The organism is Mesorhizobium atlanticum (assembly GCF_003289965.1).
In the GTDB taxonomy this organism is placed as follows: domain Bacteria; phylum Pseudomonadota; class Alphaproteobacteria; order Rhizobiales; family Rhizobiaceae; genus Mesorhizobium; species Mesorhizobium atlanticum.
Genome location: NZ_QMBQ01000007.1, coordinates 166313 through 219712 on the forward strand (window position 1 = coordinate 166313; position 53400 = coordinate 219712).

Consider the following 53400-nt stretch of genomic DNA (forward strand, 5'->3'; position numbering starts at 1 on the left):
CAGGAAGGAGATGCCGAATTTCGACAGCGCTTCCCACGATCCGGCGATCAGCGAGATCGCGACGCCGCCGAGCAGAACCAGCACGAGGATGGCGGAAGCGCGCGTGGCTGCCCGGAAGACCATGTCGGTGACGGCGAAGCGGCGCACTGTCGCTTCCCTGGTCCGCATGGCGGACGATGTCGCGGCTTCGGAAACGGCACTCATCTAGCCCCTCGCATTTCGAAAGAGACGGGAGGGCGCCGGAAGCGCCCTCCCTTGTTCGTCAGAATTACATGCCGGAATAGAGCGGCTTGCCGTTCGCGTCGACGATGTCCTTGCTCCACATCTCTTCGACGCTCTTCACGACGGCGTCGGGCATCGGAACGTAGTCCAGGCTGGCAGCCAGCTCGTCGCCCTTGGCATAGGACCAGGCGAAGAATTTGAGCGCTTCGGCCGTGGCCGCCGCGTCGTCCGGCTTCTTGTAAACGAGGATCCAGGTGGCCGACGTCATCGGCCAGGTTGCGGCACCGGCCTGGTTGGCCAGGATGACGCCATAGCCCGGCTGCGAGCTCCAGTCGGCATTGGCCGCTGCGGCCGAGAACGCCGCGGCGGTCGGCTCGACCTTCTTGCCGTCCTTGTTGATCAGGTCGGTATAGGTGAGCTTGTTCTGCTTGGCATAGGCATATTCGACATAGCCGATCGCGCCGCCGGTCTGCGAGACGTTGTTGGCTACGCCCTCATTGCCCTTGGCGCCGATGCCGACAGGCCATTCCACAGCCTTGTCGACGCCGACCTTCGACTTCCAGTCGGCGCTGACGTCGCCGAGATAGTAGGTGAAGTTGAAGGTGGTGCCCGAACCGTCTGAACGGTGAACCACGGCGATCGCCTGCGAAGGCAGCTTGACGTCGGGGTTGAGCTTCTTGATCGCCGGGTCATCCCAGCTCGTGATCTTGCCGAGGAAGATATCGGCCAGCGTCGGGCCGTCGAGAACCAGTTCGCCGGGCTTGACGCCTTCGAGGTTGACGACCGGAACGATGCCGCCCATCACCGTCGGGAACTGCGCGAGGCCGGTGCTGTCGAGTTCGTCGCCCTTCAGCGGCGCATCGGAAGCGCCGAAGGTCACGGTCTTGGCCTTGATCTGCTTGATGCCGCCGCCGGAACCGATCGACTGGTAGTTGAGACCGATGCCGGTCTCCTTCTTGTAGGCGTCGGCCCACTTCGCATAGATCGGATAGGGGAAGGTGGCGCCGGCGCCGGAGATGTCGGCAGCCATCGCGGCGGCCATGCTAAGGGTTGATGCCGCAGCCATTGCAATCGCAACGGCCGCCGAGCGGATGAAATGTCTCATGTGGCCTGCTCCTGTTCGGAAGATGGTCTTTCGGCACCCGTTCTATCGGCGCCCGGTCAGCGCAATAGCCCTCGATTATTACAGTCGCATGACAGTTTCGTGTCAGCCCGGTAACGTCTGGACGGGGATGTCTGGAGGGGCCGGCGGAGGCCCCGAAGGACCGGCCGAAGTTTGCCGCGGGAATCAGTAACTTGTCTGACTTTTGAATCAAAAATTATCCCGGCGGCCGGGTCGCGGCCGCCGGGAAATAAAATCCGGACGAGAGCGCGTTGCCTGAACGCCAGAGCGGATCATGGCGCGGCCGTCGCCGAAAACAGGTCCGTTGGGGTAGAGTCGACGCTGTTTCTTGTTGGCGGTCGCTGCTCCCGCCCGTAACCGAGGGGCGGAATCAATGACATATTGTCCAAGCTTGGCTTTTGCTTTGGTATGGTGCGATCGCACCATACGCATGCGTCAACGCCTAGCGCCTGCCCGCCGGCTAAGTTGGCGCTAACCCGCGTTGCGCCGGCTCTCGATGTCCGAATCCAGCCAGCGCTCGAGCTTTTCGAGCAACGCCCGCGGGCTGATCGGCTTCGGCAGGTAATCGTCCATGCCGGCATCGAGGCAGCGTTCGCGATCGCCCTTCAGCGCATGCGCCGTGACGCCCACGATCGGCACATGCGTGCCCGTGTCCTCCTCGAGTTTGCGAATGGCGCCTGTCGCCTCCAGCCCGTTCATTTCCGGCATCGACACGTCCATCAGGATCATGCGCGGATTGAGCTTGCCGAAGGCATCGAGCGCCTTGCGGCCGTTGCCGACGATCTCGAAGCGGTAGCCGGTCTCGCCAAGGATCTGGGTGAACACCATCTGGTTCACCTCATTGTCCTCGGCGACGAGGATGTCGAGCCCGCGCTCGGGCTCGGCCGGACGTGGGCGCGCACGCACGGGCGGTGGCTGCAGCATGGCGCGGTCCGACGCTGCCGTCTGCGCCGGCGCGGCTTGCGGTGGGCTGCCAACGGCGGGTTGCACCGCGGCGCTGCTGTGACGATGGCGCTGGATCGTCGCGACCAGCGTTTCCAGGAGAATGGAGGAGCGCGCCGGTTTGATCAGCTGCGCATCGATGCCGAGGTCGCGATAGGCGGTGTTGGCAAGCGACTGGTCGACCGAGGTCAGCATGATGATGGGCGTGTGCGCCAGACCCGCCGTGTCACGCACGATGCGCGCCATCTCGGCGCCGGTCATGCCGGGCATCTGGTAGTCGAGCACGATGCAATCGACCGGCACGCCATAGGCGGCGGCGGCAATCAGCACCTTCAGCCCTTCGGCGCCGCTCTCGGCCGCGCAGGCATCGAACATCCACGACGCCATCTGCTCGCTCAGGATCGAGCGGTTGACGGCGTTGTCGTCGACGATGAGCACGCGCGCGCCGGTGACGTCGACCGGCGTGATGCGCTGCCCGCCCTGCTCGGCCCTGGGCAGCGTGACGGTGAACCAGAAGGTCGAACCCTTGCCCTCGGCGCTGTCGACGCCGATCTCGCCGCCCATCATCTCAACCAGCCGCGAGGTGATGGCGAGGCCGAGGCCGGTGCCTTCATGCCTCCTGGTCGACGAGGTATCGACCTGGCTGAACTTCTCGAACACCAGCTTCAGCTTGTCCTCGGGAATGCCGATGCCGGTATCCGTCACGGAAATGGTGAGCTTGGTTCCCGCGGGAACCCGCTCGCCGGTCACGTCGACCAGGACATGGCCCTCGTCGGTGAACTTCACCGCGTTGCCGAGCAGGTTGGTGACGATCTGCCGGATGCGGCCGACATCGCCGACGAACTGGCCGTCGAGGCCCGGCTGGACGCGCACGATGAGCTCGAGGTCCTTCTCCTTGGCGCGTGTCGAGACCAGCGTCGCCACATCCTCGATCGCCTCGGCCAGATTGAACGGCGCCGGGTCGAGCACCAGCTGGCCGGCGTCGATCTTGGAGAAGTCGAGGATGTCATTGATGATGGTCAGCAGCGCGTTGCCGGATTTGACGATGATGTCGGTGAAGGTCTTCTGCTTCGGATCGAGGTCCGACTTTGCCAGCAGTTCCGCCATTCCAAGGACCCCGTTCATCGGCGTGCGGATCTCGTGGCTCATATTGGCGAGGAATTCCGACTTGGCCCGGTCGGCGAGCACGGCACGTTGCCGCGCTTCGCTGAGCTCGGCCTCGCGCTGCTTGAGCTCGGTGATGTCGGTGGTGGAGCCGATGAGGTAGAGCGAGCCGTCGGAGGCGATCATCGCGCCCTTGCGCGCGAACTGGTGCCGGACGCTGCCGTCCGGCAGCGTCACCGTCTCCTCGATCTCCTGCGTCTCTCCGGTGCGCAGCACGGCGAGGTCGCCGGCCACAAAGGCTTCGCCATCCGCTCCGAATATCTCGACGTCGGTCTTGCCGATCGCCTCTTCCTTGCTGAAGCCGGTGAGATCGCACCAGCCCTTGTTGACGTAGAATTGCCTGAGGTCCGAGCGCTTGGCGTAGATCGACACCGGCACATTGTCGATGAGGCTGCGGAACACCTCGTTCTCGCTCATGCTTTGCCGAAGCGCCTGCTCGCGCGCCTTGACGTCGGTGATGTCGGTGCTGGAACCGACCAGATGCACCGAGCCGTCGGTCGCCACCAGCCGGTTCTTGCGGGTCATCAGCTGCCGCACCGTGCCGTCGCGATGGGTGACGGCCTCCTCGACCTCGCGTCCCGCGCCGGTCGCCACGACTTCGGTGTCGTCGCTGCTGAACCCGTCGGCTTCTTCCGACGCGAAAAGCTCACGATCCGTCTTGCCGAGCACCTCGTCCTTGTCGAATCCGGTCAGCGCGCACCAGGCCTTGTTGACGAATTCCATGCTGAGATCGTCGGCCTTGATGAAGGCCGCCACGGGCAGCTCGTCCATCACGTGCCGGTAGAGGTCGATCTGGCGCATGGAGTCGCGCAGCGCCTTCTCGCGGACCTTGATGTCGGTGATATCGACGCGCACGCCGATGAACGTCCCGTCATCGGTGCGCATGTCATAGACCTGGTACCAGCGCCCGTCGGCGTTGAGCCGCTCGTAGGCGGAATTTGGCAAGCGGTACCGCTTGAGCATGGCGTCAAGCCAGCGCTCGGTGTCGACGCCGTACAGACGGTCGATCTCACTGTCGCCGCTTGAACGGAAATAGCCGACCGAATGGCCGAGAACCAACGCCTCGCGGAATGTGCGGCCCGGCTGCCAGGCCGGCTTCAGCGCCGGCAGCGTGTCCTGCAGCTTGCGGTTGGCGAAGACGAAGCGGTCGTCGCGGTCGTAGATGATGACGCCGGCCGGCAGCGATTCCAGAACGGCGGCGAGGTTCCTTCGCGCATCCTCGGCCTCGGTCTCGCGCTGCTTCATGTCGGTGATGTCGACATAGGAGATCAGCCGCTTGCCGCCCGGAAGCGGCGCCAGCGAGGCGATCAGCGTGCGGCCGTCGCTGCGCGGCAACTGCCTGGAGCCTGCGGCGCCGGCGCGGATTTCGGCTTCCCGCTCGGCCACATGGCTTTGCCAGTTCCGCTCCTCGCCGCCGAACGGATCGGCGGCACGGGTGGCTTCCATGAGGTCGCGAAAAGAGATGCCGGCCGGAGCCCGCAGCGGATCGACCTTCCAGAAGTCGTAGAAGGCCCGGTTGATCACCTCGACCCGCAATTCGGCATCGACAACGATGACGCCGATCGGCATCGAATCGACCATCAGGCTGAGATTGCTGAACGTCTCGGCCGTCCTGGCATTGGCTCTTTCGATCTCGGCGTCTCGGCGCTTGACCTCGGTGACGTCATAGTAGGTCAACAGGCGCTTGCCGCCGGACAACGCCGTCACCGAGAACACCATCGTGCGGCCGTCGGCATGGACGAACTCGCGCGGCGCGACGGAACCGGCACGAATTTCCGCGATTCGGCTGGCCAGGTAGCGCTGCCACTCCTGTTCGTCGATCTCGCCATAGATGCCGTTGCGGCGATTGAGATCCATCAGGCGGCTGAATGGCGCACCGACGGTCACCGCCCCGTCGGGGATCTTGGACAACTCCCGGTAGGCTTTATTGATGATCAGCGTGTCGAGCCGGGCGTCCAGAAGCACGACGCCCATACGCATGGCGTCCATCGTGCGCTCGAGATCGGCAAGATGCTGTTCGCCGCCTTCGCCGGCGGGCGTGTCGTCGTCATGCCCAACCGTTGCGTCGAGGGGGTTGCGCATGCCGCCTGTCCCACTCGTCTTGCCCACGTCCGCCATGCTGTTGCCACCCCCAGCCGAACACCCCTTCGCGGTTCGTCGACGGAATGTGCCCGACAAGCATTAACGATCCGCTAACCATAATGAATCGCAACCGCCTGCCTTTCGATGCCGTTGAGAGAACCAGAATCGTGGCGCCGGTTGCGGTAATCCGCCTGTTGGCGATTGGGGCAACGACACACTATAAAGCGCCTGAGGTGTTGCTAATGTTCAGTCGAATCGCCGCTGTCGTCCTGTGCCCGGCGCTGCTTGCAGCGGGCGCTTGCACGCGAAGCGACGACGGCACGGTGATCGTTCCAAGCCGGATGGATGTCAGGCGTGTCTGGGACAAGGCGCCGCCGGGAACGACCGCCTCGCGGCAGATCGTGTCGGATGTGTTTCCCCCGCCGCCGAGCGCGCCGGCAAGCCTGCCTGCGAGCCCGACCGTCCGGCGCCATTCCAGACCCGCTTCGACGAAGCGGTCCTTCGGCCAGGATCTGCCCGACCCGGCATCCGGCGAGCAGCGCCCCCTCACCTGCAGGAATGTCGGCGAGGACGGCAAGCGCTATCGCGTCGTCTGCGAATAACGTTCCTTCAATCTGTGGACCCGGTGCCGGCGAGACAGCGCCGAACAACAGCCGGCGTGAGAAACCGAGCCGCCGTTGCGATCACGGATTGCTGATGAAACCTTTGGCCGGTGGTGGACGTTTCCCGGCCTGATGTGATTCGCGCTGCACCCAGGAGACTGAAGATGTCCATTCACTTCACCGTCTCTGGCCTGACCAGGAACCTGATCCATTCGCTTGGGTTGGATCATGAACAGGCGCCGAGGCCGCTTACCCCGGAACAGAACCTTCTGCTGGATTGTTACCTGGCCGGACAGATCCCGGACTCGGCTTGGAGCGACTATGTCTTCGAGATGCCGGAGTTGGAAAAACACGCCCAACTCAGGCGCGCCAGGTCAGGCATACGCGGCCTAACCTGAAACGGTGAGGCCGCCGCTCATTTCTTCGGTGAGTTGAACTGCAGCGTGAAGACGTTGCCGGGAATGCCTTGCGCCGGCGAAAGGCTGAGCGGCAGGCAGTCATTCAGCGCCTTTATCGCCGCATCGACATAGGCTTTGCGCGCCTTGTCGTCGCCGGCGACATGAATGGCGGTTGTTTTAGGCGGCCCGATCAGCGTGCCGTCGCGCTTGAAGCTGAAGCTGAGCGTGACCGACGAATTGTCGGAATTGGCCGGCGGCGTCCAGCAGGCGAGCAGGGCGGCGCCTACCTCGTTCATGCCGTTGAGCGGTGCGGTGGCGGCCGACGGAAAGGGCACAACCGACAGCGCGCCTGCCATCATCAGAAATCTCGCCGTGTTCATCGCAGACCTCGTCGCCGTCGTTCTGCCCCTGACGGTATCGTACGATCCATGACGAGGATGACAATAGGATTTCAGTCCACCCGTCGGCGGTGCAATCATACTGTCGTGATTTCGGCGAGGGCCGCGAAAAGCAAAAGGCCGGCACGGAGCCGACCTTTCCCTTGCCTCGTCATGGCGCCAGTACATCCGTGGTCGCAGCGAGGTCTAAAGCCAGTAGACAGGTCTTAGGTAAACGAAACCTTAACGCCGGAGGACCGCTACGCCTTGGCCTGCGATTTCACATGCGCGATGTAGCCGCGCACGTCGCCGGCCGGCTCGGCATAGGCCTTGCCGAGCTTCTTCTCCAGCGCCGCCATGTACTCTTTCGCCCATTTGGGCAGCGCATAGTCGACGACCGCCAGGAATTCGAGCGTTGCCCCCAGCCTTATATCGGCGATCGACGGGTTGTTGCCGCCAATGAACGGTTTGCCGTTGCGGAAGAAAGAGTGAAACACCTCGAGCGGCTCGGCGATCGCGGCCATCGCCGCCTTCTGCGCTTCCGATTTCTTGTCGGGGTGGGCGTCGCTGTGGCCGACCTCGCCTGCATATTGCGGAAAGCCGAGTGCCGGATAGGTTGCGCGCGCGACATAAGGATAAAGCGTGCCGATCAGATAGAACATGGCGCTGTCGATCATCGCCCGCTTGGCCGGTGCCTTGGGATAGAACTTTTCCAGCCCGTGCTTGTTGGCGAGATACTGCATGATGGCGCAGCTTTCCCACAGCACGCCGCGCGGCAGGGCCTTGTCCTCGATCATCGGCGTCAGATGCGCCGGATTGCGCGCCAGGAACTCGGGCGAGCGCGTATGGCCCCAGGCGTCGGTCTCCGCGGGATCGAGCCCGGCCGCGCGCGCAAACACCCTGACCGTCATGTTGTTGACGCTCGGCCTCAGCATGCTGAGTTTTATGCTGGGCTTCTTGGCTGGTTTGGCCTTGGCTTTAGGTGCGGCTTTTGCCGTCACTTTAGGTGCGGCTTTTGCCGTCACCTTCGCGGCCGTCTTCGCCGCTGCTTTCGGCGCGGCCTTGGCCGCGGGTTTCTTTGCGCTCTTCGTTGCGGTCTTCGCCATCTTGGTCCTCCCTCTGACCTGGTTAGTATGGATTTTTCGGCGCCCTGCTTTCGGACAATGTCTCACGCGACCGCTCGACCAGCGTCTGGATGGCATCGGCCAGATGGAGTTCGGCGATATTGTAGTCGCCACGCGCCACGCGGATCTTGTGCGCCTCCATCAGCACGTCGGCATGGGTGAAGCCGGCCGGCGGCTCGAAGCGATAGGAAGCAAGCTCGATCAGCAGCCCCAGCGGGTCCTCGAAATAGATCGAGTCCATGAAACCGCGGTCCTTGACGCCGCTGTGCTTGATGCCGCGCTCGTCGAGCCGCGCGACCGCCTGCAGGAAGGTGACCCGCGACACCGCGAAGGCGATGTGATGGACGCAGCCGATATCGGTCGGCGTCCGCCGCTTGACCGGGGTCCGGCTCTCGTCGGTGAAGATCGTGATCAGGCGCCCGTCGCCTGGATCGAAATAGAGATGGCTCTCGCTCGCCTTGTCGAGGTTAGGCTGCTCGAAGATGAAGGGCATGCCGAGCACCCCTTCCCAGAAGTCGATCGAGGTCTGGCGTCCGGCGCCGACCAGCGTGATGTGATGGACGCCTTGCGACTGCAGCTTCCGCATTGGTTCCTCCCGCTTGCGCTCGCTTGCCGGCTGACGTGTTCTCGGATGCCCAGCCGCCTTTGGCTCGACGCTTGGCAGGCGACCGTCGCCCGGTTCTCCTACGCTCCGAATCCCGCATCCTGCGGGATTGCGGCCGGCGCATTCATGACGGAATGCTAATTCAATCCGGAACGTTGCGCCAGAAGCACCGAGCCTTCATTGGAATCCCTGGGGCGTCGGTCGCGATAATTCGGATCGGTCGCCGCTGTCCGCTCTGGGTCCAGTCGAACGGCTCCATGCGGGAGAATCCGGCGAAGGTCATGACCGACTGTGACAAAGGCCATCCGCCGCCGCGCCGGCGTCTCGATCCCTCAGGTCGGGATCCAGGCCACGGTCCTGCTCATGTCGGCCGGAACGGCTCCGATTCCGGCGGAAAGATCCGGCGAAATGACACTCAAGGGTACATCCAGAATATGCGCGATCGCCCTGAGGGTCCTGGTGGAGGCCGTCTTTCCCGAACGCTCGATCTGCGACAGCATGCTCGGGGTTATTCCGGTCTGGGCAGCGAGTTGCCTGCCGCTCAGGCCGCGCAGGACCCTGAGCGCGCGAACCGGATTCTCGCCGGCGGCGATCTTGTCCAGCACGCGCTTCGGCAAAGGGCTGCCGGGGGCGGGCACGTCGAGCTCGGTCACACCTGCCATCGCGGTCCGCTTGAGCATGCGGAACTGCGATTCCGGCAGCACGACCATGCGCTCCCTGGAGCCTGGGTGCTTGATGAACTGGACATTGAGCTTCATGTCAGCCGGCCTTCGGGTTTGGCTTGCGGCACGGATCGAGACGGAGCCTGGATTACCTGAACATCATAAAGAGCGTGAGGATCAGGACCGAGATCGCCAGGATCACGGCTGCGGACAGACCCGCCAATATCTGAAAGCTGATCGGCAACTGCCCAAACCGTTTCCACGTCCACGGTTCCTTTTCCCAGTGCTGAAATCGCGGCAACCGCAGCTCCCTTGGTCCGAGCCCGTCGCGCCGGCGAACCGGGCAACGATCAACCACGTCGACAGGTTGCCGATATCGACGAACCGCGATCTAGCGCCTTCAGGCCGGGGAGGAACATCTGCCGGAAGTCAGGGGCGATATGACGAAAGTCATATTCGTTTGCGGCCGGTTCGGGCTTACGTCAAAGTGACATGCCCCGCCCCCGCGGCTGTTTTTGCGAGAACAGATGATCGATATCGGCACAGAACTACTGCCGGCCGCGCAAGCGGAAGTCATCGGGCTTGCCGTGTTGCAGGCCGACAGGACAGTCCAGCAAAAGGTGGGACATCTGGTCGAATGGCTCCCCGCCATTGGCGCGGACTGCTGCCTGTGCACGCTGCTGGTCGGAATGGAGGCCGAAATGGTGGCCTTGTCCGAAGGGCGCCGCGATCTCATTGCCTTGTCGGGCGTGCGGGCCGAACTGCCTGGGCTGGATCGCCCCGTCACCGCGGTGATCTTGTGGAACGGCGATCAGTCGCACTACGTCGTGATCGCGATGCCCGACTTCACGGCGCGCCAGGCCGAGATCATGTTCGAAAGCGAGCGGCGCGCCAGGCGCCTGATGGAGCAGCAGCTCGAAGCCGCCAATTCCGAGGTGCGCTTCGCCTCGCTCGCCCGCACGCGCCTTCGCCTGGCGCGCGACCTCCATGACACGCTCGTCCATTCGATCATCGCGCTGCTGACGCAGATCCGGCTGACGCGGCATTTCCTGGCAGCCGACCCCGCCCGCGTTTCGGAGGGACTGGCGATTGCCGAGGAAGCAGCAATAAGCGGCCTCGCCAGGGCGCGCGACGCCATCGCCCGGCTCAGGATGCCCGATGACCTCGAACCGGATTCGGATGTCGAGAAGATGCTGTCGGACTTCTCGCGACGGACCGGCGCCGAGGTCTCCATGCGCATCGATGATGGAGCCCGCGCCGGATTGCAGGATCACGCGACGACCATTCGGCGCATCGTTGGCGAGGCGTTGCGCAACATCGAGGCGCACGCGCAGGCCCGGCAGGTCCGGTTTGACGCGCTCGTGGAGCAAACCGAAACTGGCCGCAGACTGATTGTCGATATCCGCGACGACGGGCGCGGCTTTGACCGGAATGTTCCCAAACAGGGACATTTCGGGCTGATTGGAATGGCTGAATTCGCCGAGCTCGCGGGAGGCCAATGCACGGTGGAAAGTGCACCGGGAACTGGCACGCAGGTCCGCACATCCCTTCCCTTGATCGTGCCGAAGACGCGGTCCCATGCCGCGGGGGGTGTGGAGAGATGACTGATCCCCGCCCGCAAGCCGAAAGAATACGCGTGCTGATCGCCGAGGATCAGACCTTGATCCGGGAAGGCCTCGCCACGCTTCTTGCCCAGCAGAACGACGATTTTGAAATCGTCGCCGCCGCCGCCGACGGGGAGCAGGCGATAGAGTTCGCGCGCCGCTATCGTCCGGACGTCGTCCTGATGGATCTGCAAATGCCGCGCGCCGATGGCGTCACGGCAACCCAGAGGATCCTGCGCGAGTTTCCGGGAACCGGCATCGTGGTGCTGACCACTTTCGAGACCAACGACCTGATCTTCGAGGCGGTCAGCGCCGGAGCCAAGGCATATCTTCTCAAGGACTCCAGGATTGACGAGATCGCGGCGACAATCCGAACCGTGGCGAACGGCCAGTCGGCGCTTTCACCCGGTGTCGCCGCGAAGATTCTTGAAGAATTCAAGCGGTTGCGTCCGCGCCACGCCCCGGCGAGCGTGTCGATCCGCAACGTCCTCACCGCGCGTGAGAACGAGATCCTGAAACTGATCATCGAAGGCAAGAGCAATGGCGAGATCGGCGCGCAGCTGCATCTGGCCGAGGGCACGATAAAAAATTACGTCAGCACGATCCTGGAGAAGTGCGGCGCCAAGAATCGAACCGAGCTCGCCATAAAAACGATAGGCTGAGGGACCTTGCGCAATGAATACGCATTTGCGCCCTTACGCGTCCCGCGTAAACGGCACGGCGGTCGAACGCTCGAAAAAGTCCGCGGCTTTGGGGTCTTTGGCGAAAAGCCACGGGCAGTCTGATTGCCTGAGTTCCTGGTCTTTGGCGGCAGTTCGAGGGAAGTTTGCGAGCGGTGCCTCGCTGCATCCTCGACGGCTACTTCTTCCGATTGCGGGCTTCGATTTCACGAAGCGCCAGTATGGTCAGAACCATTTCGGCGCTGCCGATCGACGGTCGCGGCCCAAGCAGGGAAACGAGGGCGTCGAGCTGCTCGGTGTCCATTTCGGCCAGATGGCCTTTGACGGCCCGCATCGTGTCGTCGAGCCTGGTGAGCAATTCCGCAACGATTTTCATTGTCCGAAGCCTTGCCGCCTGGGCGACCTCATCGAAGGCGGAATGCTGTGCTGGAGGATTTCCGCCGATCAGCAGGCTATGCAGAATCCGCGAGGCGACCGGACCAGGATCCGGCCGCCTCGGACGATCCCGGTTATCTCTTGGCGAGCAGGTCGCGGATTTCGGTCAGCAGCTGCACGTCGGCCGGCGGCGGAGCTGCGGGGGCAGCGGGCTTTTCACGTTCCAGCCGCTTGCGCAGACTGTTCACCGCCTTGACCATCAGGAAGATGATGAAGGCCATGATCAGGAAATTGATGACCTGGGTGACAAAGCTGCCATAGGCGAAAACCGCGCCCTGCTTACGGGCATCCACCAGGTTGGTGGCCGTCACATTGTGCGACAGGCCGATGAAGTAATTGGAGAAGTCAACGCCACCGAGCGCGCCGATGAACGGCATGATGATATCGTCGACCAGCGAGGTGACGATCTTGCCGAAGGCGGCGCCGATAATGACGCCGACGGCCAGGTCCATCACATTGCCCTTGGAAATGAACTCCTGGAATTCTTTCAGCATCCCCATCTCCCCTGGAGCAATTCCGCCCGGAATTGCGTCGTGATACAACTTGGCGCGGCCGGCGATCTTCTAGCGCCGCGCCGCTCCGCTCCATCGCACTCCTGTTGCCGCCGTCAGGCAAATACGTTTTCGCGCCTGAAATGCTTGACGAGCAGGTAGTAGAAGACCGCGCGATGCTTGTTGCGATTGGTCCGGCCATACTGGTCGATGACCCTGGCGAGCCCCGCGTCCAGGCCGGCATCGTCCGCCAGCCCCAGTCTTTTGACGAGAAAGTTCTTCTTGACCCGTTCCAGCTCCTCCTTGTCCGAGGCCGAAACGGTGGACGCGTCCTTGTCGTAGATCGCCGGGCCGCAGCCCTTCGTGACCTTCGTCAAAAGATCCATATCCGCCGTAACGCCGCACTTCACCTTCAGGTCCGCCGCATATTTGCTGATAAGTTCGTCTTGCTTGCTCACACCGTTTGCCCTCTCATTCCCGGCCGAACAGCGACGCCGCCGCCGAACCGTGCGGCCTGGCGCCGCGAAGCCATGTCTCTATCCCGCGTCCGTAATCAGCTGGCGCGGGTCGCAAGCACCCCGTCGGGGCTGGCCTGGTCGACGGCAGCCGGAAGATGCTGCGCCAGGGCGCTGGCCACCTGATCCAGCGGAATCCCGAACTGGCTCGCCAGTTGCTGAAGACGCTGGTCGCCAAGCGCCGCCTTGATCTCGTCGGGCCCGATGGGAAGGTTTGCGGAATTGGTGCTAAGCCACGATTCGACGCGGTCGCCGAGACCTGACTTCTGCAACATGGCGAGCACGCCCTGATAACCGCCGACACTGGCCAGCGCATCGGCCAGGAGGTTCGAGCCTCCGCCCTGCGGTCCGCCCTGCAGCGCGCTTTGCAGACTGTCCAAAAAACCCATCTGGAACCCTCTTGTCGAAATCCCATCGCCGTTCAGACGTGCAGATAGGCCTTTCCATGGAATCGCGACAGCTGACGAAGGTCAGAACCGAAGATGACGAAAGTCATATTCGGTGGCGGCCCGATCGCACTTAATTGATAGGACGTCGTTCCCGGCAGGCCGGGCTTCGCCGTCCAGATTTTCCGGAGCGGCCGGCCTCGGATTTGGTTCGGCTCCAAGGAACGACTGGCGTGAGAGTAGTCATTGCGATAGGTGACGATGGATATGGCGGCGCAAATGCCGCGCTCGACCGGAGCGGGTCCTGCGGCGGCAACAAGTCGATTGCCTGTCACTTGAATTAGGATTTGATATAACGGTCGTCATCGTATCAGCGAGCGTGGAAACCGGGGAATGAACATGAAAGGCGCCGAGCAAGCTGGAAAAGCCGCGGATGGAGCCGCCTCCGCCAACGGATCGGAAGCGACAATCCACCCCGATGCGACGATCGATCAGGTTCGCAACCTCCTGTTCGGAGGCGCGCAGCGGTCCCTCGAGAGCAACCTTGCCGGCCTGCGCGAGGAAATGCAGGCCAGCATCAAGCAGCTGCAGGCGGATTTTGCCAAGGAGCTGGCAGCCCTGCAGGCGCAGGTTCAGGAACTCGAGCGGGAAACCGAACAGAAACGGCTCGCCTCGCAAAGGGATATCGGCGCTGCGATCTCGGACCTTGGAGCAACCATCAGCGGGCTAGGATCCGGCCGCGCGGGAAGGTAGCATGACGTCCGCCGCCGGCCAGAACCGTGAGATCGAGCAGCTTAGAAAACTGCTCTTTCAAACGGAGGCGGCGCGTCTCGAAGCACTGGGAGCGGATGTCGCTCTCCTCCAGCAATATATCGGCAGTCCCGACCGCCTGGAAACGGCAACGGCCGACATACTGGTCGCCGCGCTAGAACGCGCGGAAGTCGTTCGGCCGCGCGAGCTGGCCAACGTCATCGCGCCATCGGTGGTCTCCGCGATCCGCAGCGAAATCAGGAATTCGCGCGACCTCATGGTCGACGCGCTCTACCCGATCACCGGCAGGCTGGTCAGCGCGGCCGTGGCCAATGCCTTCAAGGAACTCGTCGCGCGGCTGGAGCAGCGCCTCAACGCCCTCACATCCACCGAGCTGTGGATCGGGCGCATCAAGTCGCTGGCGACGGGCCGCCCGATCAGCGAGTTCGTTCTGGCAAACGCCCGCCCGCCGCGTGTCAACCGGCTGCTGATGATAGAACGAGGCAACGGACGCCTGGTCGCGGACTGGAGACGCGAAGAGACCTCCGACGAGCGGGCTGACCTGCTGAGCGCGATGGTCGCGGCAATCCTGGAATTTTCAGTCCAGGCCCTGGCTGGAGAAGGCAACCTGCAGCAGCTCGACTTCGGCGGACGCGAGATCGTGCTGCGCGCCTCGCCCCGGTTCATCCTGGCCGCGGAATGCATCGGCCCCCTTCGCCCCGTCGACGACGCCAGGATCAATTCGCTTTTCTTCGACGCAATCGAGAACATGGATCGCGGCCTCGACTGCGACCCCGCCATGCTGGCGTCTCTAGCCTCCTCCATCGAAGCCGATCCCGCCGCGAACCCCAAACCGCGCCGGGGCGGAAAGGTGGTCCTGTTCGTGCTCGCGGCGCTCGTCGCCGCTGGGCTGGCATGGCTGGCGAGCATCTACCTGACCCACACGCTGCTCGAGCAGCGAACGAATGAGGCGCTCCTGGAATTGGTCGGCAAGGAGCCGCTGCTGGAGACGTTTCCGCTGCGGCTGGACTTCGACCATCGCAATCGCAGCGTTTCGGTCTCCGGCATCGAGCCAAGCCAGGTCGAGACGGCGCCGCTGGTCGACGCCCTGGCCAGGGCCGCCGCGCCATATCGGGTCGTCAGCCGGATCGGCGTCGTGCCTGGCACGGAGCAATCGGCGGCGCTGCTTGCCGATATCGACGCTTTGCGGCGGTCCGTGACCGGCCTCCAGGCGGGTATCGACGAAAACCGCCAGGCGATCGCGGAGCTGCAACAATCTCTTGCCGGCCTGCGGAAGTCCGCCGGCGAAACCGGCCAAGCGCTCGCCGGCCAGCAGCAGTCTCTCGCAAGCCTGCAAGCACGCATCGACCAGACGCGCGGTCCGAGCCAGGAAGAACTGCAATCCCTTGCCGGACTGCAAGCAGGAATCGACGAAGTGCGAGCGGCGATCGCCGACGAAGCCAAATCCAGAAACCAGCAATATGATGCAGTGCGGTCGATAGCCGACAGCCCCGGCGAGCGGCTCAATCGCTTCATGGCTTCGACGGCCATCTTCTTTGGCGCACGCGACGCGTTCGCCGACGACAAGAAGGCCGAGCAGCAGATTGGCGATCTGGCCAGGCTGCTCGCCGGCAACGACCTGAGAATCCGTATCGTCGGCCACGCCGACGATACCGGAACGGAGTCCATCAACCGCATGGTCGGCCGCCAGAGGGCCGACCGGGTGGCACGGGGATTGACCTCGCTCGGGATCGAGCCTTCTCGATTGTTCGTGGTTTCGCGCTGGTCGTCGGTGCCGATCGCGGATATGCCGAGCAAGGACAACCGCCGGGTCACCTTCGAAAACGTGTTTAACGCCGAGCAGCCTCAGTGATGATCAGCTCAAAGGTCATGCTGCTTGGCGACATGGGTGTGGGCAAGACGTCCATCATGTACCGCCTCGTGCACGATCGTTTCGACGGCGAATACAAATCCACGCTCGGCGTCGAGGTGCTCAGCTACGACGTTCCGGCCGACTCGGTTCGCGGCGGCGAAGCGGCGCGCCTTGTGCTTTGGGACACCGACGGCGATTTCGGGACGCGTATTTTCGACACCGTTTACGTCACCGGCGCGTCGGCCGCGATCATCGTATCGGACGTGACGCGCCCACAGACGGTGACGCGCATGGTCGAGCTGGTCCGCAGTTTCGAGGCGCGGTTTCCGGGCAGACCATACAGGGCCCTCGTGAACAAGATCGATCTCGCCGAAGCCCCCGGCAGCGCCGAAGAGATCGGCCAGCTGCCGCGATCGAGCGTCAAGTTCGTCAGCGCCAAGAATGGCGAGGGAATTGTGGACGCCTTTGCCGAGCTCGCGGAAACGATCCGGCGTCGGCAGCTGTAGCTGGGCGAAGTTTCGCTTGTTTGATTGTCTTGGTACGCCCAAGGGGAATCGAACCCCTGTTCCCGCCGTGAGAGGGCGGTGTCCTGACCGCTAGACGATGGGCGCGCTCAAGAACCGGCTACATAGGCTGGCGGCTGGGAAAAAGCAACTGGGGTTTCGGGCTGTCCGCAGACTTTGCGAAATACCCCGGTCAACCCTGCCGTTTCGGCTCGATCAGGTCCCAGAGATTGCCGTAGAGATCGGAAAAGACCGCCACCGTGCCATAGGCCTCGTGGCGCGGCGCCTCGCGGAATTCGACGTCCTTGGCGAGCATCGCCTGATGGTCACGAGCAAAATCGTCGGTCTCGAGGAAGAGAAAAACCCGGCCGCCGGTCTGGTTTCCGATGCGGCTGGCCTGCTCCTCGCCGGAAGCTTCCGCCAGGAGCAGCCGCGCGCCTTGGCCGTTCGCCGGCGCGACAGTGACCCAGCGCTTGCCGCCGCCAAGGTCGACATCCTCGGTAAGCACGAAGCCGAGCCGCTCGACATACCAGCGAACCGCCTCGTCGTAGTTGGCGACGACGAGCGCCACGGTCGCGACGCTGCGGCGTTGGGCAAAGCCGTTCATTTGTTGCGGATCGCAAATTGGCCGATCATGCGGCGCTCGGCGATGTCGTAGACGAAGATCGACCGGCTGCCATCGGCAAGCTCGGCGTCGATCGACAGGCGGTTGCCGGAGAGCGACTGGCTGACCACCTTGGCGCCGACAGGCAGCACGATGTCGCCGGAGAGCGGCGCGCCGACCGGAACCTGGACCTCGCCGGCGGGCGCTGATCCGGCAACAGGCGTGTTGCGCGCTTTGTAGACAAGCGCCCCGATCACCACCATAAGGGCGAGAAACAGAAGGCCGAGATTGACGATCATGAAGCGAACGAGCTTGCGGCGCACATTCTCGGCCGCAGGGTCGAGCGGCTTTTCCTCATCTTCTTCGGCGATCGGCCGGGCCATGGCTAAACAATCCGCAACGGGTTTCGATGAGCGCTCATAACGAAGAGACCCCGATATTGATAGAGGACGAATTGGCGGACGAGGAATCCGGCGAAGCCGTCGCGCTGGAAGCCGGTCCCGACGCCGCCGGCCAGCGCCTCGATCAGTGGCTTGCCGCCCAGCTCGGCCCGAATCTCTCGCGCAGCCGCGTGCAGGCGCTGATCAAACAAGGCGCGGTCTCCATCGCCGGCAAGCCGGTGCTGGAAGCCAAGCGCAAGCTGACGGCCGGCGAGCGCGTCGAAATCCTGGTCCTCGCGCCGGAGCCGGCCGAGCCGAAAGGCGAGGACATTCCCCTCGACATCCTCTACGAGGACGGCGAGCTGATCGTCATCAACAAGCCGGCGGGACTGGTCGTCCATCCCGGCGCCGGCAACTGGACCGGCACGCTGGTCAATGCGCTGATCCACCATTGCGGCGACAGCCTGTCCGGCATCGGCGGCGTCAAACGGCCTGGTATCGTGCACCGGCTGGACAAGGAAACCAGCGGCGTCATGGTCGTGGCCAAGACCGACCGCGCCCACAAAGCCCTGTCGGAAGCCTTTGCCGACCATGGCCGCACCGGCGATCTCGAGCGCGCCTATCTGGCTCTGGTGTGGGGCATTCCGCAGCGGCCGACCGGCACCGTCGATGCCGCCTTGGGCCGCGCCGCCGACCGGATCCGCCGCGCCGTGGTGCCGGAAAGCCGGGACGACGCCCGGCATGCCGTCACCCATTTCTCCGTCGTCGAGCGCTTCGGCGAGGATCAGCAGGCTTTCGCCACCGCAAGCCTGGTCGAATGCCGGCTCGAGACCGGCCGCACTCACCAGATCCGCGTCCACATGGCCCATATCGGCCATCCGGTTGTCGGCGACCCGGATTACGGCCAGGCCTTCCGCACCAAGGCCAACCGGCTGCCGGAACCCTTGAAAACCAAGGTCAGAGCCTTTCCCCGGCAGGCCCTGCACGCCTGGCTCCTTGAATTCCGCCACCCGACCACCCACCTAACGATGAGGTTCGAGGCGCCGATGCCGGGAGACATGGAGGAACTCGTCGGCGACTTCCGAAAACTTTGAACCGGCCCGCCACGAACAAGCTGCAAACCAGCCATCAAAAAACCTGACCGGCGTTGTTCACTTCAGCGTGACAGACTGTTTAGCGTTGAACAAATGCCTGTCTTTTCTGGTTTTGTTCCTATATATACAGGTTGTTGCGGATGAGCCTTTGGCATCCGTGACGTGTGCCCGCCGCGTTTCGGGGGCATCCACTCCAAAGAGAGAGGGGGCGCTATCATGGCCCAATCATTACCCAGTATCGTTTCCGGTGAAGGCGGTCTCGCCCGTTACCTGGAAGAAATCCGCCGCTTTCCGATGCTTCAACCGCAGGAAGAGTACATGCTCGCCAAGCGCTATGCCGAGCATCAGGACACCACGGCTGCTCACAAGCTCGTCACCAGCCATTTGCGGCTCGTCGCCAAGATCGCCATGGGCTATCGCGGCTACGGCCTGCCGATCGGCGAGGTGATCTCGGAAGGCAATGTCGGCCTCATGCAGGCCGTGAAGAAATTCGAACCGGAGCGTGGTTTCCGGCTCGCCACCTATGCCATGTGGTGGATCAAGGCCTCGATCCAGGAATACATCCTGCGCTCGTGGAGCCTGGTCAAGATGGGCACCACCGCCAACCAGAAGCGCCTGTTCTTCAACCTGCGCAAGGTGAAGGGCAAGATCCAGGCGCTCGACGAAGGCGACCTGAAGCCCGACCAGATCACCGAGATCGCCACTCGCCTCAACGTCTCCGAGGCCGAAGTGGTGTCGATGAACCGTCGCCTGTCGGGCGACGCTTCGCTCAACGCTCCGATCCGGGCGAGTGAGGGCGAGTCCGGCGAATGGCAGGACTGGCTGGTCGACGACCATGAAAGCCAGGAAGAGATGCTGATCGAGCAGGACGAGCTGGAAAGCCGGCGCGCCATGCTGTCGGGCGCTCTGTCGGTCCTCAACGACCGCGAGCGGCGCATCTTCGAGGCCCGCCGCCTCGCCGAAGAGCCGCTGACGCTGGAAGAGCTCTCGGCCGAGTTCGACATCAGCCGCGAGCGCGTGCGCCAGATCGAGGTGCGCGCCTTCGAGAAGGTGCAGGACGCGGTCAAGGCCGCCGCCAAGCGCCAGATGCAGGCGCTGCGCACCATCGAAGCGCAGCCGGCGGCGTAAAGCTCAAGGCATCAATGGATAAAGGCGGCGCTTCGGCGCCGCCTTTTTTGTTTGGCGAAGGTGGTGAATTAGCCCTTTCTCCCCGTCACTTAACGGGGAGAAATGCCCGGTCCACCCTCCGTAGCTGCAGCCCAGGTGCAGCGAAGGATAGGCAGGACAATGAGGGGCAGCGCCGACGCTGCGAGGTTGATTGCTCAGCACAAATCTCCGAGCAGCTTGGCGCTCGTCCATCGACCGCCGCGCCGCCCCTCATCCGCCCTTCGGGCACCTTCTCCCCGTGAACGGGGAGAAGGAAAAAAGCTCATGCCGTCGGCTGCTTGGTCTTCCTGAGGTAAGGAAGAACGGTTTCATACGCGCCGAAACGCTTGATCGCATCCTCGTTGGAGACCGCGGCGGTGATGATGACGTCCTCGCCCTGCTTCCAGTTGGCCGGCGTCGCCACCTGGTGCTTGGCGGTTAGTTGGATGGAATCGATGACGCGCAGGATCTCGTCGAAGTTGCGGCCCGTGGTCATCGGATAGGTCAGCACCAGCTTGATCTTCTTGTCCGGACCGATGACATAAACCGAGCGCACCGTGGCGTTGTCCGCCGGCGTGCGGCCTTCCGAGCTCTCGCCGGCGCCCGCCGGCAGCATTTCGTAGAGCTTGGCGACCTTGAGGTCCTTATCGCCGATCAGCGGATAGTGCACCGTATGGCCGGTAGCGGTCTTGATGTCGGCCTGCCACTTCTCGTGGCTCGACACCGGATCGACCGATATGCCGATGATCTTGACATTACGCTTTTTGAACTCGCCTTCGAGACCGGCCATCGTGCCGAGCTCGGTGGTGCAGACCGGCGTGAAATTCTTCGGGTGGCTGAACAGCACCGCCCAGCCGTCGCCGATCCAGTCATGGAAGCTGATGGTGCCCTGCGTGGTCTCGGCCGTGAAATCCGGCGCGACATCGTTGATACGAAGACTCATGACCTATCCCTACCCTTTTTTGAAAACCGTAGCCGGCTTGCGGCTGGCCGTCGCCGGCTCCAAAAGCCTAGCACCATCACGCTGGCGATTAAACGCTCGCGATGATGGTGATGGCACGCGCGAGGCGAATTTTTTGCGTGACCGCCCGCAATTCGCGGCAGGATTTTTCGTCGGAACGGGTACCGGAGCCGCTCAGGCCTTCTTCACCGCAAGCGTCACCGCGAGATCTTCCATGCGCTGCGCAAGCGCGCCGAGCGCGGCTGTCAGCACGCTGTCGCTCTTGTCGGCCTTGGTCAGCGCCTCGTCGCGCGTCTTGCGCAATGTCAGCACTTCGCTTTCCATGCCCTTGACACGCTTGGTGAGCTCCGAGAGTTCGTCCATCACCATGATGCCGGCCATGACTGTGAGCCGCTGGTCGCCTATCTCGCCGAAGGAATCCTTCAGGTGCGAGACATAACGGTCGAAGCGCTCGGCTAGGTCGATCAGGTGCTCTTCCTGGCCCTCGTCGCAGGCCATGCGATACTGCTTGCCGTCGATGGAAACCGTGACCTGTGCCATTGCCCTACCTGTCCAGCACCGCCCGGATGGTTTCCATGGCGGTCACCAGCCGTCGCGACACTTCCTTGTTGGCATCTTCAAGCCGCTCGGCACGCGCCTCGGAATTGTCGAGCTCCTGCGCCAGGCGCGAACGGTCGGCGTTCATGCGCTGCACCTCGGCCTCGGCTTCCGAATAATCGCGCTCATGCTCGAGCTTCGCCGCCACGGCGTTTTCCAGCCCTTCCATGGCCTTGCCCAGCCTGGCGATGACTTCCTTGAGGGTCGTTTCCCCGGTCATGGCCTTCGTCCTATGCCCTGCCCATCACCGAATCGCACGCATTCAGAACGCGTTACCTCGGAAAGATTAGGCGCCGGGTGAAGGGCGCGTCAACAAAGCTCTCGCGACTGTCCCCCGCTATCGCTAATGTAAGACGCTCGATGCCATCACAAGCCCGGCAAAATCCATCCCGATTTGTTGACTAAAAGGCCGCGCCTGCTATGTGTCGCGGCATCCTTTTCCAAGGGTTCTCCCCAGGCTCCAACCCACTTCCGGAGGAAGCATGACCTCGCGTGAACAACATGACCGGATGGCCAATGCGATCCGCTTTCTTTCCATGGACGCCGTCGAGAAGGCGAACTCCGGTCACCCCGGCCTGCCGATGGGCTGCGCCGATATCGCCACCGTGCTGTTCAGCCGTTTCCTGAAATTCGACGCCAAGGCGCCGCACTGGGCCGACCGCGACCGCTTCATCCTGTCGGCCGGCCATGGCTCGATGCTGCTCTATTCGCTCCTCTACCTCACCGGCTATGAGGACATGACGATCGACCAGATCAAGAATTTCCGCCAGCTCGGCTCCAAGACCGCCGGCCATCCCGAATACGGCCATGCCGCCGGCATCGAGACCACCACAGGTCCGCTCGGCCAGGGCCTTGCCAATTCGGTCGGCTTCGCGCTCGGCGAGCGCATCATGAACGCCGCCTTCGGTAATGATCTCGTCAACCACTACACCTATGTGCTGGCCGGCGACGGCTGCCTGATGGAAGGCGTCTCCCAGGAAGCCATCGCGCTGGCCGGGCATCTGAAGCTCAACAAGCTGATCGTCTTCTGGGACAACAACAACATCTCGATCGACGGCCCGGTCTCGCTGGCCGACAACACCGACCAGGTCGCCCGCTTCCAGGCCTCCGGCTGGAACGCCAGCCATATCGACGGCACCGATCCGGAAGCGATCGCCTATGCCATCGAGGCGGCGCGCCATTCCGACAAGCCGACGATGATCGCCTGCAAGACCACCATCGGCTTCGGCGCCCCGACCAAGGCCGGTACCAACAAGGCGCATGGCTCGCCGCTTGGCGCCGAGGAAATCGCCGGCGCGCGCAAATTCTTCAACTGGGAGTCGCCGCCCTTCGAGATTCCCGCCGACATCCTCGACGCCTGGCGCGCCGTCGGCGCCGGCGGCGCCAAGGCGCGCGCCGACTGGGAAGGCCGCCTGGCCAAGGCCGAGCCAACGCTGAAAGCCGAGTTCGAGCGTCGCCTCGCCGGCAAGCTGCCGTCCAATTTCGACGCCGTCATCGCCGACTACAAGAAGAAGCTGTCGGCCGACAAGCCGAAGGTCGCCACCCGCAAGTCTTCCGAGATGGCGCTCGAAGTCATCAACGGCGCGGTTCCCGAAACCATCGGCGGCTCGGCCGACCTCACCGGCTCCAACAACACCAAGACCAGCCAGACCAAGAACATCACGCCCGACGATTACGGCCAGCGCTACGTCCATTACGGCATCCGCGAGCATGGCATGGCGGCGGCGATCAATGGGCTCACGCTGCATGGCGGCCTGATCGCCTATGGCGGCACCTTCCTGTGCTTCTCCGACTATGCCCGCCCGTCGATGCGCCTGGCCTCGCTGATGGGCATCCGCTCGATCTTCGTCATGACGCACGACTCGATCGGCCTCGGCGAAGACGGCCCGACCCACCAGCCGGTCGAGCATCTGGCAGCGCTGCGCGCCATCCCGAACCACAATGTCTTCCGTCCAGCCGATGCGGTGGAAACCGCCGAATGCTGGCAGATCGCGCTCGAATCCGAAAAGACGCCCTCGACCCTGGCGCTGACCCGCCAGAACCTGCCGACCGTGCGCACGGAGCATTCGCAGAAGAACCTCTCCAGCCAGGGCGCCTACGAGCTTGCCGCCGCCAGCGGCGAGGCCGTCGTGACGATCTTCGCCACCGGCTCCGAGGTCGAGATCGCGCTCGGCGCGCGCGACCTGCTCGAAAAGCATGGCCATCCGACCCGCGTCGTCTCGGTGCCCTGCTTCGAGCTGTTTGACCAGCAAAGCGACGACTACCGCAAGAAGACCATCGGCAACGCCAAGGTGAAGGTTGCGATCGAGGCCGGCATCCGCCAGGGCTGGGACCACCTGATCGGCACCGACGGCATTTTCGTCGGCATGCACGGTTTTGGCGCCTCCGGCTCGATCGAGCAGCTCTATCCGCATTTCGGCATCACCGCCGAGGCCGCGGCGAAGGCGGTCGAGACTCGTCTGCACGGCTGACCGGCTGCGTCAATTCGCGGGGCCGCAAATGCGCGGCTCCGCGGTGCTGGATCAACCTAATCGATTTAAGTTCGACCTTCTGCGGCTGGATTCTTTGTTCCGCGGCCGCTATGAAGCACCGGACCCCAATCGCCCCCAGTCCCTAGGGAGAAAACAATGACCGTCAGAGTTGCCATCAACGGATTTGGCCGCATCGGCCGCAACATCCTGCGCGCCATCCATGAATCCGGCCGCAAGGACATCGACGTCGTCGCCGTCAACGATCTCGGCCCGGTCGAGACCAATGCGCATCTGCTGCGCTATGACAGCGTGCATGGCCGCTTCCCGCACGAGGTGACCGTCGACGGCGACCAGATCTCGGTCGGCAAGGAGAAGTTCAAGGTCACGGCGATCAAGGATCCGAGCCAGCTGCCGTGGAAAGAACTCGGCGTCGACATCGCGCTCGAATGCACCGGCATCTTCACCGCCCGCGACAAGGCCGCCGCGCACCTCGCTGCCGGCGCCAAGCGAGTCCTCGTCTCGGCTCCGTCCGACGGCGCCGACCTCACCGTCGTCTACGGCATCAACCACGACAAGCTGACCAAGGACCACATCGTCATCTCGAACGCGTCCTGCACCACCAACTGCCTGGCGCCGCTGGCAGCCGTGCTGCATGAGACCGTCGGCATCGAGAAGGGCATGATGACGACGATCCACTCCTACACCGGCGACCAGCCGACGCTGGACACCATGCATAAGGACCTTTACCGCGCCCGCGCGGCAGCGCTGTCGCAGATCCCGACCTCGACGGGTGCCGCCAAGGCGATCGGCCTGGTCCTGCCTGATCTCAAGGGCAAGCTCGACGGCATCTCGATCCGCGTGCCGACCCCGAACGTCTCGGTCGTCGACCTCAAGTTCATCGCCAAGCGTTCGACCACCGCGCAGGAGATCAACGAAGCGCTGATCGCCGCCTCGAAGGGCAAGCTGAAGGGCATCCTTTCGGTCACCCACCACCCGAACGTGTCGATCGACTTCAACCACGATCCGCATTCCTCGATCGCGGCGCTCGACCAGACCAAGGTGATGGACGGCAACTTCGTTTCGGTGCTGTCCTGGTACGACAATGAGTGGGGCTTCTCGAACCGCATGGGCGACACCGCCGTTGCCTTCGGCAAGACCATCGCCTGATCGAACGCTCGCTAAGCGCTTTGAAACGCCCGGCTTCGGCCGGGCGTTTTTTATTGGCCGGCCGCGCCAAAAACCACGCTGTTGCCTTGCACTGGTCATGTCTTCGCCCCACTCTCCCTTAAATCGACAAATGAGAGGGACTTGAGGGGCACTGGCGGATGGAGCATGCGATCTATCTTGTGACGCTGGTCGGCACCGCGCTTGTCGTTGCCGCCGCGTTTTCGAGCCTGATCGCCTTCCGCTTCGGCGCTCCTTTGCTGCTGCTCTTTCTCTGCATTGGGCTTGCCACCGGCGTCGACGGCCTCGGCATCGAGTTCGACAATGCGCGGCTGGCTTATTTTGCCGGCTCACTGGCTTTGGCGATCATCCTGTTCGATTCCGGTTTCGGCACCCCGCTCAACGCTCTGCGGCAAGCAGCCGGGCCGGCGCTGTCACTGGCCACGATCGGCGTTATCCTGACCACGGGCATCTTTGCCGTCGCCGCCGCTTATTTTCTCAAACTCGACTGGCTGGAATCCTCGCTGCTTGGCGCCGCCGTCGCCTCGACCGATGCGGCCGCGGTGTTCTTCCTGCTGCGCGCCGGCGAGATCCATCTGCGCGAGCGCGTGCGTTCGACGCTCGAAGTGGAATCCGGCACCAACGACCCGATCGCGATCTTCCTCACCATCACCCTGGTCGAGATCATTGCCGCGCATGCAAACCCCGAGGCCAACGTGCTGGCCGCCAATCTCTTGCTCGGCTTCCTTGCCAATATGGGGCTCGGCGCCGTGATCGGCGTCCTCGGCGGCTTCGGCATCGTACGTCTTGTCGAGCGGCTCAATCTCGATCACGGCCTGCTGCCGATCTTCGTGCTGACGCTGTCGCTGATGGTGTTCGCGGCGGCCGGCGCGATCGGCGGCTCGGGCTTCCTCGCGGTCTATCTTGCCGGGCTGATCGCCGGCAATTCCGATATCCGCGCCGTCACCATCCTGAAGCGCTTCCAGGACGGCATGTCATGGCTGGCGCAGATCATCATGTTCCTGATCCTCGGCCTGTTCGCCACGCCCTCGCAGTTTCCGGCGATCCTGGTACCGGCGATCCTGCTAGGTCTGTTCCTGATCTTCGTGGCGCGGCCTTTGGCCGTCTGGCTCTGTCTGATCCCGTTCCGCCTGCCGCGTCCCGAGGTCGCCTTCGTGTCCTGGGTCGGCCTGCGCGGCGCGGTCTCGATCCTGCTTGCCATCACGCCGCTGCTCGGCGGCCTCGAGCATGGCCGCCTGATCTTCAACGCCGCCTTCATCATCGTGCTCGTGTCGCTGGTGGTGCAGGGCTGGACGGTCGGTCCGCTGGCGCGCCGCCTCGGCCTGATCGTCCCGGCGCGCCTCGGGCCGCTGGACAAGGTGGAGCTCGAATTGCCGGGCTCGGCCCACCACGAGCTGCTCGCCTATCGCGTGGCGCCTGGCAGCCCGGTGGCGCGCGGCGAGCGCATCCCGCGCTGGGCAAGGCCCTCGCTGGTGCTGCGCGACGGCCGCTCGATGCGCTTTCAGGACATGGGCCGGCTCGCCGCCGGCGACCAGGTCTATATCTTCGTGCCGGACCGCTACCCACGCCTGCTCGACAAGCTGTTCGCCAGCCGCGCCGTGGTCGATCCCGAGGATGCCGACTTCTTCGGCGCCTTCGCCGTCGATCCAGCCCGCTCCGCGGCGGAGCTGGAGGCCGCCTACGGGCCGGGCCTGACGGAGACCGAGCAGAAGCTCACCGTTGCGGCACTCGTCACCGAGCGGCTCGGCGGTCGCCCCGAATATGCCGACCGCGTGGTGATCGGGCCGATCGAGCTGATCGTGCGCGATGTCGACGAGAAAGGCAGGATCACCGGCCTCGGCCTGTCCTTCGAGCCGACCGCGCCGGTCGCGCGCGTGCCGGTTTTCCTGAGCGCCGGCGAGATCGGCGACCGTATAGCCGCCATGATCCGCAACTGGCGCAGGCCGGCGGAACAACAGGCGGTCGGGGACGTGCCGATCGACAGCGTGGCGCCGCCGCCGGACGGGCAGAAGGCAACCGGCGAAGGCTGATGTCTCACGCCGACATCATTTTTGCGCGCGCGCCGTCAACGCGACCCTTGCATCGTCCTTCGCGCCGGGTAAGGTCGCCCGCGTTTTCGCTAAAGCAATTCCGGAAAAAGGTGGGCGATTTTCCGTCCGGGAATGCGTCAAGGCAGTAGGAAGGAACGACCATGGCCGGCTTCAAGACACTCGATGATATCGGCGCCGTCAGCGGCAAGCGCGTCCTGGTGCGCGTCGACCTCAACGTTCCCGTCGCCGACGGCAAGGTGACCGACGCCACCCGTATCGAGCGCATCGCGCCGACCATCGCCGAGCTCTCGAAAAAGGGCGCCAAGGTCATCCTGCTGGCGCATTTCGGCCGTCCGAAGGACGGCCCGTCGGCCGAGTTCTCGCTGGAGCCGATCGCCAGGGCGACGGCTGAGGTGCTTGGTCGTCCGGTCGGCTTCGCCGCCGACTGTGTCGGCGACAAAGCCGCCGAGGCCGTCGCCGCTATGAAGGACGGCGACGTCCTGCTGTTTGAAAACACCCGCTTCTACAAGGCCGAGGAGAAGAACGATCCGGCCTTCACGGAAAAGCTCGCGGCCAATGGCGACATCTATGTCAACGACGCCTTTTCCGCCGCGCACCGGGCACATGCCTCCACCGAAGGCCTGGCGCGTTATTTGCCGGCCTATGCCGGCCGGACCATGCAGGCCGAGCTCGACGCGCTGGAAAAGGGCCTGGGCAATCCGGTGCGCCCGGTGGTCGCCATCGTCGGCGGCGCCAAGGTCTCGACCAAGATCGACCTTTTGATGAACCTCGTGAAGAAGGTCGACGCGCTGGTGATCGGCGGCGGCATGGCCAACACCTTCCTGGCCGCGCGCGGCACCGATGTCGGCAAGTCGCTCTGCGAGCATGACCTTGCCGGCACCGCCAAGCAGATCATGATCGAGGCGGCGGAAGCCGGCTGCGCCATCATCCTGCCCGCCGACGGCGTGGTCGCCAAGGAATTCAAGGCTGGTGCGCCCAGCGAGACCGTTGCCATCGAGGCCGTGCCGGCCGACGGCATGATCCTCGATGTCGGCGCAAAGACCGTGCAGAGCGTCAACGACTGGATCGACCGCGCCGCGACCTTGGTGTGGAACGGCCCGCTCGGCGCCTTCGAGATCGAGCCCTTCGACCGCGCCACGGTGGCGGCGGCAAAGCATGCGGCCGCCCGCACCAAGGCAGGCAAGCTGGTATCGGTCGCCGGCGGCGGCGACACGGTGGCCGCGCTCAACCATGCCGGCGTCGCCGACGACTTCACCTATGTCTCGACCGCCGGCGGCGCCTTCCTCGAATGGATGGAAGGCAAGCCGCTGCCCGGCGTCGAGGTGCTGAAGCGCTAAACAGTCCGAGACCAGGCAGAGCCCGCACGGCTTTCAATCGATTCGCGCTTTCCGGCGTCATTCCTTTGGCGGTAATGTTCTGTTAGCGCGGAACAAACGCAGCATAGGAGAGCACCCATGAGCGAACGTCTCGAAGATATCGCCACCGCTATGGTGAGCGGCGGCAAGGGCCTTTTGGCCGCCGATGAGAGCTCCGGCACCATAAAAAAGCGTTTCGACGTCATCGGCGTCGAGTCGACCGCCGACAACCGGCGCGATTATCGCGAGATGATGTTCCGCGCCTCCGATGCGATGTCCAAATACATTTCCGGCGTCATCCTCTATGACGAGACCATCCGTCAGAAGGCTGCCGATGGCACGCCGCTGGTGGACATCATCAAGGCGGCCGGTTCCATTCCGGGCATCAAGGTCGATCTCGGCGCCAAGCCCTTGGCCGGCTTTCCCGGCGACACCATCACCGAAGGCTTGGACGGATTGCGCGAGCGGCTTGCCGAGTATTACAAGCTGGGCGCCCGCTTCGCCAAATGGCGCGCGGTGATCGATATCGACACCGGCAAGGGCGTGCCCTCGACCAATTCGATCGCCTCCAACACCCATGCGCTGGCCCGTTATGCCGCGCTCTGCCAGGAGGCCGGCATCGTGCCGATCGTCGAGCCGGAAGTGCTGATGGACGGCGCCCATTCGATCGACACCTGCTACGACGTCACCAAGGCGACGCTGGTCAAGCTCTATGACGAGCTCTACGCGGCGCGCGTCGTGCTGGGAGGCTCGATTCTGAAGCCCAACATGGTCATCTCCGGCAAGAAGTCGGGCAAGACCGACAGCCCCGAGGAAATCGCCGAAAAGACGATCAAGCTGTTCCGCGAAGTGGTGCCGGCGGCGGTGCCCGGAATCGCCTTCCTCTCCGGCGGCCAGGAGGATGAGGAGGCGACCGCCAACCTCAACGCCATCAACGCCATCGGCCCGCATCCATGGAAGCTGACCTTCTCCTATGGCCGCGCCCTGCAGGCCGCGCCGCAGAAGGCATGGAGCGGCAAGGCCTCGAACATCGCAGCCGGCCAGGCGGCCTTCACCCACCGCGCCCATATGAACCATCTGGCGGCGCTCGGGAAATGGCAGCCGGCGCTTGAAAAAGCCGCCTGACGTTTATCCGTCTCGTTCATCGACAACCCGGGCCAGTGGCCCGGGTTTTGTTTTTTGCAGGCCGCACTCCTACCTGAAGCAGCGATGTCGGGTCGCGCCCATGTCGAACGTCCTTGGCAGGAGAGGACAGGAGATGGTCATGCAACGCAATGCCGTGGTTTCACGCGAGGACTGGTTCGAAGCGCACCGAAAGCATCTTGAACGCGAGAAGGAACTGACAAAGTTCCGCGACCTTGTTGCCGCCGAGCGGCGACAGCTGCCCTGGTTCAAGCTGCGCAAGGATTATGTCTTCGAGAGCGAAGCGGGGCCGAAACGCCTTGGAGACCTCTTCGCCGGCAAGAGCCAGCTCATCGTCTATCATTTCATGATGACGCCGGGTTGCGACCATCGTTGCCAGGGCTGCTCGTTCCTCGCCGACCATATCGACGGCGCCAACCAGCATCTGAAACATCACGACGTATCGCTGGTCGTCGTTGCACGCGCGCCGCTGGCCGAGATCCTGCCTTACAAGCATCGCATGGGCTGGAAGTTCGACTGGGTGTCGTCCTACGCGTCGGATTTCAACTTCGACCTGCAGGTCTCCTTCACCGACAAGCAGATCGCGACCGGCGACACCACCTACAATTTCGAGAGGCGTCCGTTGCGCTCGAAAGACCTGCCCGGCACCAGCATCTTTTACCGCGACGGCAATGGCGACATCTTCCTCACCTTCCTGTCACGGGCCCGCGGCGGCGAAGCGCTGATCGGCGCCTATCATTATCTCGACATGACGCCGAAGGGTCGCGGCGAGACCGGTCCGTATCACAACCTGATGGACTGGGTACGCCTCCACGACGAATACCAGGACAGGGACGAGTGCCGGCCGGACTGCTGTACGTGATCGATCTCGTTCACCTCGGCTGAGACATGCGCTAATGGCTTGCGGGTCACGCCAATGGAACCGCCATGCAGCGCCTGCTTGCCCTCCTCACCTGGCTCGCCTTCCCGGTCTATGTCTGGCAGGGCCTCGGCGTGCGCCGGCGCACCACGCGCATGCTGCCGGCGCGAGGCCCGGTCCTGCATGAAATACCAGGCAAGGCGCCGCCCGTGACGTTGCTGGTTCTGGGTGATTCCTCGGCAGCATCGGTCGGCATCGAGCAATCCGAACACGGGCTTGCGGCGCGGCTTGCCGGCCTGATCGCCGAGCGAACCGGCCGAGCCGTGCGCTGGCGCGCCGCCGGCTTCAATTCGGCGACATCCGGCCAGATCCGCGACCATGTCCTGCCCAATTTGTCGGCCGACCCATGGACGCATATCGTGCTCGCAATCGGCACAAACGACACCAAGAACTTTCACTCCCTGCCCCGCTTCAAGAAGGAGTTCGGCGGCCTCCTCTACGCGCTGCGCGCCAAATGGCCGGAAGCGCGCGTGGTCTGGTCGCCGGTGCTGGAATTCACCCGCGCGCCGGCAATGCCGCCCTTGCTGGGCAGGATCCTCGAAATCCGCGCCACGGAAATGAACCGCATGGGCGTGCGGCTCTGCAACGAGCGCGGCGCCGTGCCCGCCTCGCGCCTGCCGATCACCAACCCGGAAGCCGGCTTCGCTTCCGATGGCTTCCACGCTTCAGAGGCGGGCTATCGCGCCTGGGCGGAGCATCTGCTGGATTTCGTGCTGGGCGACGAAGCAGCCTAACCGGGTCGGCCTCGTTTAAGCCCAGTGCCCCAGTACCGCCGCCAGCGAGATAGCAAGCATGGCGAGCAGCGCCAGCTTCCAGAAATCGCCGCGCCGCTTCAGCCCCGGCCATCCCAGCGGCTTGATGATCTGGATCAGCATGATGCCGCAAATGACTAGGGCGAGTAGTTTCGTCATGCCGCCTTTGACCAGCATCGATGGCGGCTGTCAAAGCCTTCTTAAGGCGGCTTCCAGGCAAGGCACTCCTGACAGAAATGGGGTTCATCCGGGCCCCGCGAGGGGCACCGCGCCGCCTTCTTCCCTACCCTGCCAGCCTCCTGACAGACTGCTGTCAGGAGGGGTGTGAGATACTCTTCTCATCGAAAAGAGAGGAGTGAGGTCATGAACGGTTTTACCATTCTGCGCAGCGTGCAGCACTATGTCGGCAGGATCCGCACGGTGCGTAACGAGATTCGCACCCAGCGTTTCCTGAACACCTTGCCGGCGGATATCCGCAAGGACATCGGCTGGCCGGATCTTTACCAGGGCCGCGTGCGCGAAAACTGAAATTTTGGCACGGCGACTTGGATTGCGGCGCTGTCGCGCCCAGATGTTATGCGGCCAGTGATGTTGAGTTCAGGGAAAGAAGCCTTTGTTGCCGATAGCTTCACCACAGCCTCCTGACAGTATGCTGTCAGGAGGCATACTGTAATTGGAGCGGCTTCGATCCTGACAGCAACGAACATGAACCGACGATCCGGAGTAATCCGCGTATGGTGAAAAGCTGGAACGACAGGCTGAGCACGCCGGGCAGCAACGGCATCAGGCCGTCGCCGCGCACGGTCGGCGATGTCGTTGAAGGCCAGTCGATGCTGGTGCCGACCGCGCGCAGGCGCGAAGGGCTGAAGCCATAAACCCCGGGGGAGAAATCGATGCGCCGCGCCGACAGGCTTTTTCAGATCGTGCAGCATTTGCGGGGTGGCCGGCTGGTCACCGCGCAGAAGCTCGGCACGTGGCTCGAGGTTTCCGAGCGCACCATTTACCGCGACATAGCCGACCTGCAGTCGACCGGCGTGCCGATCGACGGCGAAGCAGGCGTGGGCTACATGATGAGGGAGGGTTTCGACCTTCCGCCGCTGATGTTCACACGTGACGAGATCGTGGCGCTGGTTGCCGGCGCCCGCATGGTGCGCGCCTTTGGCGGCGCGGCGATGGCAAGAGCCGCCGACGAGGCGCTGGTCAAGATCGGCGCCGTGCTGCCCGACGCCGAGAAGGACCGTATCGCCCGCACCGAGATCCACACGCCGATGTGGGTGGTGAGCGACGCCGCGCGCGAGGCGATCGACCTGATCGAGCGCGCCGTCGAAAAACGCCAGGTGCTGACCATCGAATATTCCGACGAGGCGGGGCGCGGCACCGCGCGCGACATCAGGCCGCTCGGCCTGTGGTTCTGGGGCAAGGTCTGGACGCTCGTCGCCTGGTGCGAGATGCGCGACGATTTCCGCGCCTTCCGCATCGACCGCATCGCCTCGGTCGTCATTGCCGGCCGCATCTTCAAGCCGGAGCGCGGCAAGCAGCTCGCCGATTTCTACCGCGCGGTCGAGCGCTCGGAGGACTACGGCATGGCGCCCGACCGCGCCGCGCGGACGTGACTTCCTCCCAAGCCATTGTCCAACAAAAAAGCCCGCTCGAAGCGGGCTTTTTTGTTGAGTGCCCGAAAGGCTTACTCCTGATCGTCGCCTTCGGCCTTGTCCTTCGACTTGAGCGCCGAAAGCTTGGCGAACACCGCGTTGGCGTCGAGCTCCTGGTCCTCGTCTTTCGGCTTCTCCGGCGCCGGCACCAGCCGTTCGGTGAGTGCGGCCGGCAACAGCGTGTCGCCGACGGGCTGCGGCTGCTCGCGGCCGCGCGAGGCGCGGTTGACTTCGAGGTCGAGGTCGATCTGCGAGGTGAGGCCGAGCGTCACCGGGTCCATCGGCTGCAGATTGGCCGAGTTCCAGTGCTTGCGCTCGCGGATCTGCTCGATCGTCGACTTGGTGGTGCCTACGAGACGGGCAATCTGCGCGTCCTTGAGCTCGGGATGGTTGCGCACCAGCCACAGGATGGCGTTCGGCCGGTCCTGGCGCTTCGACAGCGGCGTGTAGCGCGGGCCCTTGCGCTTCGATTCCGGCACCCGCACCTTCGGCTCCGACAGCTTCAGCCGGTAATTGACGTCCTTCTCGCCGCGCGCGATCTCGTCGCGCGTCAGCTGGCCGGTGATGATCGGGTCCATGCCCTTGATGCCTTGCGCCGACTCGCCGTCCGCGATCGCCTTGACCTCCAGCGGATGCAGGCCGCAGAACTGCGCGATCTGCTCGAAGGAGAGCGCGGTGTTGTCGACCAGCCAGACGGCGGTCGCCTTGGGCATCAGCAGCGTATTGGCCATATCAAAAATCCTTCTCGTTCGCCCGCGTTCCCGCGCGGGCGGTGGTTTTAGAGCCACCAAAATGGGAAATTCGCGGCCTGTATAAACGCTCCCTCGAAATTTCGCAATGTTTTTGGGAAGAGCCCGATTCAGGGCCCTGAAAAGACAAAACCCGCTGGACTAGGTCCAGCGGGCTTGGAACCGGAAACGAAGCAAGCGTCTCGACGGCTCTAGCTTGCCTGTCCAGCCCGGCCTTGCGACCAGGCTGGTTTTGATTACACCGCCTGGCGGGCGATGCGCTCGATGTCGCCACGGCTGATGCCGAGGTCGTTCAGCTGGCGGGCATTGAGCTTGTTCAGCTCACGCACGGTCTCGTTGTACATGCGCCACTTACGGAAAGCACGGATCGGGTTCATTTCAGTTTCTCCAGTCATTTGATGAAATCGTTTGATGCCGCGTAAATAGGCATGCCTGCCCAAGAATTGAACGGACGCTTTTGCATGGCCGCAATGCGTTTTGTGCATTGCACCATTAAGGCTTCGTTCAGCTTGTCACGCAGGAAGAGCGCGGAGCCAGGATGGGTCGAGATTCAGGTCAGGCCGAGCCGAAAACAGATGAGTCCGAGAACCGGAGCGGAGCGTACTTAACGTACGCGAGCAGCGGAAGCACAGGACACAACTGTTTGCAGGCCGGCCTGACGTGAATATCGGCCCATCCTAGCCGACGTCGAGGACGATCTTGCCGATATGCTCGCCCTCTTCCATCCGCTCATGCGCCCGCCAGGCTTCGGTGAGCGGAAAGATCATGTCCATGACCGGGGCCACCTTGCGCGTGCCGAGCAATGGCCACACCTGGGTCTCCAGCGCGGCCGCAATCGCCGCCTTGAACTCGACGGTGCGCGGCCGAAGCGTCGAGCCGGTGTGGGTCAGGCGCTTGACCATGAGCGTCGCGAAATTGGTGCTTGCGACAGCGCCGGCCTGCACGGCGATCTGGACGATGCGCCCCTCGACGGCCGCGGCTTCGTAGTTGCGGGCGACATAATCGCCGCCGACCATGTCCAGGATGACGTCGGCGCCCTTGCCGCCGGTCGCCTCCTTGACCGCGGCGACGAAATCCTCCTCGCGATAGTTTATCGCCCGGTCGGCGCCGAGCTTCAGGCAGGCCTCGCATTTCTCCTTGCTGCCGGCGGTGGTGATCACATAAGCGCCGAAGGCCGAGGCGAGCTGGATGGCGGTGGTGCCGATGCCGGATGAGCCGCCATGAACAAGCAGCGTCTCGCCCTTCTTCAGGCCCCCGCGCTCGAACACATTGTGCCAGACGGTGAAGTAGTTTTCCGGGACCGCCGCGGCTTCCGAATAGGTGAACCCGGCCGGGATCGGCAGCACGCTGCCGGCATGGACCTTGACATATTCGGCATAGCCGCCGCCCGGCGTCAGCGCGCAGACCCGGTCGCCGATGCGCCAGCGCGATATTTCGTCGCCGAGCGCCGCGATTTCGCCGGCCGCCTCGAGGCCGGGCAGGTCCGAGGCGCCGGGCGGCGGCGGATAGGCGCCCTTGCGCTGCTGGACGTCCGGCCGGTTGACGCCGGCCGCGTGCACCCGGATCAGCACCTCGCCTGGACCTGGCACCGGCACGTCGCGCGTTTCCGGCTTCAGCACCTTGGGACCGCCGGGCTGCGAAATCGCGATGGCCGTCATATTCGCCGGAATCTTTTGTCCGTTTGCCATGGCTTCCCGTCTCCTCGAATCCGTTGTCGCTGGTGGTTTGCATCGGCGCCCCCGCCCTATGTATGCTGATTGCCAAATCAGGCAAATGGCCAAGTAAGGGAGGAGCGACGATGGCGATCTTCGACGACGAACCCAGTAAGAAGCCGCGCCCGCACGAGATCGGCCAGGATCTGTCGCTGCTCTCCGTCGATGAATTGTCGGAGCGCATCGCGCTGCTGCGCGACGAGATCGCCAGGCTGGAAGAGGCACGGGCCGCCAAGGGCGCCACCAAATCCGCGGCCGAGGCACTGTTTCGTAGAGGATAGTTTCGCCGGCGTTCCAGTTCGCCCCGGAAAAGCCCGATTGCCGCTGCCAGAGCTGCGCCCTGAAATTCCAGCCGGATCAGCCCATGTTTGCAACCTACAGACCGATCCTTTCGCTGCTTCGCGGCACGGCGTTCCTGCTCGCCGCATCCGGCCTGCACGGGCTGCTGCTGCCGTTGCGCGGCCAGGTGGAAGGCTTTTCGACCGCATCGCTCGGCCTGATGGGCACGGCCTGGGCCGGCGGCTTCGTCACCGGCTGTTTCTTCGCGCCGCGCCTCGTGCGCCGCGCCGGCCATGTCAGGGCCTTCGGCGCCTTCGCCGCGTCGGGCGCGATCATCGCGCTGCTCACCGGCCTCATCATCGACGAGTATTTCTGGATCCTTTTGCGCGCCTTTACCGGCTTCACCATGGCCGGTGCCTTCATGGTGATCGAGAGCTGGCTGAACGAGAAGGCCACCAACGAGAACCGCGGCACCGTCTTCGGCCTCTACATGATGGTCACCTATGCCTCGATCATGGGCGGCCAGATGATCGTCGCCGGTGGCGATGTGCGCTCGGCTTCGCTGTTCATGATCACCGGCATCCTGTTTTGCCTGTCGCTCATTCCGACGGCGGTTTCTACCCAATCGACCCCGAAGCCGCTGCAGGACGTCAAGCTCGACGTCAAAAGCCTCTACGCCAATTCGCCGGTGTCGGCGGTGGCCTGCCTTCTCATCGGCATCGCCAACGGAGCCTGGGGCACGCTCGGCGCCGTCTATGGCGCGCGCATCGGCATTTCCACCGCGGAGATCGCGCTGATGATGAGCCTTGTCGTGGTTTCCGGCGCCGCCATGCAGCTTCCGGCCGGACGCCTTTCCGATACAACCGACCGCCGCTTCGTGCTGGCGGGTGCTGCCTTCGGCGCGGCTCTGGTCGCGGTGCTGATCTTCCTGATTGCGCCGCGTTCAGGTGTCTTCGTCATCGTGCTGACCGCCGCCTATGGCGGTTTCGCCTACACGCTTTATTCGATCGCCGTCGCGCATGCCAACGACCACGCCCGCGCCGAGGACTTCGTCAAGGTTTCCGGCGGGCTGCTCCTGCTCTACGGCTTCGGCACCATGATCGGGCCGCTTTTGGCCGCGGCCTTGATGGGTTCGGTGCGTCCGGAAGGGCTTTTTCTTGCAACCGCGCTCGCGCATCTCAGCCTCGCCGGTTACACGCTGCTGCGCATCCGTGCCCGCGCGCCGGTGCCGATCGAAAACCGCGATGCCTTCAAGACGCAACCCGCGGACCGCGCGGTCACGCCCGAGGCCACGCGGCTCGATCCGCGCAGAAAGGTTGAAACCGACGGTTGAGATTTGGAAAACTTTGCCCCACAAATAAGGTATGATCTTTTCTGATGCCTTCGTGGCGATCGCCGATCCCAACCGGCGCTATCTATTGGAAGAACTCCGGCGCGGCCCGAAGACGGTGAACGAACTGGCGGCCGGACTGCCCGTCTCGCGCCCTGCCGTTTCACAGCACCTGAAGGTCCTGCTCGATGCCGGCCTGGTCAAGGCCAAGGCCGAAGGTACGCGGCGCGTCTATACTGTCAGCAGCGCCGGCTTCCTCAGGCTCAACATCTGGCTCGACCAGTTCTGGGAAACGGCGCCGGGCGAATAGGCCGCCCGGCTGGAGCCTCAATTCGCCGGTTGCAGTGCCCTCCCAAGCGCGTCGAGCAATTCGCCGGTGCCGTGCTCGCGCGTGGCCGGGGAGTCGGTGCCGTCGAAGAAAGCCCCCTGCTCCGTCAGGATCAGCCGCGTTCCATCGCCTTCGGCGATCAACTCGATCGTCGCGAGCGACACCGAGACCCGCGTTTCGCCGAACAAGAGCTCATAGCTGTAGACGATGCGCTGGTTTGGCACGATGTCCTGATAGACCGCGTTGTAGAAATGCATCTGTCCGTCGCTGGGGCAGCCTGCATTCACCTCCTTGCCGCCGACGCGGAAGTCCATCTCGTGCCGGCTCGGCATCGGATTGTCGGGATCGAAGAACCAGCGCTTCTTCGCATCGGCGTCGCTCAGCGCGAAATAGACCTTCTCGGGCGCCACCGGATAGACGCGCTCGATGACGAAGGTGGAATGGACGACGGATCGTTCGGTCATGACGGGGATCCTTCAGGGTTCATCTTTGGTTTCAGCGAGGAAATCGCCGAGACGGTCGAGCCGACGCTCCCAGGCGAGCCGCCGCTCGTTGATCCAGTGCTCGGCCGCCCGAAGCGCCTGCGGCTCGATCCGGCAGGTCCGCACCCGGCCAAGCTTTTCGGTCCGCACCAGGCCGCTCGCCTCGAGCACGTTGAGATGCTGGACGACAGCCGACAATGACATCGCCAAGGGCTCGGCCAGTTGGCTGACCGATGCCGGCCCGCGCGACAGCCGGTCCACCATCTGGCGCCGCGCCGGATCGGCGAGCGCCTGGAACATCAAATCGAGCTGGGCCGGATCGTGCAGCATCTCGCTCTAACCGTTGTTGTAGGGGAAGAGCTTGAAATAGGGCTGCGCTTCCTCGATGACGCGGGCGAAGGACGGACGCGCCAGCAGCCGGTCGTGGTAGCGTCTCACCGCCGGGAATTTTTCGCCGAACGGCTCGACCTTGTTGGCGTAGAACAGCGCCGGCGCGGCGGCACAGTCGGCCATGGTGAAGGCTTCTGCGACCGCCCAGATCCTTCCCGCCATCTCCTCTTCGATAATAGCGTAGGAATTGCGAAGCTGCGCGCGAGCTTCCTCGACGCCGAACGGATCGGTCTTGTCCTTCGGCCGCAAGCGGTCGCCGACGATCTTCTGCATCGGATGCTGCACGTAGAAATCGTAGAAGCGGTCTGCCTGGCGGACCTGCAGGGCGAGATCGACATCGGCCGGAACAAGCTCGACCGGCCCCGGATAGCGCGCGGCGAGATATTCGACGACGATGGTGGATTCCAGCACCGTGCGGTCCCGCGCATCGTCGCGCAGCGCCGGCATCTTGCCGGTGGGCGACACCTTCAGGAAGGCCGCGCGGGAAGCCTCGTCGCCGAGGTCGACGATCACCGGCTCGAAGGGCGTGCCGTTCTCGTAGAACGCGATCAGCGGTTTCCAGCAGAACGAAGCCAGCGGGTGGAAATGCAGCGTTAGGGACATTCTCGCTCTCTTTTGCATTCGGACAATACTGAAGTTATCGCTTAACTATTGTCGTAAACCCGGGAAGTCAAGCCTGCGCCTCCAGCCTAGCGAAGGGCGGCCATAGCTTCGATGATCTGCGGCCAGTCGTTGCGGTGCAGTTCGTGGCCGCCGCCTTCGACCTTGACCAGCCTTGCGCCGGGAACGGCCTTGGCGAGCGCCTCGCCATGCTCGACCGGAAAGAGCGGATCGGCGCTGCCGTGGATGACGAGCAGCGGGGCCGTCAGGTCTCGCACCGTCCGCTTTGGGCCGCCGCCCTTGACCAGGAAATGGTTGGTCGCGCTGGCGAGACCGCCGGAACGGTCGTAGTCCGCCTCGATCATCGCGCGCGTGCGTTTCTCGTCGAACGGATGGCGCGTGCTTGCGATCGCGCGCGCGTCCTTGACCTCGAAATCGAGCACCTGCTCCCGGTTCGACCAGTCGACATTGGCGCCTTGTGCCGAATGTTCCTTATAGGCCTCGGTCGTGCCGGGCAGGCCGGACGTATCGACGCCGAGCGGCGAGCTTGAGATCACGGTGAGCGCGCCGACGCGTTTTGGGTATTTCAGCGCCACGCTCTGTGCGAGCGTGCCGCCCATCGACATGCCGGCGACATGCGCGTTGGCGACGCCGTGGTCGTCGAGCACGCGGACCGCATCGTCCACCATGTCCTCGAACGTATAGGACGGCGCGCCTGGCGGATATTTGGTCGACAGGCCGGTGTCGCGGTTGTCGTAGCGGATGACGAAGCGGCCGCGCCCGGCGAGTTGCCGGCAGAAGGCTTCCGGCCACCACAGCATCGAGGCCATGGCGCCCATGATCAGAAGGACCGCCGGATCGGCCGGATTGCCGAAGGCTTGCGAAACGATGTCGGGGCGCTTGGTTGCAGCGGTCATCTGTTCCTCCAATCCGATTGCATTTTGCAATCAGTTGCACGATAGTGAAACCGATATCATAATGCAACTGGTTTTTCTGGAGACTGCCATGAACATCGACCGCCGGTCCGGTTGCCCGATCAATCTGTCGCTTGAGGTTTTTGGCGACCGCTGGAGCTTGATCATACTGCGCGACATGATCTTTGGCGGTCGGCGCCATTTTCGCGAATTGCTCAACTTCTCGCTGGAAGGCATCGCCTCCAACATCCTGGCCGACCGGCTGAAGCGGCTGATGGCGCTCGGACTGCTGACCAAGGCCGACGACCCCAGCCACAAGCAGAAGGCGATCTACAGCCTGACCGAGATGGCGATCACGCTCGTCCCGATCATGGCGCAGCTCGGCGCCTGGGGACGCGTCTGGCTTCCGGTCACGGAAGAATTGTCGATCCGCGCCGAGCTGCTCGAAAAGGGCGGCCCGCCACTATGGGAGCAATTCATGGACGAGTTGCGCCATGAGCATCTGGGCGCGCCTTCGAGGACACCGCCGGGCACGCCGACCGTGCGCCAGCAATTGCGGGCCGCTTATGAGGCAGTCGTCGAGCGCAAGGCCGAGGAACTTCGCCTCATCAAAACGGAGGCTTGAAGCGCGTTGCGCGGATCCGGTTCAGCGCGCCGCGATTTAAGATGAAGGGACGCACCCAAGCGCGTCAGATGCCCTCGCCGGCGAGTTCTTCCGAAAGCGTCGAAACCTGGTCCTGGGCGCTGCGCATCATCGGATAGATCGCCAGCACCTTTTGCCAGGCCTCCAGCGCCGACTGCTTGTGGCCGGTCTCGGTCATGATCTGGGCGAGACCGGAGAGCGCGCCGAAGTGGCGCGGCTCGAGCTGCAGGGTGCGTTCGATGTCGGCCATCGACTTTCCGTAATTCTTCATCAGGAAATGCACGGTGGCGCGCCGGTTCCAGCCTTCGGCGTAATCGGGCTGCAAGGTCACGACCTGGTCGAGGAAATCGAGCGCGACGTCGAATTTCTGGTCTTCCGTCGCTTTTTGCGCCCATTGCATCATCAGGTCGATCGAGGCGCTGCCCGACTGGTTCCATTCGTTCCAGATGCGGCCGGCGATGCGCTCGGCCGCCTTTTCATTGCGCTCGCGCTTCAATTCCGTGAACAGCTGGTCGAGGCGGCCCTGCCTGGTCGGCGCGGCCGGCGGCGGTGTCGCAGCCGGCGGCGCGGCATCGGGAGGCAGCGCCCCCGGCACCGTTTCTGCTCCCGCGGGCAAAGACGCGCCGGAAAGCAAAAACACCGTGAAAAATGTAAAAAGAATCCGCATCGCCGGAATCTAATCCCGGGCGGCGGATCGTCAAAGTGATTTTAGCGTGAAAGGGCCGGCGAACCGGCACCCCGACATCAGCGCGGCGTGGTCTCTCCGTGCATGTCGTTCACCCAAACCGCTTGGCAGGTTTGGGCGAGATGCACTAAGCCGCGCGCAAGGATCAGCCCTGGCGCGCCTTGTAGCGCGGAGCGGTCTTGTTGATGATGTAGATGCGTCCCTTGCGGCGAACCAGCCGGTTGTCGCGGTGACGCGCCTTGAGCGCCTTGAGCGAATTCTTGATCTTCATGGTCTTGCCTGTTCGGTCAGGGCCCGTCCCGGGCCGAATTTTAAAGGCGCGCCCGGAAAAAGCGCGCCTTTGAACTTGGCGTGGCTCATAAACGAGGAGCCTTGCCCGTGTCAACCACATGAGCGCGCCCGAATGCCACAAGGAACGCGGCTTATCAAATATTTGCCATCGCGACGGGTGCGGCATTGCGCGACTCAAGGGTGGCTGGGATGGTGACCCAAAGATCGAGCGACTGGAGATTTCCCATGCGCAGCCTCTTTCTGCCCGCCTGCCTGGTCCTTCTGGCAAACGCCCCGTCAGCCTTTGCCGAGGACTGCGATCGCAGCGACGACAGCCAGTCGATGCTGAACATCTGCGCGGATGCCGACTATCAGGCGGCCGATGCCAAGCTCAACGCCGCCTATAAGAATATCGTCAGCAGCAACGATCAGGCCTCGAACAAGCTGCTGCAGACGGCGCAGCGCGCCTGGATCGCCTTTCGTGACGCCGAATGCGCTTATTCGACCGCCGACAGCGAGGGCGGCTCCATCCATCCGATGGAGGTGTCGCAGTGCCTGACCAAGCTCACCAACGAGCGCATAAAGCAGCTCTCCTCCGACGCCAACTGCAAGCTCAGCGATCCGAGCTGCGCCGGCTCCGACGCGGGCGGCGACCAGGATATGCAATAGAGCGTTATCGCGGCCGGATGAGGCGCGTGAAATGGCCCATCTTGCGGCCGGGGCGCGACTCGGCCTTGCCGTAGAGATGCAGCATCAGGTCGGCTTCGGCGAGCAGCGCCGGCACTTTCAGCATGTCGTCGCCGATCAGGTTTTCCAGCACGCAATCGGAATGCCGGGCGGCCGAGCCCAGCGGCAGGCCGGCGACGGCGCGGATATGCTGCTCGAACTGCGAGACGACGCAGGCAGCCTCCGTCCAATGGCCGGAATTGTGCACCCGCGGCGCCAGCTCGTTGGCCGAGAGCGAGCCATCGGCAAGGACGAAGAACTCGACGCCGATGACGCCGACATAGTCGAGCGCGGAAAGGATTTTCGCGGCCGCATCCTTGGCGGCGGCCGCCGTTTGCGGGCGGATGGCGGCCGGCAAGGTCGAGCTGCGCAATATGCCTTCGCGATGGACGTTTTCGGCCGGATCGAAGGCGGCGATCGTTCCGTCGAGACCGCGCGCGGCGATCACCGAAATCTCACGCTCGAAGGCGACGAGCGATTCCAGGATCAGCGGCACATTGCCCATCGCCTCGCAGGTTCCGGCAAAGCCGCCCGTTTCCATGTTGCGGAAGACGCGCTGGCCCTTGCCGTCATAGCCCATGCGGCGGGTTTTCAGCACGCCGCTGCCGTTGAACATCCTCAGGGCTTCGGTCAACTGGTCGTCATTGTCGACCGGGCGGAATTCGGCCGTCGGGATGCCGATGCCGTTGAGGAAGCTTTTCTCGGTGACCCGATCCTGCGCGACTTCGAGCGCGCGGGCCGGCGGATAGACCGGGACCTTTGCCGAGAGAGTCTCGGCGGCGACGACCGGAACATTCTCGAATTCGTAGGTGACGACGGCACTGGCGGCGGCGAGTTCGGCGAGCGCTGCCGGATCGTCATAGGCGGCGACGATCTGCCGGTTGGCGACCTGGGCCGCCGGGCAGTCGGCCTGCGGCTCCAGGACGACGATGCGGTAGCCGAGGCGGGCGGCGGCCATCGCCAGCATGCGGCCGAGCTGGCCGCCGCCGATGATGCCGATGGTCGATCCGGGCGCCAGGCTCACGGCGCGTCCGTCGGCTCGGCGGCGACCTTGGCGGTCTGCGCCGCGCGCCAGGCGTCGAGCCGGGCGGCGAGTTTTTCGTCATTCAGCGCCAGCACGGCGGCGGCGAGAAGCGCGGCATTGGCCGCCCCCGCCTTGCCGATCGCCAGCGTGCCGACCGGGATGCCGGCCGGCATCTGCACGATGGAGAGCAGCGAATCCTGGCCGGACAGCGCCTTGGATTCGACCGGGACGCCGAAGACGGGCAGCGGCGTCATCGCCGCCGTCATGCCGGGCAGGTGCGCGGCGCCACCGGCGCCGGCGATGATCACCTTGTAACCGGCGGCCTTGGCCCCCTTGGCGAATTCATAGAGGCGGTCCGGGGTGCGATGCGCCGAGACGATCAGCCTTTTGTGCGGGATGCCCAGCGCATCCAGGGTTTCGGCCGCCTGGCGCATCGTCGCCCAGTCGGACTGGCTGCCCATGATGATGGCGACGTCGGCACGCTGATCAGTCAAGGTTTCGCTCCCGGCGGCAAAGGCGCGCCTTAGCGGAATTCGCCGATAGCCGCAAGGATAGTCGGTGCCTGCGGCCCCTCTCGGCCGGCGGCCCGCGGCCTTGGCCGCCGCCTCCGCTCAGGCGATGATGTCGGGAATGATGCGGTCTTCCAGCGCTGACAGCCGGTCTTTCAGCATCAGCTTCTTCTTCTTCATGCGCTGGATCTGAAGCGGGTCGCAGCCCGTAGCGATCATCGCGTTGATGGCGGCGTCGAAATCGGCGTGTTCTTGTTTGAGCCGGGAATATTCGAGGCGTATTTCAGCCTGTTCCTGTTCGGACATTATCTACCGTCTGCGTATGCATCGCCCAATCGGGCTGTTTTGGGCGGGACCGGTTGGGTTTGTGACTTGTTGGTCTGGGACCGGCGCGCAGCCCTTATCACATTTCACTTTGCCGGGGAATGCTACCACGTGTCATTCGACATCGAGATCGGTTGGTGGCAAAGTGTCATCGTGCCGTCACAGTCTCAACCTGCGGTGGACGCGGCTGGGACGGCTGCAATCGAGGAAACCATGAAAGGGAGAACCAATCATGTCTCTTGCATCCCATCTTGATGAGTTGCAGCGGAAACACGGTGACATCGAGCGCGAGCTCACCGACGCGATGAACCATCCTTCGGTGGACGACCTCGAAATCGTGAATCTCAAGCGACGCAAGCTGGCAATCAAGGACGAGATTGAAAAGCTGAAGGGGAGCCCCACAGCACACTGAACATACCCTAGGCAACATCACCGCACCCGCCGCGGTGCCAACCTACCGGTGGCAAGACATGCCACCGGACCGTTGTCGTTAACCGAATCACCCGACCGTTTTAGCGCGGATCTTGCAGCCCGAGGGTTTTGCATAAGCCCTGCGGCCGCTGATCGCGGGCCGTCGATTTGCGGGCCTTGCCTGGCGCTTGCCATTGACAAGCCATCTTTGCTCGGCCACCTCATGCCCGGAACTTTCAGATGAAGGCGACCGGCATGACCGGATATTTTTCCTCTCCCTTCCCGCGGCGCATGTCGGTCGGCGTGTCGGTCGGCGGTGTGATGGTTGGCGGCGGCGCGCCTGTAGTCGTGCAGTCGATGACCAACACCGACACCGCCGATGTCGACCAGACCGTCGCCCAGGTCGCGGCGCTGCATCGTGCCGGCTCGGAGATCGTGCGCATCACCGTCGACCGCGACGAGAGCGCGGCTGCGGTCCCGCGCATCCACGAGCGGCTGTTGCGGCTCGGCATCGACGTGCCGCTGGTCGGCGACTTCCATTATATCGGCCACAAGCTCCTCGCCGATCACCCAGCCTGCGCCGAGGTGCTGGCGAAATACCGCATCAATCCCGGCAATGTCGGCTTCAAGGAGAAGAAGGACCGTCAGTTTGCCGCGATCGTCGAAATGGCGATCAGACATGACAAGCCGGTGCGCATCGGCGTCAACTGGGGCTCGCTCGACCAGGAGCTTTTGACCCGGCTGATGGACGACAACCAGGCGAAGGGCTCGCCGCTCACCGCGCAGGAAGTCACCCGCGAGGCGATCGTCCAGTCGGCCATCCTGTCGGCCGAGATGGCGGAAGAGATCGGGCTTGGCCGCGACAAGATCATCCTGTCGGCCAAGGTCAGCGGCGTGCAGGATCTGATCGCCGTCTACACCGCGCTCGCCACCCGCTCCGACCATACGCTGCACCTGGGTCTCACCGAAGCCGGCATGGGCACCAAGGGCATCGTCGCCTCTTCCGCGGCGATGGGCATCCTGCTGCAGCAGGGCATCGGCGACACGATCCGCATCTCGCTGACGCCGGAGCCGAATGGCGACCGCACCCGCGAAGTGCAGGTGTCGCAGGAACTCTTGCAGACCATGGGCTTCCGGCAGTTTGTGCCGATCGTCGCCGCCTGCCCCGGCTGCGGCCGCACGACATCCACAGTGTTCCAGGAACTCGCCCAGAGCATCCAGGCCGATATTCGCAAGAACATGCCGGTCTGGCGCGAGAAATATCCGGGCGTCGAGAACCTCAAGGTCGCGGTGATGGGCTGCATCGTCAACGGTCCCGGCGAATCCAAGCATGCCGATATCGGCATATCCTTGCCCGGCACCGGCGAGACGCCGACGGCGCCTGTCTTCATCGACGGCAAGAAGGCGGCGACGCTGCGCGGTCCGTCCATCGCGCAGGATTTCGAGAAGATGGTCGGCGACTATATCGAGCAGCGCTACGGACACGGCAAGGCCGCGGCCGAGTAGGCCTATGCACCGTTTCCTCACAGTGGCCCTGGCCTTGCTTTGCAGCTTGAGTTGGGTGGCAGGCGCGTCCGCCGACCCGCCGCAGTCGAAATCGGCTGCCAAACGGTTGATCAACCGTGTCTGCGAACTGATCGAAGCCCAGGCCCAGCAGAATGGCCTGCCCAGGGATTTCTTCGCCAGGCTGATCTGGAAGGAAAGCCGCTTCGATCCGAACGCAGTGAGCCCGGTCGGCGCCGAAGGCATCGCGCAATTCATGCCCGGCACCGCCAAGATGCGCGGCCTGGCCAATTCCTTCGACATCGAGCAGGCGCTTCCCGCCTCGGCGAAGTACCTTGCCGAGATGAAGGCAGACTACGGCAATCTCGGCCTCGCGGCCGCGGCCTATAATGCCGGCGAGAACCGTGTGTCGCGTTGGCTGGATTCCGGCGGCTTCCTGCCGATGGAGACGGAAAGCTATGTCTTCGACATCATGGGCGAACCCGTCGACAAGTTTTCCGACAAATCCTATGCCGGCACCGTCCAGCCGCTCGACCCCAAGATGAGCTTCGCGGTCGCCTGCCGCAGGCTGCCGGTAATCATGTCGCAGACCGTCGCCATGGCCTCGATCAACGTCAAGCCGTGGGGCGTGCAGGTGGCGGGCAATTTCCGCCGCTCGGCGGCGATCGGCCAATGGCTGAGAGTCAAAAGCCGGTTCCCGGCCCTGCTCGCCAGCCATGATCCGGTGGTGAGCCGGGTGCGCACGCCGATCGGCCGGCGCGGCATCTACGCGGTGAGGATCGGCGCCGACTCGCGCGGCGAGGCCAACGGCATCTGCGAGAAGCTGCAAAGCGTCGGCGGCGCCTGCGTGGTGATGCGCAACCGGTGACTACGCCGTCTTCGCCGTCACCGTCTCGCTGAGCCAGGTGCCGATCTTGGCGCCGAGGCGATCGGGCGAGACAGGCTTCGGCAGATAGTCGTCCATGCCGGCCTCGATGCATTTTTCGCGGTCGCCCTTGAGCGCATGCGCGGTGACGCCGATGATCGGCGTGCGCTCGCCGTTCTGTTCCTCGATCGCGCGGATGGCGCGGGTTGCCTCATAGCCGTTCATCTCCGGCATGGAGACGTCCATCAGCACCAGGCGAGGACGCAGCGCGCGGTACATTTCGACCGCCGTGCGGCCGTTGCCGGCGATGCGGTAGCTCAGCCCGAAACCGTTGAGGATCTGGCCGAAGACCAGCTGGTTCACGTCATTGTCCTCGGCGATCAGGATATCGATCGGGCCGCTCGGCGCTGCGGTCGATTCCAGTGCTGCCGGCACGGGCACCGCCGGGCCGCGGATGACGGTGAAGGCCGGCGGCGCCTGCGCCGAGACCGGCTCGCGCACGAAATGCGCCTTGGCGCTCTGCGTGCGCGCCTTCTGGATGGCGGAGATCACCGTGCCCAGCAGCACCGCCGAACGCGCCGGCTTGGTGAGATGCGCGACGATGCCGAAATCGATGACCATCCTGCCGAAATCGACCTGGTCGACCGAGGTGAGCAGCACGACCGGGATGGAGGAAAGACGGCTGTCCGAGGCGATCGCCTTAGCGACATCGGCGCCGTTCATGCCGGGCATCTGGTAGTCGAGGATGATGCAATCGACCGAGGCGCCCAGCTGGCAGGCGCGGTCGAGGAAGGCAAGGCCGACGGCGCCGCTTTCGGCGGCCGCGCAGTCGAAGCTCCAGCTTCTGAGCTGCTCCAGCAGGATCTCCCGGTTGACCGGATTGTCGTCGATGACCAGCACCCTGGCGCCGGTGACGTCGACCGGCACCAGCTTGTCGGCCGCCTCCTGGTTGTGCGCGGGCAGCGGCACGGCGAACCAGAAGACGGAGCCGCGGCCGATCTCGCTTTCGACGCCGATCTTGCCTCCCATCAGGTCGACAAGCCGGGCCGCGATCGCAAGGCCAAGCCCTGTGCCTTCGTGGCGGCGGGTCGAGGAACCATCGACCTGCGCGAACTTCTCGAAAACGCTTTGCAGTTTTTCGGCCGGAATGCCGATGCCGGTATCCTCGACGCGGACCTTGAGCTGGACCACGCCGTCGACAACGTCGCCGCCGACATCGACCAGCACATGGCCCTTCTCGGTGAACTTCACGGCGTTGCCGAGCAAATTGGTGACGATCTGGCGGAAGCGCCCGGCATCGCCGACGACGAAGGCGGGCAGGCGCGGATCCACGCGCACGATGAGCTCGAGGTTCTTTTCGGCGACGCGCGCCGACACAAGCGTCGCCACATCCTCGACCGCTTCGGCCAGGCGGAAGGGCGCGGGGTCGAGCGTCAGCTGGCCGGCATTGATCTTCGAGAAATCGAGGATGTCGTTGATGATGGTGAGCAGCGCGTTGCCGGATTTGACGATGACGTCGGTGAAGGTCTTCTGGCGCGGCGTAAGCTCCGTCTTGGCCAGCAGCTCGGCCATGCCGAGCACGCCGTTCATCGGCGTACGGATCTCATGGCTCATATTGGCCAGGAATTCCGACTTGGCGCGATCGGCGGCCTCGGCCTTGAACAGCGACGCGGCGCTCTCGGCGAAGGCTCGCCGGATCGCATTCTCCATCGGCCGGAAGATCAGAACCGCGGCGATGCCGAGCACGGCAAACAGCAACCCGCTCGCCCACAGCAGCAGCCGGTCGTTGGAAGCGTCGGCGAGGCGACGCTCCTCGTCGAGCGCGGTGCGCACCTTGACCAGCATCGGCTGGGCGAACAGGTCGTTCTGATTGCGGATTTCGCGGTAGCTCCATTCATCGACCTTCTGGGCGGTCGACATCAAATTGAAGTTGCGCACCATGTCACGTGCCGACCAGAACAGGTCGTTGTTCACCGAAGCGGTATCCAGCGCGTTGGTGGTGTTCCTGGACAGGCGCGGCCTGATCGCGGCAAGCTGGGCGTTCAGGACCTCGATCTCGCCCGTCAGCCGCTCGGAATGCCCACGTGCGGCGGCGGTCAGCGCATCGCGCGTCTCGCTGCGCCAGGCGGTGCCGGTCGTCTCGGCGAAATTGGTGGCGTTGCGCAGGTCGCGGGCGAAGATGACGAAATTGCCGCTCAGCGCATCGACCTCGTGGCGGTACGAATTCACACGGTTGAGGGCGAACATGACCGCGGCCGAAGCCAGCGCGAAGACAAGCAGTCCCGAAATGTAGCGGATCCGGATCGACCGGAGGAAGGAAGAATATTCCGGCATGCGCCACCCCAACACATACGCACAATTTTAATGGTCGGGATTACGCTTGATTTACATTAAGATTTCGTTGGTGGGCGAGATCCCCTTGCGCTGACGGACAAGTCGGGCGGGCCGCTCCGCAAGCGGCCCGCTTTTGGTCAATTCAGACCTATTCCTTGGCCCGGTAGGCGTCGGGAATGACGAAGATCTCGTCGGCGCGGCCGTAGCCGCCGTCGGGAACCTCCTCGATCAGCACCATCGTGTTGGGACGCACACCTTCGCCGAAATAATCGACGAACATCTGCGTGGTCTTGTGGACCAGGTCCTCTTTCTGCGCCTTCGTGAGGGCGGCTTGCGGCATCTTGAAGTTGGCAAAGGGCATTTCCAGGTTCCTTTCGGGTTGGGTTTCAGGGCTTTGGATGAAGAAGGTCGGCAAGGCCGATGCGCTCAAGGAGCTGGGCGCGGACGCGGTCAGCGACGCCGTTGACGATGGCCGCACCGTCATCGGACGGATCGATATGGACGCGGAACGGCCGGCGGCCATGCGGCATCGCCACCAGATCGACGATGGCCTCGGCGACTTCCGAGGGATCGGCATCGGCAGGCTCCAGGCCGGCAAGGCCCTTCAACGCCTGGTCGTCGACGCCGGCATAGGGGCCGGACCAATAAGCGGCGGCTCGCCCGGTGTCGGCCGGCTTGCCGGAATGGGCGAAATGCTCGGTGCCCTTGGTAAAGGCGCCCGGCACGACGATGCTCGTCTCGATGCCGAACCGGGCAAGCTCCAGCGCGTAGCTCTGCGCCAGCGCGTCCATGCCTGCCTTGGCGGCAAAATACGGCGCGAGGAAAGGCGGCGTGCCGCTCGATCCGACCCATATCATCAAGGCCCGGCCAAGCGAGCGCATGCCGGGAAGGACTGCCCGGTTGACGCGCTGGGTGCCCAGCACATTGACGTCGTAGAGCGCAGCCAATTGCTCCGGCGTGAAGGCTTCGGCAGGCCCGAACACCATATGGCCGGCATTGTGGATGACGACGTCGATGCTGCCGGCTTCCGCCAGGATGGTTTCCACGGCCGCCTCGATCGACGGTTCCGACAGCACGTCGAGCGCGATGGCGCGGATCGCCAGCTTCTCCTCGCGGGCCAGTCTTTCGACCTCGGCCGCGGCGGCGCCGCCGCGCGCCTGCGGATCGCGCATGGAGGCATAGACCCGGTGGCCGGCTCTGGCGAGCGCCTTCGCGGTCATGGCACCAAAGCCGCTCGATGCGCCGGTGATGAGAATTGTCTGCTGCATGGTAGCCTCTATCCCTAGATCGCGCCGCCATTGGCGCGGATGATCTGGCCGTTGACCCATTGGCTGTCCGTGCCGGCAAGGAAGGCGACGAGCCCGGCGACATCGTCGGGCTGGCCGAGGCGGCCGAGCGGGATGAGCCTTGTGATCGCCTCGATCTGCGCGGCGCTCTTGCCGTCGGTGAAGAGTTCGGTGTCGATCGGGCCGGGCGCGACGGCGTTGACGGTGATGCGGCGCGGGCCGAGCTCCTTGGCAAGGATATGCGTCATGGCTTCGACGCCGGCCTTGGTCACGGCATAGATGCCGTAGGCCGGCTGGTAGAAACCCACGACACTTGAAGAAAAATTGATGATGCGGCCGCCATCGTTCAAGCGCCTTGCAGCTTCGCGCATGCCGCGGAACGTGCCGCCGAGATTGACTGCGAGCTGGCGTTCGAATGCGGCGTCGTCGGTGTCCGCGATCGGCGACAGCCGCATCATGCCGGCATTGTTGACGAGGATGTCGGCCTTGCCAAAGGCCTTTTCGGCCGCGTCGAACAAGGCGGCCATGCCGCTCGGTTCGCCGATGTCGGCCTGGACCGCGAGAGCGGTGCCGCCGGCGGCCTCGATGGCCGAGACGACCTCGCCGGCTGCGTCCTTGCCGCGCGCATAGTTGACGATGACGGCGATGCCGTCCCGGGCGAGCCGTTTGGCGATCGCGGCGCCGATGCCTCTCGATGCGCCTGTCACGATCGCGGTTCTTGTCTTGTGCATGATCGATCTCCGTTCATTTGTTGTGGAGCGGATATAGATCCTCCGCCCTTCCGGATAATCGGCCGGCTATTGACAGCAGTATTCGGACGGAGCGAACAATCTGCCATGGATCGATTGGACAGGATGCGGCTGTTCGTGCGCGTGGTGGAGCGGCGCAATTTTACCGCGGCCGCGGCCGATCTTGGCCTGCCGCGCTCAACCGCGACCGAGGCGATCCAGCAACTGGAGGAGCATCTTGGGACAAGGCTGCTGGACCGCACCACGCGCCATGTCGCCACGACGCTCGACGGGCAGGCTTATTACGAGCGCTGCCTGTCGATCCTGGGCGAGGTGGAGGATGCCGAGGCCGGGTTCCGCAGCGCCGAGCCGCGCGGCCTGTTGCGCATCGATGCGCATCCGCTGCTCACGCAGCGCTTCCTGCTGCCGCAATTGCCGGCCTTCCTCGAACGCTATCCCGGCATCGATCTGCATATCGGCCAGGGCGACAGGCTGGTCGACCTGGTGCGCGAAGGCGTCGATTGCGTCATCCGCGCCGGTGAACCGCAGGACAGCGGCATGATCATGCGGCGGCTGGCGATGATCGGCGAGATCACCTGCGCCAGCCCAAGCTATCTGAAGCGCCACGGAACGCCGGCATCGCCCGAGGCGCTGGAGGGTCATCAGGCCGTCTGCTTCGTTTCCTCCCGGACCGGCGACATCCTGCCGCTCGAGTTCACGGTCGGAGCGAAGGTGCATCTGGAAATGCTGCCGGGCCGTGTGCGCGTCAACAATTCGGACACCGCGGCAGAGCTCGCGCGCCTGGGCTTCGGGCTTCTGCAGGCACCACGCTACCGGCTCGAAAAAGACCTGGCCGACGGGACGCTGGTCGAGGTCCTCAAGGATTTCCCGCCGACGCCGACGCCGTTGTTCGCGCTCTATCCGCAGAACCGCCAGCTTGCTCCGCGGCTGCGCGTCTTCCTGGAATGGGTGTCCCGCATATTCGCCGAGGCAAGACTCTAAGCATCGGCGGCATCACCGCTGCAAACCGTAGGGGATTTGAGCGAAGCCGGTCGATGGGCAAACCTCAAGGTCATTATACCCATTCGCGCACGTGCCCGTTGACAAGCGTGCGTCCGCTCGTGTTCTATTTCGCAAGCGCACAATTTCCCGCGTAACACATAGCGTCCGGCATGGCCGGGCAAGGGCAGCATGGCCTCGCCGCGTCTCATGAAAGCATGGGGTGCGTGTGGGGCCTTTGTTTTTTTGAGGTCCGGGTGAAGACGTTCAGGGTCGGCATCCTCTATTCGACCACCGGTCCCTACGGGGCGATCGGCCGCGACTGCCGCGCCGGCGCCGAGTTCGCCATCGAGGAACTGGACAAGGCCGACAGCGCCGTGCGCATCGAGCCGGTCTTCGGCGATCCCGCGGGCCAGCCGGAGCGCTACCTCGACCTGATCCGCACCATGCTGCGCTACGATCACTGCCGCAACGTGATCGGCACCATCACCTCCCTGTCGCGCAAGGATGTCATCCCGCTGGTGGAGAAATATGACGGGCTGCTCTGGTATATCTGCCCCTACGAGGGCTTCGAGGCCAACGAGAACGTCATCTACACCGGCGCCTGCCCAAACCAGCATCTGATACCGCTGTTCGACTACATGCTGCCCCGCTACGGCAAGCGCGTCTATCTCGCCGGCGCCAATTATGTCTGGGGCTGGGAGATGAACCGGCTGGCGCGTGAGCTTCTCACGCGCGCCGGCGGCGAGGTGCTCGGCGAGCGCTATCTGCCGATCGAGGAGACCGATGTCGGCCTGCTGATCGCCGATCTGGAGCGGCATCGGCCCGACTTCATCTTGAACAACATGATCGGCCCTTCGAGCTACGCCTTCCTGGCCGCCGTGCGCCGGCTGGCCGACCGCGATCCCGCCTTCGCGCCGGAACGCTGCCCGGTGCTGAGCTGCGATCTGACGGAATGCGAACTCGGCGAGATCGAGCCGGGCACAGCCGTCGGCCAGCTTTCGACAGCCTCTTATTTCGAAAGCCTGGAATCGCGCGAAAACCGGATTTTCAAGCAACGCGTCGCCGCCCGTTTCGGCGCCGAGCGGCGCGTCTCCAGCTTTTTTGCCGGCGCCTATGCCGCCGTCATGCTCTGTGCCGAGGCGATCACCGGGACCCATGGAGACGACCCCGCCAGCGTGCGCGCTTTCCTGCATGCCCGACCGCGGCAGACCGTGCTCGGACCGCTCGCCATCGATCCACGCACCAATCATGCGGCCCTGCCTTTCAATCTTGGCCGCATTAACGAGCAGTCCGGTTTCGACGTCATTGCCTCGCATGGCGCCATCGTCGCCGATCCCTATCTTGTCGGCACGCTGGCCAGCCAGCCCGTCCCGCATCTGAGGGTCGTGCAATGACGCGGACCCCGAATTTCGTTTCCTGGCGCGCCGCGATCCTGCATCGCGCCGACGACAACATCGAG

Annotated in this window: 63 protein-coding genes and 1 tRNA gene (2 of these 64 only partly in view); 30 read left to right on the forward strand and 34 right to left on the reverse strand. The window is 64.1% G+C overall.

The features are described from left to right. The 3 genes from pstC to DPM35_RS23420 form a co-directional block, all read right to left on the reverse strand. Positions 1 to 204, reverse strand: the beginning of a protein-coding gene (pstC, locus tag DPM35_RS23410; protein WP_112129585.1) for a phosphate ABC transporter permease subunit PstC. 783 nt of this gene lie to the left of the window's left edge; only the first 204 of its 987 coding nucleotides appear in the window; the start codon lies at positions 202 to 204; its stop codon lies beyond the left edge, outside the window. 64 nt (positions 205 to 268) lie between these two features. Next, positions 269 to 1327 carry a phosphate ABC transporter substrate-binding protein PstS gene (gene pstS, locus DPM35_RS23415; RefSeq protein ID WP_112129586.1) on the reverse strand — a complete coding sequence of 353 codons (1059 nt, stop codon included), beginning with the start codon at positions 1325 to 1327 and terminating at the stop codon, positions 269 to 271. A 489-nt stretch (positions 1328 to 1816) separates the two neighbouring features. Then, a complete protein-coding gene (locus DPM35_RS23420; RefSeq protein WP_245431619.1) occupies positions 1817 to 5533 on the reverse strand; it encodes a PAS-domain containing protein in 3717 nt (1238 codons plus the stop codon). 242 nt (positions 5534 to 5775) lie between these two features. Here DPM35_RS23420 and DPM35_RS23425 point away from each other — a divergent pair, with 242 nt between their 5' ends. Then, positions 5776 to 6135, forward strand: coding sequence for a hypothetical protein (locus tag DPM35_RS23425; protein WP_146767978.1), 360 nt, complete (start codon positions 5776 to 5778; stop codon positions 6133 to 6135). A gap of 164 nt (positions 6136 to 6299) precedes the next feature. Continuing rightward, complete coding sequence (locus DPM35_RS23430) at positions 6300 to 6533, forward strand: hypothetical protein (protein WP_112129588.1); 234 nt, start codon at positions 6300 to 6302, stop codon at positions 6531 to 6533. Positions 6534 to 6550: 17 nt separating this feature from the next. On the opposite strand, the gene DPM35_RS23435 is transcribed toward DPM35_RS23430, so the two are convergent. The 4 genes from DPM35_RS23435 to DPM35_RS23450 form a co-directional block, all read right to left on the reverse strand. Beyond that, on the reverse strand, positions 6551 to 6913 hold the full coding sequence (locus tag DPM35_RS23435) for a hypothetical protein (RefSeq protein WP_425373403.1): 363 nt from the start codon (positions 6911 to 6913) through the stop codon (positions 6551 to 6553). A 257-nt stretch (positions 6914 to 7170) separates the two neighbouring features. Next, positions 7171 to 8016: a glutathione S-transferase family protein gene (locus tag DPM35_RS23440; RefSeq protein ID WP_112129590.1), complete on the reverse strand. Its 846-nt coding sequence runs from the start codon at positions 8014 to 8016 to the stop codon at positions 7171 to 7173. Positions 8017 to 8038: 22 nt separating this feature from the next. Then, positions 8039 to 8620, reverse strand: coding sequence for a VOC family protein (locus DPM35_RS23445; protein WP_112129591.1), 582 nt, complete (start codon positions 8618 to 8620; stop codon positions 8039 to 8041). Positions 8621 to 8970: 350 nt separating this feature from the next. Next, on the reverse strand, positions 8971 to 9396 hold the full coding sequence (locus DPM35_RS23450) for a helix-turn-helix domain-containing protein (RefSeq protein WP_112129592.1): 426 nt from the start codon (positions 9394 to 9396) through the stop codon (positions 8971 to 8973). Between the two features lie 431 nt (positions 9397 to 9827). On the opposite strand from DPM35_RS23450, the gene DPM35_RS23460 reads away from it, so the two are divergent. Beyond that, entirely contained in the window at positions 9828 to 10904 is a 1077-nt protein-coding gene (locus DPM35_RS23460) for a sensor histidine kinase (RefSeq protein ID WP_112129594.1), read from the forward strand. Positions 10905 to 10936: 32 nt separating this feature from the next. Continuing rightward, the gene (locus DPM35_RS23465; RefSeq protein ID WP_245431620.1) at positions 10937 to 11566 is read left to right on the forward strand and encodes a response regulator transcription factor; all 630 of its coding nucleotides are present in this window, start codon (positions 10937 to 10939) and stop codon (positions 11564 to 11566) included. Positions 11567 to 11762: 196 nt separating this feature from the next. Here DPM35_RS23465 and DPM35_RS23470 read toward each other — a convergent pair whose 3' ends face one another. The 4 genes from DPM35_RS23470 to DPM35_RS23485 form a co-directional block, all read right to left on the reverse strand. Further along, complete coding sequence (locus DPM35_RS23470) at positions 11763 to 11960, reverse strand: hypothetical protein (protein WP_112129596.1); 198 nt, start codon at positions 11958 to 11960, stop codon at positions 11763 to 11765. A 133-nt stretch (positions 11961 to 12093) separates the two neighbouring features. Then, positions 12094 to 12513, reverse strand: a complete 420-nt coding sequence (gene mscL, locus DPM35_RS23475) for a large conductance mechanosensitive channel protein MscL (RefSeq protein ID WP_112129597.1) — start codon at positions 12511 to 12513, stop codon at positions 12094 to 12096. 113 nt (positions 12514 to 12626) lie between these two features. Then, positions 12627 to 12968, reverse strand: coding sequence for a DUF2853 family protein (locus DPM35_RS23480; RefSeq protein ID WP_112129598.1), 342 nt, complete (start codon positions 12966 to 12968; stop codon positions 12627 to 12629). Positions 12969 to 13063: 95 nt separating this feature from the next. Further along, positions 13064 to 13414, reverse strand: coding sequence for a YidB family protein (locus DPM35_RS23485; RefSeq protein WP_112129599.1), 351 nt, complete (start codon positions 13412 to 13414; stop codon positions 13064 to 13066). 396 nt (positions 13415 to 13810) lie between these two features. Here DPM35_RS23485 and DPM35_RS23490 point away from each other — a divergent pair, with 396 nt between their 5' ends. Genes DPM35_RS23490 through DPM35_RS23500 form a run of 3 tightly spaced genes read left to right on the forward strand, consistent with a single transcriptional unit; the run spans position 13811 to position 16540 of the window. Continuing rightward, positions 13811 to 14164: a hypothetical protein gene (locus DPM35_RS23490; protein WP_245431621.1), complete on the forward strand. Its 354-nt coding sequence runs from the start codon at positions 13811 to 13813 to the stop codon at positions 14162 to 14164. A 1-nt stretch (position 14165) separates the two neighbouring features. Further along, positions 14166 to 16034: an OmpA family protein gene (locus DPM35_RS23495; protein ID WP_112129601.1), complete on the forward strand. Its 1869-nt coding sequence runs from the start codon at positions 14166 to 14168 to the stop codon at positions 16032 to 16034. Between the two features lie 17 nt (positions 16035 to 16051). Further along, a complete protein-coding gene (locus DPM35_RS23500) occupies positions 16052 to 16540 on the forward strand; it encodes a P-loop NTPase family protein (protein ID WP_245431622.1) in 489 nt (162 codons plus the stop codon). A 30-nt stretch (positions 16541 to 16570) separates the two neighbouring features. Here DPM35_RS23500 and DPM35_RS23505 read toward each other — a convergent pair. The 3 genes from DPM35_RS23505 to DPM35_RS23515 all read right to left on the reverse strand — a co-directional run bounded on the left by DPM35_RS23505 (position 16571) and on the right by DPM35_RS23515 (position 17524). Beyond that, a tRNA-Glu gene (locus DPM35_RS23505) sits at positions 16571 to 16645 on the reverse strand. Positions 16646 to 16730: 85 nt separating this feature from the next. Next, positions 16731 to 17144, reverse strand: coding sequence for a VOC family protein (locus DPM35_RS23510; protein WP_112129603.1), 414 nt, complete (start codon positions 17142 to 17144; stop codon positions 16731 to 16733). Then, positions 17141 to 17524, reverse strand: coding sequence for a fimbrial protein (locus tag DPM35_RS23515; RefSeq protein WP_112129604.1), 384 nt, complete (start codon positions 17522 to 17524; stop codon positions 17141 to 17143). The genes DPM35_RS23510 and DPM35_RS23515 overlap by 4 nt, the downstream gene beginning before the upstream one ends. A 26-nt stretch (positions 17525 to 17550) precedes the next feature. Between DPM35_RS23515 and DPM35_RS23520 the strand changes: the two genes are divergently transcribed. Continuing rightward, positions 17551 to 18615 (forward strand): RluA family pseudouridine synthase, encoded by a 1065-nt coding sequence (locus DPM35_RS23520; protein ID WP_112129605.1) that lies wholly within the window; start codon positions 17551 to 17553, stop codon positions 18613 to 18615. A gap of 216 nt (positions 18616 to 18831) precedes the next feature. Continuing rightward, positions 18832 to 19743, forward strand: coding sequence for an RNA polymerase sigma factor RpoH (rpoH, locus tag DPM35_RS23525; protein WP_112129606.1), 912 nt, complete (start codon positions 18832 to 18834; stop codon positions 19741 to 19743). Positions 19744 to 20044: 301 nt separating this feature from the next. Here rpoH and DPM35_RS23530 read toward each other — a convergent pair whose 3' ends face one another. The 3 genes from DPM35_RS23530 to DPM35_RS23540 all read right to left on the reverse strand — a co-directional run bounded on the left by DPM35_RS23530 (position 20045) and on the right by DPM35_RS23540 (position 21539). Then, positions 20045 to 20704: a peroxiredoxin gene (locus DPM35_RS23530; protein ID WP_112129607.1), complete on the reverse strand. Its 660-nt coding sequence runs from the start codon at positions 20702 to 20704 to the stop codon at positions 20045 to 20047. Between the two features lie 192 nt (positions 20705 to 20896). Beyond that, complete coding sequence (locus DPM35_RS23535) at positions 20897 to 21262, reverse strand: cell division protein ZapA (RefSeq protein WP_112129608.1); 366 nt, start codon at positions 21260 to 21262, stop codon at positions 20897 to 20899. A 4-nt stretch (positions 21263 to 21266) separates the two neighbouring features. After that, positions 21267 to 21539 carry a DUF4164 domain-containing protein gene (locus DPM35_RS23540; RefSeq protein WP_023763725.1) on the reverse strand — a complete coding sequence of 91 codons (273 nt, stop codon included), beginning with the start codon at positions 21537 to 21539 and terminating at the stop codon, positions 21267 to 21269. A 262-nt stretch (positions 21540 to 21801) separates the two neighbouring features. Here DPM35_RS23540 and tkt point away from each other — a divergent pair, with 262 nt between their 5' ends. The 7 genes from tkt (at position 21802) to DPM35_RS23575 (ending at position 31177) form a co-directional block, all read left to right on the forward strand. Next, entirely contained in the window at positions 21802 to 23790 is a 1989-nt protein-coding gene (gene tkt / locus DPM35_RS23545; protein ID WP_112129609.1) for a transketolase, read from the forward strand. 156 nt (positions 23791 to 23946) lie between these two features. Continuing rightward, positions 23947 to 24957 (forward strand): type I glyceraldehyde-3-phosphate dehydrogenase, encoded by a 1011-nt coding sequence (gene gap / locus DPM35_RS23550; protein WP_112129610.1) that lies wholly within the window; start codon positions 23947 to 23949, stop codon positions 24955 to 24957. A gap of 158 nt (positions 24958 to 25115) precedes the next feature. After that, positions 25116 to 27005 carry a potassium/proton antiporter gene (locus tag DPM35_RS23555; protein ID WP_245431623.1) on the forward strand — a complete coding sequence of 630 codons (1890 nt, stop codon included), beginning with the start codon at positions 25116 to 25118 and terminating at the stop codon, positions 27003 to 27005. Between the two features lie 161 nt (positions 27006 to 27166). After that, positions 27167 to 28363, forward strand: coding sequence for a phosphoglycerate kinase (locus tag DPM35_RS23560; RefSeq protein WP_112129611.1), 1197 nt, complete (start codon positions 27167 to 27169; stop codon positions 28361 to 28363). Between the two features lie 117 nt (positions 28364 to 28480). After that, on the forward strand, positions 28481 to 29506 hold the full coding sequence (locus tag DPM35_RS23565; RefSeq protein ID WP_112129612.1) for a class I fructose-bisphosphate aldolase: 1026 nt from the start codon (positions 28481 to 28483) through the stop codon (positions 29504 to 29506). 139 nt (positions 29507 to 29645) lie between these two features. Beyond that, positions 29646 to 30386 (forward strand): DUF899 domain-containing protein, encoded by a 741-nt coding sequence (locus DPM35_RS23570; RefSeq protein ID WP_112129613.1) that lies wholly within the window; start codon positions 29646 to 29648, stop codon positions 30384 to 30386. A 65-nt stretch (positions 30387 to 30451) separates the two neighbouring features. Next, positions 30452 to 31177 (forward strand): SGNH/GDSL hydrolase family protein, encoded by a 726-nt coding sequence (locus DPM35_RS23575; RefSeq protein ID WP_112129614.1) that lies wholly within the window; start codon positions 30452 to 30454, stop codon positions 31175 to 31177. A gap of 15 nt (positions 31178 to 31192) precedes the next feature. Here the strand turns inward: DPM35_RS23575 and DPM35_RS23580 are convergent, their stop codons facing one another. Further along, positions 31193 to 31372, reverse strand: coding sequence for a hypothetical protein (locus DPM35_RS23580; RefSeq protein WP_181592121.1), 180 nt, complete (start codon positions 31370 to 31372; stop codon positions 31193 to 31195). A 186-nt stretch (positions 31373 to 31558) separates the two neighbouring features. Here DPM35_RS23580 and DPM35_RS23585 point away from each other — a divergent pair, with 186 nt between their 5' ends. The 3 genes from DPM35_RS23585 (at position 31559) to DPM35_RS23590 (ending at position 32808) form a co-directional block, all read left to right on the forward strand. After that, on the forward strand, positions 31559 to 31723 hold the full coding sequence (locus tag DPM35_RS23585; RefSeq protein ID WP_095767353.1) for a hypothetical protein: 165 nt from the start codon (positions 31559 to 31561) through the stop codon (positions 31721 to 31723). Between the two features lie 206 nt (positions 31724 to 31929). Next, a complete protein-coding gene (locus DPM35_RS32525; RefSeq protein WP_181592122.1) occupies positions 31930 to 32070 on the forward strand; it encodes a hypothetical protein in 141 nt (46 codons plus the stop codon). 18 nt (positions 32071 to 32088) lie between these two features. Beyond that, a complete protein-coding gene (locus DPM35_RS23590) occupies positions 32089 to 32808 on the forward strand; it encodes a helix-turn-helix transcriptional regulator (protein WP_112129615.1) in 720 nt (239 codons plus the stop codon). A 71-nt stretch (positions 32809 to 32879) separates the two neighbouring features. Here DPM35_RS23590 and DPM35_RS23595 read toward each other — a convergent pair whose 3' ends face one another. From DPM35_RS23595 to DPM35_RS23605, 3 genes are all read right to left on the reverse strand, one after another. Then, positions 32880 to 33578, reverse strand: coding sequence for a DUF1013 domain-containing protein (locus DPM35_RS23595; RefSeq protein ID WP_112129616.1), 699 nt, complete (start codon positions 33576 to 33578; stop codon positions 32880 to 32882). Between the two features lie 254 nt (positions 33579 to 33832). Beyond that, entirely contained in the window at positions 33833 to 33973 is a 141-nt protein-coding gene (locus DPM35_RS23600) for a DUF1127 domain-containing protein (RefSeq protein ID WP_095816751.1), read from the reverse strand. 300 nt (positions 33974 to 34273) lie between these two features. Then, positions 34274 to 35284 carry an NAD(P)H-quinone oxidoreductase gene (locus tag DPM35_RS23605; RefSeq protein WP_112129617.1) on the reverse strand — a complete coding sequence of 337 codons (1011 nt, stop codon included), beginning with the start codon at positions 35282 to 35284 and terminating at the stop codon, positions 34274 to 34276. A 110-nt stretch (positions 35285 to 35394) separates the two neighbouring features. Here DPM35_RS23605 and DPM35_RS23610 point away from each other — a divergent pair, with 110 nt between their 5' ends. The 3 genes from DPM35_RS23610 to DPM35_RS23620 all read left to right on the forward strand — a co-directional run bounded on the left by DPM35_RS23610 (position 35395) and on the right by DPM35_RS23620 (position 37227). After that, on the forward strand, positions 35395 to 35589 hold the full coding sequence (locus DPM35_RS23610; RefSeq protein WP_112129618.1) for a DUF1192 domain-containing protein: 195 nt from the start codon (positions 35395 to 35397) through the stop codon (positions 35587 to 35589). Positions 35590 to 35672: 83 nt separating this feature from the next. After that, on the forward strand, positions 35673 to 36920 hold the full coding sequence (locus DPM35_RS23615) for an MFS transporter (RefSeq protein ID WP_112129619.1): 1248 nt from the start codon (positions 35673 to 35675) through the stop codon (positions 36918 to 36920). A gap of 31 nt (positions 36921 to 36951) precedes the next feature. Then, positions 36952 to 37227: an ArsR/SmtB family transcription factor gene (locus DPM35_RS23620; RefSeq protein WP_112129620.1), complete on the forward strand. Its 276-nt coding sequence runs from the start codon at positions 36952 to 36954 to the stop codon at positions 37225 to 37227. Positions 37228 to 37244: 17 nt separating this feature from the next. Here the strand turns inward: DPM35_RS23620 and DPM35_RS23625 are convergent, their stop codons facing one another. From DPM35_RS23625 to DPM35_RS23640, 4 genes are all read right to left on the reverse strand, one after another. Then, positions 37245 to 37709, reverse strand: a complete 465-nt coding sequence (locus tag DPM35_RS23625) for an SRPBCC family protein (protein WP_112129621.1) — start codon at positions 37707 to 37709, stop codon at positions 37245 to 37247. A 12-nt stretch (positions 37710 to 37721) separates the two neighbouring features. Further along, positions 37722 to 38057 carry an ArsR/SmtB family transcription factor gene (locus DPM35_RS23630; protein WP_112129622.1) on the reverse strand — a complete coding sequence of 112 codons (336 nt, stop codon included), beginning with the start codon at positions 38055 to 38057 and terminating at the stop codon, positions 37722 to 37724. Positions 38058 to 38063: 6 nt separating this feature from the next. Beyond that, positions 38064 to 38720 carry a glutathione S-transferase family protein gene (locus DPM35_RS23635; protein ID WP_112129623.1) on the reverse strand — a complete coding sequence of 219 codons (657 nt, stop codon included), beginning with the start codon at positions 38718 to 38720 and terminating at the stop codon, positions 38064 to 38066. A gap of 86 nt (positions 38721 to 38806) precedes the next feature. Then, positions 38807 to 39634, reverse strand: coding sequence for an alpha/beta fold hydrolase (locus DPM35_RS23640; RefSeq protein WP_112129766.1), 828 nt, complete (start codon positions 39632 to 39634; stop codon positions 38807 to 38809). A gap of 88 nt (positions 39635 to 39722) precedes the next feature. Here DPM35_RS23640 and DPM35_RS23645 point away from each other — a divergent pair, with 88 nt between their 5' ends. Next, complete coding sequence (locus tag DPM35_RS23645; protein ID WP_112129767.1) at positions 39723 to 40256, forward strand: winged helix-turn-helix transcriptional regulator; 534 nt, start codon at positions 39723 to 39725, stop codon at positions 40254 to 40256. A gap of 64 nt (positions 40257 to 40320) precedes the next feature. On the opposite strand, the gene DPM35_RS23650 is transcribed toward DPM35_RS23645, so the two are convergent. Both DPM35_RS23650 and ykgO read right to left on the reverse strand, forming a co-directional pair. Then, a complete protein-coding gene (locus DPM35_RS23650) occupies positions 40321 to 40941 on the reverse strand; it encodes a tetratricopeptide repeat protein (protein ID WP_112129624.1) in 621 nt (206 codons plus the stop codon). Positions 40942 to 41104: 163 nt separating this feature from the next. Then, positions 41105 to 41230 carry a type B 50S ribosomal protein L36 gene (gene ykgO / locus DPM35_RS23655; RefSeq protein WP_040974291.1) on the reverse strand — a complete coding sequence of 42 codons (126 nt, stop codon included), beginning with the start codon at positions 41228 to 41230 and terminating at the stop codon, positions 41105 to 41107. 245 nt (positions 41231 to 41475) lie between these two features. Here ykgO and DPM35_RS23660 point away from each other — a divergent pair, with 245 nt between their 5' ends. After that, complete coding sequence (locus DPM35_RS23660) at positions 41476 to 41898, forward strand: lysozyme inhibitor LprI family protein (protein WP_112129625.1); 423 nt, start codon at positions 41476 to 41478, stop codon at positions 41896 to 41898. A gap of 4 nt (positions 41899 to 41902) precedes the next feature. Here the strand turns inward: DPM35_RS23660 and DPM35_RS23665 are convergent, their stop codons facing one another. The 3 genes from DPM35_RS23665 to DPM35_RS23675 form a co-directional block, all read right to left on the reverse strand. Further along, entirely contained in the window at positions 41903 to 42979 is a 1077-nt protein-coding gene (locus DPM35_RS23665) for a 5-(carboxyamino)imidazole ribonucleotide synthase (protein WP_112129626.1), read from the reverse strand. Further along, positions 42976 to 43473 (reverse strand): 5-(carboxyamino)imidazole ribonucleotide mutase, encoded by a 498-nt coding sequence (gene purE, locus DPM35_RS23670; protein ID WP_112129627.1) that lies wholly within the window; start codon positions 43471 to 43473, stop codon positions 42976 to 42978. The genes DPM35_RS23665 and purE overlap by 4 nt, the downstream gene beginning before the upstream one ends. Before the next feature lie 117 nt (positions 43474 to 43590). Then, positions 43591 to 43794 carry a YdcH family protein gene (locus DPM35_RS23675; protein ID WP_040985243.1) on the reverse strand — a complete coding sequence of 68 codons (204 nt, stop codon included), beginning with the start codon at positions 43792 to 43794 and terminating at the stop codon, positions 43591 to 43593. 250 nt (positions 43795 to 44044) lie between these two features. Between DPM35_RS23675 and DPM35_RS23680 the strand changes: the two genes are divergently transcribed. From DPM35_RS23680 to DPM35_RS23690, 3 genes are all read left to right on the forward strand, one after another. Then, positions 44045 to 44224 (forward strand): YdcH family protein, encoded by a 180-nt coding sequence (locus DPM35_RS23680; RefSeq protein WP_112129628.1) that lies wholly within the window; start codon positions 44045 to 44047, stop codon positions 44222 to 44224. A gap of 254 nt (positions 44225 to 44478) precedes the next feature. Then, on the forward strand, positions 44479 to 45729 hold the full coding sequence (gene ispG / locus DPM35_RS23685) for a flavodoxin-dependent (E)-4-hydroxy-3-methylbut-2-enyl-diphosphate synthase (RefSeq protein ID WP_112129768.1): 1251 nt from the start codon (positions 44479 to 44481) through the stop codon (positions 45727 to 45729). Between the two features lie 4 nt (positions 45730 to 45733). Next, complete coding sequence (locus DPM35_RS23690) at positions 45734 to 46594, forward strand: lytic transglycosylase domain-containing protein (protein ID WP_112129629.1); 861 nt, start codon at positions 45734 to 45736, stop codon at positions 46592 to 46594. Here the strand turns inward: DPM35_RS23690 and DPM35_RS23695 are convergent, their stop codons facing one another. The 4 genes from DPM35_RS23695 to DPM35_RS23710 form a co-directional block, all read right to left on the reverse strand. Beyond that, on the reverse strand, positions 46595 to 48925 hold the full coding sequence (locus DPM35_RS23695; protein WP_112129630.1) for a response regulator: 2331 nt from the start codon (positions 48923 to 48925) through the stop codon (positions 46595 to 46597). Positions 48926 to 49073: 148 nt separating this feature from the next. Then, a complete protein-coding gene (locus tag DPM35_RS23700; RefSeq protein ID WP_112129631.1) occupies positions 49074 to 49286 on the reverse strand; it encodes a tautomerase family protein in 213 nt (70 codons plus the stop codon). A gap of 25 nt (positions 49287 to 49311) precedes the next feature. After that, a complete protein-coding gene (locus DPM35_RS23705; RefSeq protein ID WP_112129632.1) occupies positions 49312 to 50193 on the reverse strand; it encodes an SDR family oxidoreductase in 882 nt (293 codons plus the stop codon). 14 nt (positions 50194 to 50207) lie between these two features. Beyond that, complete coding sequence (locus tag DPM35_RS23710; RefSeq protein WP_181592110.1) at positions 50208 to 50942, reverse strand: SDR family oxidoreductase; 735 nt, start codon at positions 50940 to 50942, stop codon at positions 50208 to 50210. A 105-nt stretch (positions 50943 to 51047) separates the two neighbouring features. On the opposite strand from DPM35_RS23710, the gene DPM35_RS23715 reads away from it, so the two are divergent. The 3 genes from DPM35_RS23715 to DPM35_RS23725 all read left to right on the forward strand — a co-directional run. Next, positions 51048 to 51941 (forward strand): LysR family transcriptional regulator, encoded by an 894-nt coding sequence (locus DPM35_RS23715; RefSeq protein ID WP_112129634.1) that lies wholly within the window; start codon positions 51048 to 51050, stop codon positions 51939 to 51941. 254 nt (positions 51942 to 52195) lie between these two features. Further along, positions 52196 to 53335 (forward strand): transporter substrate-binding protein, encoded by a 1140-nt coding sequence (locus DPM35_RS23720; protein WP_245431624.1) that lies wholly within the window; start codon positions 52196 to 52198, stop codon positions 53333 to 53335. Further along, positions 53332 to 53400: the beginning of an ANTAR domain-containing response regulator gene (locus DPM35_RS23725; RefSeq protein WP_112129635.1), read on the forward strand. Its footprint extends 516 nt past the window's final position; 69 of the gene's 585 nt are visible here — the first part of the coding sequence; its start codon is at positions 53332 to 53334; its stop codon lies beyond the right edge, outside the window. The genes DPM35_RS23720 and DPM35_RS23725 overlap by 4 nt, the downstream gene beginning before the upstream one ends.

Coding starts and splice junctions, on each gene's coding strand:
- pstS (WP_112129586.1), bottom strand. CDS start 1,327: ATGAGACATTTCATCCGCTCGGCGGCCGTTGCGATTGCAATGGCTGCG.
- DPM35_RS23420 (WP_245431619.1), bottom strand. CDS start 5,533: ATGCGCAACCCCCTCGACGCAACGGTTGGGCATGACGACGACACGCCC.
- DPM35_RS23425 (WP_146767978.1), top strand. CDS start 5,776: ATGTTCAGTCGAATCGCCGCTGTCGTCCTGTGCCCGGCGCTGCTTGCA.
- DPM35_RS23430 (WP_112129588.1), top strand. CDS start 6,300: ATGTCCATTCACTTCACCGTCTCTGGCCTGACCAGGAACCTGATCCAT.
- DPM35_RS23435 (WP_425373403.1), bottom strand. CDS start 6,913: ATGAACACGGCGAGATTTCTGATGATGGCAGGCGCGCTGTCGGTTGTG.
- DPM35_RS23440 (WP_112129590.1), bottom strand. CDS start 8,016: ATGGCGAAGACCGCAACGAAGAGCGCAAAGAAACCCGCGGCCAAGGCC.
- DPM35_RS23445 (WP_112129591.1), bottom strand. CDS start 8,620: ATGCGGAAGCTGCAGTCGCAAGGCGTCCATCACATCACGCTGGTCGGC.
- DPM35_RS23450 (WP_112129592.1), bottom strand. CDS start 9,396: ATGAAGCTCAATGTCCAGTTCATCAAGCACCCAGGCTCCAGGGAGCGC.
- DPM35_RS23460 (WP_112129594.1), top strand. CDS start 9,828: ATGATCGATATCGGCACAGAACTACTGCCGGCCGCGCAAGCGGAAGTC.
- DPM35_RS23470 (WP_112129596.1), bottom strand. CDS start 11,960: ATGAAAATCGTTGCGGAATTGCTCACCAGGCTCGACGACACGATGCGG.
- mscL (WP_112129597.1), bottom strand. CDS start 12,513: ATGCTGAAAGAATTCCAGGAGTTCATTTCCAAGGGCAATGTGATGGAC.
- DPM35_RS23485 (WP_112129599.1), bottom strand. CDS start 13,414: ATGGGTTTTTTGGACAGTCTGCAAAGCGCGCTGCAGGGCGGACCGCAG.
- DPM35_RS23490 (WP_245431621.1), top strand. CDS start 13,811: ATGAAAGGCGCCGAGCAAGCTGGAAAAGCCGCGGATGGAGCCGCCTCC.
- DPM35_RS23495 (WP_112129601.1), top strand. CDS start 14,166: ATGACGTCCGCCGCCGGCCAGAACCGTGAGATCGAGCAGCTTAGAAAA.
- DPM35_RS23500 (WP_245431622.1), top strand. CDS start 16,052: ATGCTGCTTGGCGACATGGGTGTGGGCAAGACGTCCATCATGTACCGC.
- DPM35_RS23510 (WP_112129603.1), bottom strand. CDS start 17,144: ATGAACGGCTTTGCCCAACGCCGCAGCGTCGCGACCGTGGCGCTCGTC.
- DPM35_RS23515 (WP_112129604.1), bottom strand. CDS start 17,524: ATGGCCCGGCCGATCGCCGAAGAAGATGAGGAAAAGCCGCTCGACCCT.
- DPM35_RS23520 (WP_112129605.1), top strand. CDS start 17,551: ATGAGCGCTCATAACGAAGAGACCCCGATATTGATAGAGGACGAATTG.
- rpoH (WP_112129606.1), top strand. CDS start 18,832: ATGGCCCAATCATTACCCAGTATCGTTTCCGGTGAAGGCGGTCTCGCC.
- DPM35_RS23530 (WP_112129607.1), bottom strand. CDS start 20,704: ATGAGTCTTCGTATCAACGATGTCGCGCCGGATTTCACGGCCGAGACC.
- DPM35_RS23535 (WP_112129608.1), bottom strand. CDS start 21,262: ATGGCACAGGTCACGGTTTCCATCGACGGCAAGCAGTATCGCATGGCC.
- DPM35_RS23540 (WP_023763725.1), bottom strand. CDS start 21,539: ATGACCGGGGAAACGACCCTCAAGGAAGTCATCGCCAGGCTGGGCAAG.
- tkt (WP_112129609.1), top strand. CDS start 21,802: ATGACCTCGCGTGAACAACATGACCGGATGGCCAATGCGATCCGCTTT.
- gap (WP_112129610.1), top strand. CDS start 23,947: ATGACCGTCAGAGTTGCCATCAACGGATTTGGCCGCATCGGCCGCAAC.
- DPM35_RS23555 (WP_245431623.1), top strand. CDS start 25,116: ATGGAGCATGCGATCTATCTTGTGACGCTGGTCGGCACCGCGCTTGTC.
- DPM35_RS23560 (WP_112129611.1), top strand. CDS start 27,167: ATGGCCGGCTTCAAGACACTCGATGATATCGGCGCCGTCAGCGGCAAG.
- DPM35_RS23565 (WP_112129612.1), top strand. CDS start 28,481: ATGAGCGAACGTCTCGAAGATATCGCCACCGCTATGGTGAGCGGCGGC.
- DPM35_RS23570 (WP_112129613.1), top strand. CDS start 29,646: ATGCAACGCAATGCCGTGGTTTCACGCGAGGACTGGTTCGAAGCGCAC.
- DPM35_RS23575 (WP_112129614.1), top strand. CDS start 30,452: ATGCAGCGCCTGCTTGCCCTCCTCACCTGGCTCGCCTTCCCGGTCTAT.
- DPM35_RS23580 (WP_181592121.1), bottom strand. CDS start 31,372: ATGCTGGTCAAAGGCGGCATGACGAAACTACTCGCCCTAGTCATTTGC.
- DPM35_RS23585 (WP_095767353.1), top strand. CDS start 31,559: ATGAACGGTTTTACCATTCTGCGCAGCGTGCAGCACTATGTCGGCAGG.
- DPM35_RS32525 (WP_181592122.1), top strand. CDS start 31,930: ATGGTGAAAAGCTGGAACGACAGGCTGAGCACGCCGGGCAGCAACGGC.
- DPM35_RS23590 (WP_112129615.1), top strand. CDS start 32,089: ATGCGCCGCGCCGACAGGCTTTTTCAGATCGTGCAGCATTTGCGGGGT.
- DPM35_RS23595 (WP_112129616.1), bottom strand. CDS start 33,578: ATGGCCAATACGCTGCTGATGCCCAAGGCGACCGCCGTCTGGCTGGTC.
- DPM35_RS23600 (WP_095816751.1), bottom strand. CDS start 33,973: ATGAACCCGATCCGTGCTTTCCGTAAGTGGCGCATGTACAACGAGACC.
- DPM35_RS23605 (WP_112129617.1), bottom strand. CDS start 35,284: ATGGCAAACGGACAAAAGATTCCGGCGAATATGACGGCCATCGCGATT.
- DPM35_RS23610 (WP_112129618.1), top strand. CDS start 35,395: ATGGCGATCTTCGACGACGAACCCAGTAAGAAGCCGCGCCCGCACGAG.
- DPM35_RS23615 (WP_112129619.1), top strand. CDS start 35,673: ATGTTTGCAACCTACAGACCGATCCTTTCGCTGCTTCGCGGCACGGCG.
- DPM35_RS23620 (WP_112129620.1), top strand. CDS start 36,952: ATGATCTTTTCTGATGCCTTCGTGGCGATCGCCGATCCCAACCGGCGC.
- DPM35_RS23625 (WP_112129621.1), bottom strand. CDS start 37,709: ATGACCGAACGATCCGTCGTCCATTCCACCTTCGTCATCGAGCGCGTC.
- DPM35_RS23630 (WP_112129622.1), bottom strand. CDS start 38,057: ATGCTGCACGATCCGGCCCAGCTCGATTTGATGTTCCAGGCGCTCGCC.
- DPM35_RS23635 (WP_112129623.1), bottom strand. CDS start 38,720: ATGTCCCTAACGCTGCATTTCCACCCGCTGGCTTCGTTCTGCTGGAAA.
- DPM35_RS23640 (WP_112129766.1), bottom strand. CDS start 39,634: ATGACCGCTGCAACCAAGCGCCCCGACATCGTTTCGCAAGCCTTCGGC.
- DPM35_RS23645 (WP_112129767.1), top strand. CDS start 39,723: ATGAACATCGACCGCCGGTCCGGTTGCCCGATCAATCTGTCGCTTGAG.
- DPM35_RS23650 (WP_112129624.1), bottom strand. CDS start 40,941: ATGCGGATTCTTTTTACATTTTTCACGGTGTTTTTGCTTTCCGGCGCG.
- ykgO (WP_040974291.1), bottom strand. CDS start 41,230: ATGAAGATCAAGAATTCGCTCAAGGCGCTCAAGGCGCGTCACCGCGAC.
- DPM35_RS23660 (WP_112129625.1), top strand. CDS start 41,476: ATGCGCAGCCTCTTTCTGCCCGCCTGCCTGGTCCTTCTGGCAAACGCC.
- DPM35_RS23675 (WP_040985243.1), bottom strand. CDS start 43,794: ATGTCCGAACAGGAACAGGCTGAAATACGCCTCGAATATTCCCGGCTC.
- DPM35_RS23680 (WP_112129628.1), top strand. CDS start 44,045: ATGTCTCTTGCATCCCATCTTGATGAGTTGCAGCGGAAACACGGTGAC.
- ispG (WP_112129768.1), top strand. CDS start 44,479: ATGACCGGATATTTTTCCTCTCCCTTCCCGCGGCGCATGTCGGTCGGC.
- DPM35_RS23690 (WP_112129629.1), top strand. CDS start 45,734: ATGCACCGTTTCCTCACAGTGGCCCTGGCCTTGCTTTGCAGCTTGAGT.
- DPM35_RS23695 (WP_112129630.1), bottom strand. CDS start 48,925: ATGCCGGAATATTCTTCCTTCCTCCGGTCGATCCGGATCCGCTACATT.
- DPM35_RS23700 (WP_112129631.1), bottom strand. CDS start 49,286: ATGCCCTTTGCCAACTTCAAGATGCCGCAAGCCGCCCTCACGAAGGCG.
- DPM35_RS23705 (WP_112129632.1), bottom strand. CDS start 50,193: ATGCAGCAGACAATTCTCATCACCGGCGCATCGAGCGGCTTTGGTGCC.
- DPM35_RS23710 (WP_181592110.1), bottom strand. CDS start 50,942: ATGCACAAGACAAGAACCGCGATCGTGACAGGCGCATCGAGAGGCATC.
- DPM35_RS23715 (WP_112129634.1), top strand. CDS start 51,048: ATGGATCGATTGGACAGGATGCGGCTGTTCGTGCGCGTGGTGGAGCGG.